The 57,671-nt window shown below is 62.3% G+C and carries 49 protein-coding genes and 1 tRNA gene (1 of these 50 only partly in view); 16 read left to right on the top strand and 34 right to left on the bottom strand.

Features of this window, described 5'->3' with window-relative positions:
* From MU846_RS11095 to ppc, 6 genes are all read right to left on the bottom strand, one after another.
* On the bottom strand, window positions 1–561 hold the 5' portion of the coding sequence (locus tag MU846_RS11095) for an aminopeptidase (RefSeq protein WP_246952706.1). Its footprint begins 480 nt before the window's first position; the window shows 561 of its 1,041 coding nt (coding positions 1–561); its start codon is at window positions 559–561; the stop codon falls past the left edge of the window.
* Window positions 561–1,127, bottom strand: coding sequence for an elongation factor P-like protein EfpL (gene efpL / locus MU846_RS11090; RefSeq protein WP_246952704.1), 567 nt, complete (start codon window positions 1,125–1,127; stop codon window positions 561–563). Before efpL ends, MU846_RS11095 begins: the two co-directional genes overlap by 1 nt.
* Window positions 1,128–1,280: 153 nt before the next feature.
* A complete protein-coding gene (locus MU846_RS11085) occupies window positions 1,281–2,021 on the bottom strand; it encodes a lysophospholipid acyltransferase family protein (RefSeq protein WP_246952702.1) in 741 nt (246 codons plus the stop codon).
* A 56-nt stretch (window positions 2,022–2,077) separates the two neighbouring features.
* The gene (locus MU846_RS11080) at window positions 2,078–2,983 is read right to left on the bottom strand and encodes a GNAT family N-acetyltransferase (protein ID WP_246952700.1); all 906 of its coding nucleotides are present in this window, start codon (window positions 2,981–2,983) and stop codon (window positions 2,078–2,080) included.
* A gap of 361 nt (window positions 2,984–3,344) precedes the next feature.
* Complete coding sequence (locus MU846_RS11075; RefSeq protein WP_246952698.1) at window positions 3,345–4,028, bottom strand: hypothetical protein; 684 nt, start codon at window positions 4,026–4,028, stop codon at window positions 3,345–3,347.
* Window positions 4,029–4,547: 519 nt separating this feature from the next.
* Entirely contained in the window at window positions 4,548–7,220 is a 2,673-nt protein-coding gene (gene ppc, locus MU846_RS11070; RefSeq protein WP_246952696.1) for a phosphoenolpyruvate carboxylase, read from the bottom strand.
* Window positions 7,221–7,425: 205 nt separating this feature from the next.
* Between ppc and MU846_RS11065 the strand changes: the two genes are divergently transcribed.
* Complete coding sequence (locus MU846_RS11065) at window positions 7,426–8,376, top strand: nucleotidyl cyclase domain-containing protein (protein WP_246952694.1); 951 nt, start codon at window positions 7,426–7,428, stop codon at window positions 8,374–8,376.
* A gap of 57 nt (window positions 8,377–8,433) precedes the next feature.
* Window positions 8,434–9,831, top strand: a complete 1,398-nt coding sequence (locus MU846_RS11060) for a serine protease (RefSeq protein ID WP_246952692.1) — start codon at window positions 8,434–8,436, stop codon at window positions 9,829–9,831.
* Here the strand turns inward: MU846_RS11060 and MU846_RS11055 are convergent.
* The gene (locus MU846_RS11055) at window positions 9,756–11,435 is read right to left on the bottom strand and encodes an FAD-dependent monooxygenase (RefSeq protein ID WP_246952689.1); all 1,680 of its coding nucleotides are present in this window, start codon (window positions 11,433–11,435) and stop codon (window positions 9,756–9,758) included. The two genes, MU846_RS11060 and MU846_RS11055, sit on opposite strands and share 76 nt — an antisense overlap.
* 170 nt (window positions 11,436–11,605) lie before the next feature.
* Between MU846_RS11055 and dinB the strand changes: the two genes are divergently transcribed.
* Window positions 11,606–12,736 (top strand): DNA polymerase IV, encoded by a 1,131-nt coding sequence (gene dinB, locus MU846_RS11050; RefSeq protein ID WP_246952688.1) that lies wholly within the window; start codon window positions 11,606–11,608, stop codon window positions 12,734–12,736.
* A 349-nt stretch (window positions 12,737–13,085) separates the two neighbouring features.
* On the opposite strand, the gene MU846_RS11045 is transcribed toward dinB, so the two are convergent.
* Window positions 13,086–13,340, bottom strand: coding sequence for a hypothetical protein (locus MU846_RS11045; RefSeq protein WP_246952686.1), 255 nt, complete (start codon window positions 13,338–13,340; stop codon window positions 13,086–13,088).
* 294 nt (window positions 13,341–13,634) lie between these two features.
* Window positions 13,635–14,405, bottom strand: coding sequence for a 3-hydroxyacyl-CoA dehydrogenase (locus MU846_RS11040; RefSeq protein ID WP_246952684.1), 771 nt, complete (start codon window positions 14,403–14,405; stop codon window positions 13,635–13,637).
* 258 nt (window positions 14,406–14,663) lie between these two features.
* Here MU846_RS11040 and MU846_RS11035 point away from each other — a divergent pair, with 258 nt between their 5' ends.
* Window positions 14,664–15,206: an acyl-CoA thioesterase gene (locus tag MU846_RS11035; RefSeq protein WP_246952682.1), complete on the top strand. Its 543-nt coding sequence runs from the start codon at window positions 14,664–14,666 to the stop codon at window positions 15,204–15,206.
* 76 nt (window positions 15,207–15,282) lie between these two features.
* Here the strand turns inward: MU846_RS11035 and MU846_RS11030 are convergent, their stop codons facing one another.
* Window positions 15,283–15,936 (bottom strand): DUF2846 domain-containing protein, encoded by a 654-nt coding sequence (locus tag MU846_RS11030; RefSeq protein ID WP_246952680.1) that lies wholly within the window; start codon window positions 15,934–15,936, stop codon window positions 15,283–15,285.
* 170 nt (window positions 15,937–16,106) lie between these two features.
* On the opposite strand from MU846_RS11030, the gene MU846_RS11025 reads away from it, so the two are divergent.
* From MU846_RS11025 to MU846_RS11010, 4 genes are all read left to right on the top strand, one after another.
* Entirely contained in the window at window positions 16,107–16,628 is a 522-nt protein-coding gene (locus tag MU846_RS11025; RefSeq protein WP_246952678.1) for a DUF1289 domain-containing protein, read from the top strand.
* A 243-nt stretch (window positions 16,629–16,871) separates the two neighbouring features.
* Complete coding sequence (locus MU846_RS11020; RefSeq protein ID WP_246952676.1) at window positions 16,872–17,714, top strand: metal-dependent hydrolase; 843 nt, start codon at window positions 16,872–16,874, stop codon at window positions 17,712–17,714.
* A 196-nt stretch (window positions 17,715–17,910) separates the two neighbouring features.
* Window positions 17,911–20,130, top strand: a complete 2,220-nt coding sequence (locus MU846_RS11015; protein ID WP_246952674.1) for an acyl-CoA dehydrogenase domain-containing protein — start codon at window positions 17,911–17,913, stop codon at window positions 20,128–20,130.
* Between the two features lie 88 nt (window positions 20,131–20,218).
* Complete coding sequence (locus tag MU846_RS11010; protein ID WP_246952672.1) at window positions 20,219–21,109, top strand: alpha/beta hydrolase fold domain-containing protein; 891 nt, start codon at window positions 20,219–20,221, stop codon at window positions 21,107–21,109.
* A 37-nt stretch (window positions 21,110–21,146) separates the two neighbouring features.
* Here the strand turns inward: MU846_RS11010 and nqrE are convergent, their stop codons facing one another.
* From nqrE to MU846_RS10980, 6 genes are all read right to left on the bottom strand, one after another.
* Window positions 21,147–21,761, bottom strand: a complete 615-nt coding sequence (nqrE, locus tag MU846_RS11005) for an NADH:ubiquinone reductase (Na(+)-transporting) subunit E (protein ID WP_246952670.1) — start codon at window positions 21,759–21,761, stop codon at window positions 21,147–21,149.
* Between the two features lie 527 nt (window positions 21,762–22,288).
* A tRNA-Leu gene (locus tag MU846_RS11000) sits at window positions 22,289–22,373 on the bottom strand.
* 59 nt (window positions 22,374–22,432) lie between these two features.
* Window positions 22,433–23,290: a hypothetical protein gene (locus MU846_RS10995; RefSeq protein WP_246952668.1), complete on the bottom strand. Its 858-nt coding sequence runs from the start codon at window positions 23,288–23,290 to the stop codon at window positions 22,433–22,435.
* A 69-nt stretch (window positions 23,291–23,359) separates the two neighbouring features.
* Window positions 23,360–24,004 carry a hypothetical protein gene (locus tag MU846_RS10990; RefSeq protein ID WP_246952666.1) on the bottom strand — a complete coding sequence of 215 codons (645 nt, stop codon included), beginning with the start codon at window positions 24,002–24,004 and terminating at the stop codon, window positions 23,360–23,362.
* 82 nt (window positions 24,005–24,086) lie between these two features.
* The gene (locus MU846_RS10985; protein WP_246952664.1) at window positions 24,087–24,665 is read right to left on the bottom strand and encodes a superoxide dismutase; all 579 of its coding nucleotides are present in this window, start codon (window positions 24,663–24,665) and stop codon (window positions 24,087–24,089) included.
* Window positions 24,666–24,850: 185 nt separating this feature from the next.
* Window positions 24,851–25,123 (bottom strand): hypothetical protein, encoded by a 273-nt coding sequence (locus tag MU846_RS10980; RefSeq protein WP_246952662.1) that lies wholly within the window; start codon window positions 25,121–25,123, stop codon window positions 24,851–24,853.
* On the opposite strand from MU846_RS10980, the gene MU846_RS10975 reads away from it, so the two are divergent.
* On the top strand, window positions 25,101–26,282 hold the full coding sequence (locus MU846_RS10975) for an acetyl-CoA C-acyltransferase (RefSeq protein WP_246952660.1): 1,182 nt from the start codon (window positions 25,101–25,103) through the stop codon (window positions 26,280–26,282). The two genes, MU846_RS10980 and MU846_RS10975, sit on opposite strands and share 23 nt — an antisense overlap.
* 520 nt (window positions 26,283–26,802) lie before the next feature.
* Complete coding sequence (locus MU846_RS10970; protein WP_246952658.1) at window positions 26,803–28,635, top strand: beta-ketoacyl synthase; 1,833 nt, start codon at window positions 26,803–26,805, stop codon at window positions 28,633–28,635.
* A 177-nt stretch (window positions 28,636–28,812) separates the two neighbouring features.
* Here MU846_RS10970 and MU846_RS10965 read toward each other — a convergent pair whose 3' ends face one another.
* Both MU846_RS10965 and MU846_RS10960 read right to left on the bottom strand, forming a co-directional pair.
* Window positions 28,813–30,900, bottom strand: coding sequence for a CocE/NonD family hydrolase (locus MU846_RS10965; protein WP_246952656.1), 2,088 nt, complete (start codon window positions 30,898–30,900; stop codon window positions 28,813–28,815).
* A 116-nt stretch (window positions 30,901–31,016) separates the two neighbouring features.
* On the bottom strand, window positions 31,017–31,325 hold the full coding sequence (locus MU846_RS10960) for a hypothetical protein (RefSeq protein WP_246952654.1): 309 nt from the start codon (window positions 31,323–31,325) through the stop codon (window positions 31,017–31,019).
* A gap of 118 nt (window positions 31,326–31,443) precedes the next feature.
* Between MU846_RS10960 and MU846_RS10955 the strand changes: the two genes are divergently transcribed.
* Window positions 31,444–32,889, top strand: a complete 1,446-nt coding sequence (locus MU846_RS10955; RefSeq protein WP_246952652.1) for a phospholipase D family protein — start codon at window positions 31,444–31,446, stop codon at window positions 32,887–32,889.
* Window positions 32,890–32,896: 7 nt separating this feature from the next.
* Here the strand turns inward: MU846_RS10955 and MU846_RS10950 are convergent, their stop codons facing one another.
* Window positions 32,897–33,715, bottom strand: coding sequence for a TlpA disulfide reductase family protein (locus MU846_RS10950; protein ID WP_246952650.1), 819 nt, complete (start codon window positions 33,713–33,715; stop codon window positions 32,897–32,899).
* Window positions 33,716–33,832: 117 nt separating this feature from the next.
* The gene (locus tag MU846_RS10945; RefSeq protein WP_246952648.1) at window positions 33,833–34,528 is read right to left on the bottom strand and encodes a DUF3592 domain-containing protein; all 696 of its coding nucleotides are present in this window, start codon (window positions 34,526–34,528) and stop codon (window positions 33,833–33,835) included.
* Window positions 34,529–34,818: 290 nt separating this feature from the next.
* Here MU846_RS10945 and gloA point away from each other — a divergent pair, with 290 nt between their 5' ends.
* Entirely contained in the window at window positions 34,819–35,370 is a 552-nt protein-coding gene (gene gloA / locus MU846_RS10940; RefSeq protein WP_246952647.1) for a lactoylglutathione lyase, read from the top strand.
* Window positions 35,371–35,817: 447 nt separating this feature from the next.
* On the opposite strand, the gene MU846_RS10935 is transcribed toward gloA, so the two are convergent.
* The 3 genes from MU846_RS10935 to MU846_RS10925 form a co-directional block, all read right to left on the bottom strand.
* Window positions 35,818–36,795, bottom strand: a complete 978-nt coding sequence (locus tag MU846_RS10935) for a bile acid:sodium symporter family protein (protein WP_246952645.1) — start codon at window positions 36,793–36,795, stop codon at window positions 35,818–35,820.
* A gap of 170 nt (window positions 36,796–36,965) precedes the next feature.
* Complete coding sequence (locus MU846_RS10930) at window positions 36,966–37,898, bottom strand: patatin-like phospholipase family protein (RefSeq protein ID WP_246952643.1); 933 nt, start codon at window positions 37,896–37,898, stop codon at window positions 36,966–36,968.
* Entirely contained in the window at window positions 37,882–39,378 is a 1,497-nt protein-coding gene (locus MU846_RS10925) for a flavin-containing monooxygenase (protein WP_246952641.1), read from the bottom strand. Before MU846_RS10925 ends, MU846_RS10930 begins: the two co-directional genes overlap by 17 nt.
* A 257-nt stretch (window positions 39,379–39,635) precedes the next feature.
* Between MU846_RS10925 and MU846_RS10920 the strand changes: the two genes are divergently transcribed.
* The gene (locus tag MU846_RS10920) at window positions 39,636–40,964 is read left to right on the top strand and encodes an MATE family efflux transporter (RefSeq protein WP_246952639.1); all 1,329 of its coding nucleotides are present in this window, start codon (window positions 39,636–39,638) and stop codon (window positions 40,962–40,964) included.
* A 362-nt stretch (window positions 40,965–41,326) separates the two neighbouring features.
* Entirely contained in the window at window positions 41,327–41,650 is a 324-nt protein-coding gene (locus MU846_RS10915) for an antibiotic biosynthesis monooxygenase family protein (protein ID WP_246952637.1), read from the top strand.
* On the opposite strand, the gene MU846_RS10910 is transcribed toward MU846_RS10915, so the two are convergent.
* Window positions 41,622–43,259: a C13 family peptidase gene (locus tag MU846_RS10910; protein ID WP_246952635.1), complete on the bottom strand. Its 1,638-nt coding sequence runs from the start codon at window positions 43,257–43,259 to the stop codon at window positions 41,622–41,624. The two genes, MU846_RS10915 and MU846_RS10910, sit on opposite strands and share 29 nt — an antisense overlap.
* Before the next feature lie 224 nt (window positions 43,260–43,483).
* On the opposite strand from MU846_RS10910, the gene MU846_RS10905 reads away from it, so the two are divergent.
* Window positions 43,484–46,453, top strand: a complete 2,970-nt coding sequence (locus tag MU846_RS10905) for a parallel beta-helix domain-containing protein (protein WP_246952633.1) — start codon at window positions 43,484–43,486, stop codon at window positions 46,451–46,453.
* 387 nt (window positions 46,454–46,840) lie between these two features.
* Window positions 46,841–47,821 (top strand): Rpn family recombination-promoting nuclease/putative transposase, encoded by a 981-nt coding sequence (locus MU846_RS10900; protein WP_246952631.1) that lies wholly within the window; start codon window positions 46,841–46,843, stop codon window positions 47,819–47,821.
* A gap of 337 nt (window positions 47,822–48,158) precedes the next feature.
* Here the strand turns inward: MU846_RS10900 and MU846_RS10895 are convergent, their stop codons facing one another.
* The 10 genes from MU846_RS10895 to nadA form a co-directional block, all read right to left on the bottom strand.
* Window positions 48,159–48,701 (bottom strand): porin family protein, encoded by a 543-nt coding sequence (locus MU846_RS10895; protein WP_246952629.1) that lies wholly within the window; start codon window positions 48,699–48,701, stop codon window positions 48,159–48,161.
* 111 nt (window positions 48,702–48,812) lie between these two features.
* Window positions 48,813–49,352: a porin family protein gene (locus MU846_RS10890; RefSeq protein WP_246952627.1), complete on the bottom strand. Its 540-nt coding sequence runs from the start codon at window positions 49,350–49,352 to the stop codon at window positions 48,813–48,815.
* A 178-nt stretch (window positions 49,353–49,530) separates the two neighbouring features.
* Window positions 49,531–49,869 carry a zinc ribbon domain-containing protein YjdM gene (locus MU846_RS10885; RefSeq protein ID WP_246952624.1) on the bottom strand — a complete coding sequence of 113 codons (339 nt, stop codon included), beginning with the start codon at window positions 49,867–49,869 and terminating at the stop codon, window positions 49,531–49,533.
* A 405-nt stretch (window positions 49,870–50,274) separates the two neighbouring features.
* Window positions 50,275–51,852 carry a peptide chain release factor 3 gene (gene prfC / locus MU846_RS10880; RefSeq protein WP_246952622.1) on the bottom strand — a complete coding sequence of 526 codons (1,578 nt, stop codon included), beginning with the start codon at window positions 51,850–51,852 and terminating at the stop codon, window positions 50,275–50,277.
* A gap of 94 nt (window positions 51,853–51,946) precedes the next feature.
* Window positions 51,947–52,885 carry a sensor histidine kinase gene (locus MU846_RS10875; protein WP_246952620.1) on the bottom strand — a complete coding sequence of 313 codons (939 nt, stop codon included), beginning with the start codon at window positions 52,883–52,885 and terminating at the stop codon, window positions 51,947–51,949.
* Between the two features lie 85 nt (window positions 52,886–52,970).
* Entirely contained in the window at window positions 52,971–53,777 is an 807-nt protein-coding gene (locus MU846_RS10870; protein ID WP_246952618.1) for a response regulator transcription factor, read from the bottom strand.
* A 108-nt stretch (window positions 53,778–53,885) separates the two neighbouring features.
* Complete coding sequence (gene rimI, locus MU846_RS10865; protein ID WP_246952616.1) at window positions 53,886–54,350, bottom strand: ribosomal protein S18-alanine N-acetyltransferase; 465 nt, start codon at window positions 54,348–54,350, stop codon at window positions 53,886–53,888.
* 8 nt (window positions 54,351–54,358) lie between these two features.
* Window positions 54,359–55,102, bottom strand: coding sequence for a hypothetical protein (locus MU846_RS10860; RefSeq protein WP_246952614.1), 744 nt, complete (start codon window positions 55,100–55,102; stop codon window positions 54,359–54,361).
* A 31-nt stretch (window positions 55,103–55,133) separates the two neighbouring features.
* A complete protein-coding gene (gene rrtA, locus MU846_RS10855; protein WP_246952612.1) occupies window positions 55,134–55,766 on the bottom strand; it encodes a rhombosortase in 633 nt (210 codons plus the stop codon).
* A 485-nt stretch (window positions 55,767–56,251) separates the two neighbouring features.
* A complete protein-coding gene (gene nadA / locus MU846_RS10850; protein ID WP_246952878.1) occupies window positions 56,252–57,301 on the bottom strand; it encodes a quinolinate synthase NadA in 1,050 nt (349 codons plus the stop codon).
* Window positions 57,302–57,671 lie beyond the last annotated feature (370 nt).

Below are 57,671 nucleotides of genomic sequence, written 5' to 3'. Positions count from 1 at the left end.
CGTATCGCCCTTGAGATAAAAGCGCCGGTGCGCCAGCTCGTGAAATAATAATTCGGCAATTTCTGCCTCGCTGCCTTGCAACATCGGCGTGGTCAGCGGATCGCTGAACCAGCCCAGGGTCGAGTAGGCAATGGCGCCGCCGCCATACACATCCAGCCCTTGTGCGCGCAGCCGCTCGGCATCCCGCTCGGCACGCTGGATATCGAAGTAACCGCGATAACTGGTGCAGCCGGCCACCGGATAACACCAGGTGACGGGTGTGAGGGAAAACTCCGGCGCGGCAAACAGATTCCACACCACAAAACCCCGCTCCAGCGCGACAAAGGTGCGGTAGGCATCGTCTACCGGCAGCGCCAGCGCCTGTTCGGCAAACGCCAGCATCTCGTTCACACGCGCCAGGCGCTGGCGCAATGCCGCCGGGGTTTCGGCGTCGGCCAGAAGCTCCGCCACAGGCGTGCGCTGCCGCATCAACGACAAATGGCCACTGGCCAGGTGCAGATAGTAGCCCGCCTGACAGCCAGCCAGCGTCGCAGCCAGTGCCAGCAGCAGTAACCGTCGCATCAGGCTCGCGACATGAAGCGCCGTTCGGCGGTATTGATACGCACCCGCTCGCCGGGATTGATGTATTCGGGCACCTGCACCACCACGCCTGTGCTCAGGGTGGCAGGCTTGGTGCGTGCGCTGGCGGACGCCGCTTTCATGGCGGGTGCCGTTTCGATGATTTCCAGCGTTACCGTGGTGGGCAGCTCAAGGCCCACCACTTGTTCTTCCACGCGCAGCACCAGCAGGCCCTCGGTAGCCTCGGTGATGAAATCCAGCTCGTCTTCGATGTCCTCCCGGCGAAACGTGTATTGGGAAAAATCTTCATCATCCATGAACACATATTCGTCGCCGTCGATATAGGACAGCCGCGCCGGATGGCGGCTCAGGGCAACGGTGGTGATGTCGTCATCGCCCTTGAAGCGTTCCTCGAATTTCGAGCCGCCACCCACGGCGCTGGCGCGCACACGAAACAGCGTTGCCGCACCACGCGCCGAAGGCGCCTGCACATCGATCTGGCGCACCACGTACAAGGTGCCGTTGGCACTGATCACGTCGGACTTCCTGAGTTCACTGGCCTTGGTCATACCGGGTTCCGATCTGGCTGCGTCTGGGCCGCGTTGCGGCGGCCGGTTCCGGCAGATGCTACCCGAGCTGGTGGGGGCTATGCCATGGGGTGCGCCGTGAGATGCGCTACAAGATGCGCGCCTCCAAGGTCAGGGCAGGCATGGCGAGGCGTCTTACAGTGTCGCGCTGATCTGCGTGTGGCATTGCTGCGCCAAGGTGCCCGGCGTGTGGCCGATGGGCAGCAGCGGCGTGCAGAACGTGACGTCCGCCACGATCTCGTCGCGCAGTAACAGTCGCCAAAGGTGGATGTGAAACGCATCGTCATTGATAAAGGCGATGTCGCGATCTGCCGGGCCCTCGCGCTCAGGTCTGGCGCCTTGGCGCTCTGGATAGCGCAGCGCAACCGGCTGTACCGGTACGTCAGCAAGCACCGGGGCAGCAAACAGTTGTCGAAAAAACCGCCGCACGCCGCTGCCGTCCGTGGTGGTGCCTTCCGGGAATAGCAGAATGTTGCGGCCGTCGCGCAGGTGGCCGGCGATCTCCTCGGCTTTCTGTTTCGACTCACCACCGCCACGGCGTATGAACAAGGTGCCGGCCGCTGCCGCCAGCGCGCCGATCAACGGCCACTGCCGCACTTCCGCCTTGGACAGAAAATAAACATCCGCCTGAGCGGCCAGTACCGGGATATCGAGCCAGGAAATGTGATTGGAAACCAGAAAGTGCCCGGCGGTCGGCGCTTGCCCCTGTACCCTGACGCGCACCGCCAGCACCTTGAGCAGATATTGCAACCACCAGCGCACGATACGCCGCACACGTGGCCGGTACGGCGCTCGAAAAGCGTCACATACCAGCGCCAGCAACAAACCAAGCAGGATATGCAGTATCACTCGCAGCAGGCGCCACAATCGCCGCATCTGAGGCCATAGCCCGACCGAGCCGGTGCGAGCCGCTAGCGTTTGATCAGATGTGATCATACGGCTTGCGACAACGCCGGGGTGGAACGGGGCTGCATGAAGTGCTGCACATAACGTGCCGGCAGGCGATCCACCGCCATCAGCACAAAGAAATCGAGGCAGTTGAACTCCGGGTCCCAGCACGGTTCGCCGCAGATCTCAGCGCCCATGCGCAGGTACGCTTTCAGCAGCGGCGGCATTCGCTTGTTGCGCTCCTCGCTGCCTTCGGCTGCCGCCGGCAATGGCGGCGCCGGGCGTTTCGGTGTCACCCGCTGGTGTGACGCGCTGAAGTGGCTATCGCGAATCTGCGCGGTGATGCCAGCCACATCATAACCTTCGCCAAGCGCCAGGCTGGCGCAGCCGATCAGGTACTGGATATTTTCTTCAAGCATGAACTGCGCCAGCCGCGCCCACAGCACCGTTATCACGGCGCCGCCGCGATAATCGCGGTGGATACAGGTGCGGCCGATCTCGGCGACACGGCCATTGAGCTGCGCCACCATGCCCAGCTCGAATTCCCCGGCGGAATAAAAGCCACCGGTTTTTTCCAGCCGGCATTGCGTCAGGATGCGCGTGTAACCGACCAGCTCGCCAGTGTGGTTGTCGCGCACCATCAGGTGCAGGCAATGTTTGTCGAAACGGTCACGATCAAGGCCGAAAGGTGCCTTGATATTGGCCCCGTATTCTTCGCTGAACACCCGGTAACGCAGCCGTTGGGCGCGCATGATCTCGCGCCGCGAGCGGCTGAACCAGGCGGTAAATCGGGCCGTCTCTTTTTCCCCTGCGGCACGCATCGCTTTCGCGGACGCTGCCTCCTCTCCCTGAGGCCTGAACCGGTCTGCGGTGGCCGTGAACGGCTTGGCCAGCGCTTGTCTGATCTGGGGCGTGAATGCTTTGATTTTCACGGCGGTCTGCGCAAGCATACCTGCACTCCCTTGTTGTATTGGGTGCAGTCTCTGCGGTGGCGATTGCTACAGAATGAAGATTTTATGACAGTTCAAAGACACGATTTATGAGCCGATCCAGCGATCCACGACCGGTAGCCATGGAAAAAGGCGAAACGCGCCTGTGGTGTGCCTGTGGCAAAAGCGATCAGCGCCCTTTTTGTGACCGGTATTCCTGCCAGGGCGCCACACCCGTGCGATTTACTGCGGTGCGGGATCAGATTGTGTTTTTTTGCGGCTGCGGAAGAACTAAAACGACACCCATTTGTGACGGCAAAAGCCATCACCGCTAGCGCGCCCTGGCGCTACCGGCGATGGCTGCATCGGTCGACGTGCCTGATCAGGGCGACATATACGGAAAATGCAGTTTGCCGCTCAGCGTGCCGGTCCGGCCGCTGCCATTGAAACCATAGAGCGGCGTGTTGTTGAAGGTTATCGTGCCGCCTGCCCGGTCTACCGCAATGCCCCAGGTGGTGCAGTACTCGACATCGGGGTGAGAGGGATCGTAATTCTCGATCATGCACGTCTCATACGCATGTTCTTCCGGGAAGGGGTTGGCATTGATATCCAGCTTGCCCGCACCGCCCTGCGCATAGACCTTGAGCACGATCGGGTAGGTCGTGACGGTGTACACCTCGCTGTATTGCACGATTAGTCTGTCTTCACCTGGCCCCGCCACCCATTCACCATGCGCAAGGTAGCTGGCGCCAGGCGAGTGGAGAAACGATGCTTCGGTATCGTAGGCATAGTGATTCGTCAACGAAGAAAAGCCACCGGTGAAGGTGAGCAATGCCCCTGTCCCCCCGCCCGGCTGATCATCGCCAGGTTCTTTATCTTCGTCGTTGTCATCATCGTCTTCACCACCGGTGCCGCCCCCGGGGCCCGGATTGCCGCCACCGCCACCCGTATCGGCCGAGGGCGCCCCGCCACTGGATGAAGAAGAGCTGCCACCGCAGCCTGTCAGGCTGATCAACAGCGCCATGAAAATAATGGCAAACGAGCCCGGCATCTTTACCTTGTTCATGGAATTTTCCTCTCGCAGAAGAGCAACAGCCAGGAAAGACGGTCACGGCGAAGGCGTTTCCACCTTCGCGAGGAAAGGTAATCCCGGTGCGAACCGGCAACCACTGCCAGATAGGGGTGGCAGCGCTCATTGAAAACAGGCACGGGCGCGTTGTGTAGCACGGTGCAGCACCGCTGGAGGGGGTAAAAGATCGGCGTGACTCGCGCCTTCTAAAATCTCCAGAAGCGCTTTCAAAAAAGTTTTTTAACAAAACATTCAAAAACAGTCAGGAAAAGTGCTACCCCGGCCAGAGGATGTCGGGAAAACCAGGCTCGCCTGTTGGAGAGCAAGTCTTTCGATGGAAAACAGCCTGTCGCTGAAAGTTACCTTTTGATGAGAGAAACAGAGCAAGAAATATGCTGAAAGCAGCTCAACTTTCCGCAGGGCAGCAGACCGCGGGCATGCCGAAAAGCCGACCGCAGGCACAGCACCAAAGCCGGCGGAGCTCGCGTGCCCACCCCGCCCACGCCGCGAACGCTGTCAGCCAGTGTTGCGCATCCCGGCAGCAATGCCGGTGATGGTGACCATCAGCGCACTTTCCAGCCGGTCGTCCGCCTGGGGCTGCTCACGCAGCCGGCCCATCAATTCAGCCTGCAACAAGTGCAGCGGATCGGTATAGGGGTTACGCACGGTGATCGACCAGCGCATCACTTCGTTGTTGGAAAGCAGATCGGAGTGGCCGGTGATGCGCCGCAGGGCATCTATGGTGGTGCTCAACCGCTCGCGCAGGCTGGCGCCCAGTGCGTGCAACGCCGGGTCATCGGTGAGGCGCTCTTCGTAATAGCTCGCGACGGCGAGATCAGCTTTCGCCAGCACCATTTCCAGCATATCGAGCACGCCTTGGAAAAAGGGCCATTCGCGCTGCATCGCTTGCAGCGTTGCCGCACGCGCCGGCTCCGCCAGTGCCTCGGCAAGCGCAACATCGGTGCCCAGCCAGGCGGGCAGCATCAGCCGCATTTGTGTCCAGGCGAACACCCAGGGGATGGCACGCAACGATGCCAGCCCGCCGTCATTGCTGCGCCGCGCCGGGCGACTGCCCAACGCCAGCCGGGTCAGCTCCTGCTCCGGCGTCACGGTGCGCAAGTAGCGCACCAGCTCCGGTGTATGTTGCACGACGGTGCGATAGGCCGGCACCGATGCCTGCGTCAACCGCGCCATCTCGGCGCGCCATGCTTCGGTAGCGCCCGTTGGTGGCGCCAGCGTCGCCTCCAGTGTGGCGGCCACATATTGTTCAAGATTATGGATGGCCACTTGCTGCTGGCCGTACTTGAAGCGAATTACCTCGCCCTGCTCGGTCACGCGGATGCGCCCGGCCACGGAGCCAGGTGGCTGCGACAGCAGCGCCATGCGCGTAGGCGAGCCACCCCGGCTGACAGAGCCGCCCCGGCCATGAAACAACGTCAATGGCACATCGTATTCCGCGCACACGGCGGCTAGCTGCTCCTGCGCCCGGTACTGCGCCCAGGCGGCGGCCAGAAAGCCGGCATCCTTGGCAGAATCGGAATAACCGATCATCACTTCCTGCCCGCCCTGCGCCTGCACCTGCTGGCGATACCAGTCCACCGCCAGTAACGCACGCAAGGTGGCGGGGCCGGCGTTCAGGTCTGCCAGCGTTTCAAACAGCGGCACCACGCGCATCAACTGGCTGACGCCGGCTTCGCGTTGCAGCAGCATCACTGCCAGCACATCCGACGGGGCTCGGGCCATGGAAATCACATAGGCACCGAGCGCCTCCGGGGATTCCGTGGCGATTACGCGGCAGGTATCGAGCACTTCGCGTACCTCATCGGTGCACTCGGCACTGGCGAGAAAACGCTCATCCACCAGCGGTCGGCGGCCCTGCAATTCGCGCAACAGGAATGCCTGCCGGGCGGCTTCATCCCACTGCTGATAACTGCCCAGGCCCAGATAACCGGTGATGGCATCCAGTGCCGCGCTGTGGCGTGAGGCTTCCTGACGGATATCCAGTTTCAGCAGGCACACACCGAAGCTGTAAAGGCGCCGCAGGGTATCCCTCAGCGCACCGTCCGCCAGCGCGGCCATATTGCATTCGCGCAGTGACGCATCGATCAGCAACAACGGCTGCAGCAGATCATCGCGGCCGCCTACAATATCGTCCACGGCAGGCTCTTCGCCCGCCAGTTGCGCCTCGATATGGCGCAGGGTGTTACGCAGTTTTTCGCGCAAACCGCGCAGCACCACCCGATACGGTTCCGGCCCGTCACCGGCTACCGCACGCAGTGCCGGGCTGGCGTCGTGCATGGCAAAATCCGCCAGCAGTTCTTCGATATCCCGCAGGTAAAGATCCGCTGCCATCCAGCGCGCCAGCCGCAACACTTCGCGGCTGACCTGCGCGGTGACGTTGGGATTGCCATCACGGTCACCGCCCATCCAGGAGGCGAACCGCACCGGCGCCACCGACAGCGGCAACGGCCCGCCCAGCAGTTCCTCGGCAACGTCATCCAGCTCCGATAAAAACGCCGGCAGCGCGTGCCAGAGGGATTGCTCAAGCGTCACAAAACCCCATTTTGCTTCATCCACCGGGGTCGGCCGTTCGCGGCGAATTTCGTCGGTGCACCAGGCAGAAAGAATGGCGCGCTTGAGTGCAGCACGGCAGCGCTCAAGCTCATCATCGCCCAGATCGGTGCGCGCAAGCCCGGCCAGCAATTCCGCCATCTGATCGTATTTGCGTATCAGGGTGCGGCGCGATACCTCGGTCGGGTGTGCGGTCAGCACCAGCTCGACGGACAGTTCGCCAAGCGTATTACGCACCGCCTCGACACTGTTGCCGGCCGCCAGCAGCCGCTGCACCACATCGCGCAGGCTGTCCGCCTCCGGCGCATCGGCAGCATAACCCTGCCGCTGGCGGCGCAACCGCACCCGGTGCTGCTGTTCGGCCAGATTGGCCAGATTGAGAAACTGACTGAAGGCTCGCGCCACATCCAGCAACTGCTGTTCATCCAAAGGCTCCAGCAGCGCTCGCAAACGCGCCATGTCCACCACGCCGGCGGCGCGTGCCGCTACCGCGACCTGACGAATACGCTCGACAGTATCGAACAGCGCGTCCCCTTGCTGATCGCGCAGTGTGTCACCCAGCATTTCGCCCAACCTGCGCACATCATCGCGTAACGGTGCATGGAGGTCTTGCGCCACGTTTTTTTCTCCTTCCGGCAAAATACTCGCCCCGTTTTTACGGTAAGCAACACGACAGACAGTATCATTGTGCCTGTACCACCGCATCGCTGCCGCCTGGTGCGGTGCGTTTTACAGTTATCCGCCCGGCCTCTGCGGCAGCAGCTTCCTTCTCTCGCTCACTTGTCGCAACATAACAGACATCCTTTCCAAGTATGATAATCCTATGAACCTGCCCAGCTCGCTTGCCACTGATCGCGGCCTTAACACGCTGCAATTTGCCGCCCGCGCCTTGTTCGCCATGCTGGCTACGCTTTATTTCGCCGCGCTGCCGGCGTTGCACCTGCCCGTGCCCAAAGCCGTGCCAGCAACAATGCTGGTGATTTATCTGCTACTGCACACGCTGCTGATGGCGCGCTCGTTTACCGGCGCCATCCATGCCGCCAGCGTGCTTGACCTGCTCGCGCTGGGGGTGCTGCTGTTGCTTGATCCGGCCGAGCCGCCGCCCACGCTTGCGCTGATCATTGTTGCCGTGCTCAGCACCGGCCTGCTCGGCGGGCTGCGCCGTTTTCTGTATATGCTGGCGGGCGCCGTGGTGATTCTGGCGGTGGTGCTGCCGCTGCGGCAGGAGCCCGGTGCGCTGCCGCTTTCACCCAGCACGCTGTTTCTGCTGGCGGTCATGCTCACCTGTGCGCTGTATTTCGGCCTGCTGCTGTATCGCAATATGGTGCTGACACGCCGGGCCGAGGCGGCCACCTGGCAGGACCCTGAAACCGGCTTGCTCAGCCGCACAGCGCTGGCTCATACCGCAGGCTGGTTGCAGCCACTGCACGAGCGGTTGTCGAGCCCGCTGACGGCCATTTTGCTGCGCCCGCATGATCCGGCTCAGTTGCCCGCGCTGGCCAACAGCTTTGCCCAGCGGCTGCGCCGCAGTGATATCGGCGCGCGGGCGGATGAGCATTGCCTGGTGCTGTTGCTGCCGGATACCGATGTTGGCCATGGCGAGCGTGTATTGACGGCGCTACGCGCCATTGCCCCGCCCTTCACGGCGGTGATGGCCCCGGTGCCGCGGGAAACCAGCCTGGATCTGGTGCTGGATCACCTGACGGCAACCTTCCAGCGCGGCGCCCAGGAAGAAGCCCGTGAGCTGATCCATGCACCGCCATTGCGCCTGTAGCTCACTCGTAAAAGACCGCTGGGGTAATTTCTGATCCTGTTGAAAACGGAGCCTGTGATGTACCGTGCCCTGACGGCCGGCCTGCTGTTGTTGTGCAGCCACGCGAATAGCCATGCGAGTGCCTATGCAGGCCTCCATATCAGCAACGATGCCAGCCCCCATATCCCTGCACCCGCCATCACTCCCCGGATTTATCACGGCTCGGATGCCCGCCCCGGCGACTGGCCCTGGATCACCTATGTGGCCGCGGGCTCGCCGGATTTTGTCACGCAGTTCTGCGGTGGTGTGCTGATCGCGCCGGAGCTGCTGCTGTCGGCTGCGCACTGCGTGTTTGTCGGCACCACCAGAATCACCGAGCTGCACGCCAGCCTGGAACCGATGTCACGCCCAATCAGCACGGCCGACTTTGACGCCACAGCGGTGGAACAAAGTGGTGAGGTACGCATTCTGCCGCACCCCGATTACCAGCCGGGCGCCGAGCTCTATGAACACGATATTGTGCTGGTGAAGCTGGATACCGCGCTGCACCCGGCACGCTTTCCAGTGCTCGGCGCGCCTGCCGATATCGCCGCGCTGGAGCGCCTGCCGGCAGCGGCCCGGCGTGGCGCTGTGCAAGTAGCGGGCTGGGGAACAACCGATGCATCAGGCCAGTTGCCGCAACGCTTGCAGCAGGTGGCGCTGGATTATATCCCGCACGCGCAGTGCCGCAGCCAATGGCGGAGCTACACCTCTCGGCTCGCGATCACCGCTACGATGCTCTGCGCAGCCGGTGCCGGGCCGAGCCTTCCGGCGCCGGATACCTGCGCGGGCGACAGCGGCGGCCCGCTTGTTCGCGGCACGCCGGACACTGGCCGGCTGCTCGGCCTGACCAGCTTTGGCAAGGCCTGCGGCGTCATCAACCCGCCGGGCGTTTACACCGATGTCACCGGTTATATCGGCTGGCTGGAACAGGCTGCGACCACGCTGGGCCAACCGCTGGTGGATATCGCTACCTCGCTGCCTGATCGGGTGCGCGCCGGCATCGGTGCCACCACCACGGTGCGCTGGCAAGTGCGCAACGAAAGCCTGCGCACCACTGCCGATGGCATTGCGTTCAGCCTCGCGGTGCCTGCCGGGCTCAATATCGACAATTTTCAGGGTGCCAGTTGCCAGCAGTCGGGCGCGACGATCAACTGCCAATTGAGCCAGCCGCTCGGGCACGGCAGCGCGCACACGATCAGCATGGATATCGCCCATCTTGGTGATACCGAACTGAGCACCCCGCTCACGGTGCGCGTCACCCAGCAGCAGCACGATTATCGCGGTGACAATAATGCGGGCACGATCATGCTCACATTCACCGACCGCCCGGCGCCCAGCCGCAGCAGCGGCGGTGCCGGCTACTGGCTCCCGATGCTGGCAGCGCTGGCGTTGCTACGCCGGCGCAGGGCCGCGTTCAGCCACATCAGCAGGTGATCTGCATCGGCCAGTGGTGCGCGGTAGGCCAGATGGCCATCCGGGCGCACCAGCCATAAATGACCACCTTCACCAAAGCGCGCCTGAAAAGCACCTTGGCTGTCCTGCCACAAGATGAAGGCGCTGCGGGTGAGATCTTGCAACTCTGCCGGCCACTCGCCAGCAGCGATCACCTGCACACCCAGCAGCCCGTCGAAATCCTCCGGCAGCCGTGTGGCCAGCGCATAGAGGGTGAGCACGGTGGCGTGATCGGGGTGTGGTGGCAGCTGAATCAACAGCTGGAAACGCGCTTCGCGCAGGCAGCCATGCAGGCGCACCGGCGGGCCTTCGCCAACCGGCGACAGCAAGGCATCGGGCACCCTCGCCCCCGGCGCCGGGCCGGCCGGACGGCGTTGCGTCACCATACTGGCGCTGGCACCGACCAGCGGCGAACCGCTGTAGTGAATATCCAGCTGACTGGCACGGCGCAGCAGGCGCGAGGAAAAGCCGGGCCGGTTGCCGACCATCCGCAACACGGTATCGCGCACGCCACGCAGCGGCGCTGTGCGAGTGAACGAGCTGCGCGACAAGACATCCACTGCGGTGAGCATCTGCCGCGCCACCGGGCGCCGCTCTTGCTCATAGCTATCCAGCAGCGCGCCGCCGCCGATCCCGCGCAGGTACAGCGCCAGCTTCCAGCCCAGATTGAAGGCATCGCCAATGCCGGTATTCATGCCCTGCGCACCCAGCGGGCTCTGGATATGGCAGGCATCACCGGCCAGTAGCACCCGATTGCTCCGGTAACGGCCGGCCAGCCGGCGGTGGATCGAGAAGCGGCTGAGCCAGCGCGCTTCCCCCAACGGCGGCGCTTCGCCCAGGCATAGCGCCAACCGACGCCGGAAGGGTGTCAGATCGGGCATGGGTTGCAGATCATCATGAGCGCCCTGATTGATCACCAGCCGCCAGCCCTGCGGCATCGGCAGCGCGATCAGTGCGCCCTCGGCAAGCAGGAAACCGTGTGTTGCATCGCGCGCAAGCGGCCAGTCGATATCCACGTCCGCGAGCAGAAAATGATCCGCGTAACGCACGCCATCAAAACTGATGCCCAGAATCTGCCGCACTCGCGAGGAGGCGCCATCACAACCCACCATCAGGGCGGCGCCGAGCTGATGTTCTGCCTCGGCCCAGCGCACCCGTGCCTGCACGCCGGCAGCGCTCTGGCGGAAATCGAGCAGTTCGCAGCCGCGAATCAGCATCCCGCCCAGAGCCGTGAAGCGCGCCGCCAGACACAGTTCGACCTCGGCTTGCGGGCAGCTCAGCACATGGGGGTGTGGCGCATCCAGGCTGGTCAGATCAAGGCTGAACAGCGGGCCGCGTTCGCCGTAAACATGCACGGCTTTCAAGATCAGGCTGCGGGCGGTGACGGCATCAAGCACACCCAGCGCGTCAAAGATTTCCAGGGTGCGGGCGTGCAGGCCCAGCGCGCGTGACCACGGCAGCGGCGCGGGCAGTGTGTCGATGATGATACAATCCACACCCTGTTGCCGCAGGCTGATCCCCAGTGTCAGGCCAGTCGGCCCGGCACCGACGATCAAAACTGTTGTCTGCGCTGGCAAGCCACTCATGGGCACCCTCTTTCAACACATGATTGATATTCAATATCCCTCGCGGCGCCGCCGGCATACGGTGTCGAGACGCACGTTCAGGCCAGCGGCGGGCAGCGGAGCAATCTACCATATCCACGCCCTGCCGCGCGCGCGGCACCCCAACGGGCGGCTGCCGGGCGGGCGCTGCCATGTCTGATTCTGCGGAGCGTGCCCAGCCGGCCGAGCGCGTGCGCAAGATCATTCACATTGATTGCGACTGCTTTTATGCAGCCGTGGAAATCCGTGATGATCCCCGCCTGCGCGGGCGCCCGGTGGCCGTCGGCGGTGATCCGAATCGGCGCGGTGTCATTGCCACCTGCAATTACGAAGCGCGCCACTTTGGCGTGCACTCGGCAATGGCCTCTTCGCAGGCACTGCGGCGCTGCCCCGAGCTGGTGATCCTGCCGCCGCAGTTCGATAAATACCGCAAGGCGTCGGCCGCCATCCAGCAGATTTTTCACCGCTATACACCGCACATCGAGCCGCTGTCGCTGGACGAAGCGTTTCTCGATGTCACCGATTGCACGCAGTTTGACAACAGCGCCACCCGTATCGCGGCAGCGATTCGTGCTGCGGTGCGCAGTGAGATCGGCATCACTGTTTCTGCCGGTGTGGCGCCGAACAAGTTTCTCGCCAAGATTGCCAGCGACTGGCACAAGCCGGATGGCCTGTTCGTGATCCGCCCCGATCAGGTGACAGCGTTTGTGCGCGCCCTGCCGGTCACACGGTTGCACGGTGTCGGGCGAGTCACTGCTGGCCGGCTGGAGGCACTGGGCGTGAAAACGTGCGAAGACTTGCAGCAGCTCAGCCGCCTGGCACTCGGGCAGCATTTCGGCAGTTTCGGCGAGCGGTTGTTTCAGCTGGCGCGGGGAGAGGATGAGCGCCCGGTGCACAGCACACGGCGGCGCAAGTCCGTGAGCGTGGAAGAAACCTTTGCCACGGATCTGCCGACACTGAAGCACTGGCAGGAGCAATTGCCGGAGCTGCTGGAGCGGCTGCGCCAGCGCATGGCGCGCCTGGATCATGGCTATATGGTGCAGGGGCTGACTGCCAAGATTCGCTACACCGACTTCAGCCAGGCCACCTGTGACGGCCCCGGCGACGTGCTGGATGCCGCCTCTTTTGGCGAACTGCTGGCGGCCTTGTGGGCACGGCGCGGCGAACCGGCGAGGCTGGTGGGGATCGGCGTGCGCCTGCGCGATCTGGATGAACCCCGGCAGCCGGATCTGTTCGAGGAAGAACGAAGGCAGGCGCTTGCCCGCCAACGCGAGAGGCTGTGATGCAACGTAGCGGCATCGTTTAAACGTGGTTTGGCATTGTGGCGTAACGGCAGGACATGATGTGACGCAAGAAGCATGAGGTAGCGCAAGAACCCTGGCGCCGCCTGAGACGCATGGCCGAACGCAAGAAGCAAGATGCCGGGTGGCCGCAGGATATGGCGAGAGATGGACTACCAAGAGGTGGCACAGCGAGAGCCGTGACGCAAACTGGCCCGTGCGAGGGCCAGTTTTATTATCAGACGTTTGTTATCAGGTTTTTGGTGCCAGGCCTTTTTCCCAGACTCTTTTCTACCAGACCTTGCGATCCGGCTATTTGCTCTGGCAATGTCTTCAGTCCGAAGCAGGTCGCTCAGGCGATATAGCGCCGCTGCCCTTCATTGGCCGCACGGGCACCGCCGACAATAGCCATCCACTCGTCGAACTGCTCGGGCAACAGCGTCTCCATGATCTCCGTGCCGCGCACCCGCACCGGCTCGATCTGGCCGCGCAGATAGTCTTTCAGCACCTCCGCACACTCGGCACACCGGCTGAACTGCTCCAGCCCGGGATGCAGGCGTGCCGCCTGTACCGCACGATCCAGTTCATTCAGATATTTGAGCAACATGGTTGGTTGGCTCCCGCCTTTGATCACATCTGCTATGACCCTAACAGTGTGAGGCGACAACCATAAGCGTCTGTATCTGAAACTTTGTGACAGGATATTTCCCATGGCACACAGTGCCATCATGACTGACAGGTCACAGGCGCAAGCCGAGGGTTCGACGGCTTTTCTGCGGCATCAAATCCTGCCGGAGAAAGGAGGGCGACAGGTGTTTTCGACGCCGCTTTTTCCGCGCCAGGCAAGCGCCGGCGGCAATACTTGCCGCCGGCCTGCCGGATCAGCGTGGCTGAATATTGCTCAGCGTGGCTGCATGCGAATGCCACCATCCAGACGGATGGTTTCACCGTTCATGAAGTTGTTTTCGATCAGATGTGCCACCAGCGCCGCGTACTCCGGTGGATGCCCGAGACGCTTGGGAAACTGGGTCATTTCGATCAGCGGCTGCTTCACTTTATCCGGCGCTGCATTCATCAGCGGTGTATTGAAAATGCCCGGCGCGATGGTGTTGCAGCGGATGCCCAGCGGCGCCAGATCCCGTGCGATCGGCAGCGTCATGCCAACCACCCCGCCCTTGGTGGCCGCATAAGCCACCTGGCCCACCTGGCCATCAAATGCCGCCACCGACGCCGTGTTGATGATCACGCCGCGCTCGTTGTCTTCCGCCGGCTCATTGTCGGCCATGGCAGCGGCTGCCAGCCGCAGCACATTGAAGGTGCCGATCAGATTGATCTTGACCACCATGTCGAATACGCCCAGATCGTGGGGCTTGTTCTCGCGGCCGACGGTCTTCATCGCTGAGCCAACGCCTGCGCAATTGATGCACACATGGATGGCGCCGAACTTCTGCAAGGTCGCCTCGATGGCCGCCGCCACGGACGCTTCGCTGGTGACATCGCACTCCACTGCCGCCGCCTGCTCGCCCAGCGCTGCCACTACCTCTGCGGCACGGGCAGTGTCGCGATCCAGAATCATGACCTTGCCCCCCCGGGCGACAATCATCTCTGCTGCCGCACGCCCCAGCCCCGAGGCACCACCCGTAATCACTGCGACCTTATTGGCAATTTCCATGCTCGACTCCTTTATCGTTAGTATCGTTTCGCCGCCGGCAGCACGGGCTGCCCGCCGATGACCGGCCGGCAGTATACCGTTGCATGCCGTTGGCGACACAACCCCGCCCGGCCATCGGAGCGGCCCGTCAGCCCTTCGTTGAGCGCATCGTAAAGTGATATAAAGACGCTCTGGCAGCACGCTGACATCGAACAATGAACAAGACTATACTGCGAAGCGTTTCGTACGGGGGCACCCCCGTCCGGGGGAGATTACCGAATGTTTGAACTCATCAGTGCCGCAATGCGACGCAAGCGACCGCCGACACACGGGCTGTTCGATACCGTCTCGATGGATTTTCGCGTCGGCCTGCTGGATCTGGATCTGAATCTGCATCTCAACAATGCAAAATACCTGAAGTTCATGGATCGTTGCCGGCTGGAGCACTCTGTGTGCACCGGCCTGCTCAATGAAATGATTCAGGCGCGCTGCAATGCAGTAGTAGCCAATACCGAGGTCGCCTACGTGCGCGAGCTGCGGCCTTATCAGCAATTCAGTGTGCTTACCCGCGTCCTTGGCTGGGATGAAAAGTACGTTTACTACGAGCAGCGCTTTGAATCCCAGGGCAAGCTGCATACCCATGCGTTGCTACGGCTGGTGAACATGTACGGCGGCAAATCGATCAGCCCGCAGGCTGTTCAGGAAATGACCGGCATCAACCAGACCTCGCCGGCGCTGCCCGAGTTTGTCGAGCAATGGAAAACATTGCTGCAAACCAAGCGCCGGCATACCGAACAGGGTCTGGACATTCCCGCAGAGTGATCAACGATGGCGGCGGGCAAATGCCTGCCGCAATCTCGTGTTTGAACGCCGACTCCCTGCGCTCGTGCAACGCGCACTAGAACCAGCCAGCCACCCAGCGCTGCATCCGCTGCCAACGGCTTTCGGGCGACGGCACCCAGGCTCCACCTGCCACCGGATAGCTCTCGAAGGGCGCCCAACGCGGCTCCTGATACATGCTGCCGCCGTGATAATGCCCGGCTTCATCCAGCCGCAAGTTACGGATTTCAGCCAGCGCCAACCCCTCCGGCACCTGCTGTAGCGGCCCGGCCTGCATGAACTGCGAGGCATCCAGCCCACGCGCTTCGTAATCCAGCGGTTGGTCTTCCGAGTAACGCAGGTAATAGATGCCGCCGCCCTCGACCTGTAGCGGCAGCTCGAAGATGGTCTTGAGAAACAGGATCGCCAGCGGCCGGCGCGCATATAACTCATAATCGCCAGCGTGCAGCTCAAGCCAGGTATAGGCGCCACTTTTGAGGCCCGCCAACTGCTGGCCATCGACAAAGAAGGTGGGCGCCTGGACTTCCTCATACCCCCACTGGTTGCCGGGGCGGTAGAGGTAGACCATGGCGTTACGTGGATCAAGCGTATCCATCGGCTCGAAAGTGGCGCCGCCTGCCGCCTGGATAAAAGCCCCCGGTGTACGTGGAATGGCGAGGTTGCCACAGCCGATCAGGCAGCCCGCCAGCAGCGCTATCAAGGTCGCGCGCATCGTTATTATTCTCCATTATTTCGTGCACCGCGGCAGACGCCCGGCACGGCAAAAACGCGGTTACTATCGCTGATTTGCCGCCCCCTCACAAGCCGCAACCGGCCAGCCGGCAGAGCCTCACGACCAACAGCCGCTGGCCGCATCGCGAGGCATTTGGTAGGCTTGCTGCCATGGCTCCCCACTCCCCCGGCAATACGCTCAAGCGCGTCAGCACTCCCTGTATCGGCGTCTGTTCGACCGTGTTCGGCGACACCGTCTGTCGGGGCTGCAAACGTTTTGTGCACGAAGTGGTGCACTGGAACAGCTATAGCGATGCCGAGAAGGCAATCGTCTGGCAACGCCTGGACAACCTGGTGAAGCTGGTCGTCAGCAATTATTTTGTAGTCACCGATGCCGCCCGCCTGCGTGCAGCGATGGAATACCAGAACCTGCGGTTTCAGTCCGAGCTGTCGCCCGAAGGCTGGGTGCCGGATCTGCTCAAGGCGGCTGGCCGGCAACGGCTGGATTACGCCGCGTTCGGCCTGCGCCCCCTGACCGCCACCGCCGACCGCACCGCCCGAGAGCTTTACGACATCATCAGCGCCGAATTCTATGCCCTGTCACGCGCCCACCACGAACGAGGCTTTCTGCAAGCCAGCCGCGTCCAGACATTAATGGGCGAAGCCCTGGCGCAGAGCAACCCGAACGAATAACTCCGCCGCAGCGCCCACTCCACAAAGATTGCCCGACAATCCTGTCCGCGACTGCCGGATACCCGCCATAGGCGCCAGAAACCCGCATCTGTGCCGGGTTTACGTATGGAATTGGTTTCCCTGCCCCGCCCCAACGTCGGTAAAGCCAACGCAAAACACCTTCAAAATGCCTGCAAAGCTGGCAATTCGGACCGGCCGGACGTTACCATTAGGCAATGTCACAATAACCAGAGGAAAGCCGTCATGAATATGGCCGTGCTCCCGATACGCAGAGATCTGAGTTTCAATCTGCCGGCTGACAAAGCCACTGACTGGCACGAGGCAGGCATGCACGTGGCCCAGTTTTTCAACACCCTGAGCCTTTTTTTCCCGGTGGGCGAGCGCTTCTTCATTGATTCCGTGCGCCATTATCGCGATCGGATCACCGATCCTGAGCTGAAGAAAGCCGTCACTGCCTTCATCGGCCAGGAAGCCATGCATGGCCGCGAGCATGAAGAACTGAATGATCTGCTCGAACAGGCTGGCGTGCCCGTCAAAGGACAAGAGCAGTTTGTCTATAAGCTGCTCAAAGGCGTGCAAAAATATTCACCGAAACATTTCCAGTTGGCGGTTACCGTCGCACTGGAACACTTGACCGCCATTCTCGCCAACTCGGTGCTGAGTAACCCGGAAACCCTGGGCGACTCCGACGAGCGCTTCGTGGCGCTGTGGAACTGGCACGCGCTGGAAGAAACCGAGCACAAGGCTGTTGCCTTTGATGTGTATGACAAGGTGATGGGCAAAACACTGTATTCCTACGCCTTGCGTACCAGCACGCTGGTGCTGGCCACCGGTATTTTCATGTCGCTGCAATATCCTTTCTACATCGAGAACGTGCGCCGCAAGGGTGGCCTGTTCAATGTGCGGGGCTGGGCAAAATCGTTGCAGTACCAGTGGGGCCGCCCCGGTACGCTGCGCAAGTCCGTCGGCGACTGGTTTTCCTGGTTCAAGCCCGGTTTCCACCCCTGGGATCACGACAACAGCCACTTCCTCAAGCAGCTCGACACCATGCTCGAGGTGGTGCTCAAGGAACAAAAGGCCGCCTGAGCGGGCGGCCTGCAAGGCCCGCTGTGCAATACCTGTTGCGCAACAGACCTTGGATCCACTGAATACATTGCAGTAGCGCCTGGCCACCGCGCAAGCGGCTGGCCTTTTTTTTCGGCGCACCACACACCTGAACGTGGCGCAGGAGCACCCGCCGCTCAGGATTCGTGCGCGGCTGGTTCAATGCAGGAGCCATCGCATGCTTTCACGGATACGAAAATCGCAGCCAGGCCCCCCGAGCATTTCCCGTACCGCTGGCCCGGCACTGGTCGGCGTCGCCACATGTTCACCCGTCGAGCTTGAGCTGTTCAGCGGCCGCGCCGATCTGCCTCGCCTGATGACACTCCCATATGGCCAGTTGCCGGCGGATGAACAGGCTTTTCTGGACGGCCCCGTCCAGCAATTGCTGCAATTGGCAGATACCGCCGCGTTCACCCGGCATCAGCGCGTGCCGCAGCCGCTGTTCGATTTCATGGCGGAAAAAGGTTTTTTCGGATTCCAGATCCCCACCGGATTCGGTGGCCGCCCGATGTCCGCGCTTGGTCGTTCCTGCGTCATTGCCCGGCTGACTTCACATTCGACGTTGCTCGGCAGCCTGGTGGCAATGGCCAATTCCGGTATCGCCGAGCTACTGCACATGCACGGCACGGAAGCCCAGAAAGCGCACTATTTGCCACGGCTGGCGCGGGGCGAGCAGCTTCCCTGCCTGGCGCTCACACGTCCCTTCACGCCCGCTGCCACGTCGGCCGCCGCCGCGGCAGGCCAGGCCGAGGGCGAGGTATTTCGTGCCAGCGATGGCAGCGTGAATCTGCGCCTGAATTTCCATCGCCGCTGTGTGCCGTTTGCGCCACTGGCGAACCTGCTGGTGCTGGCCTGTAGGCTGCATGACCCGGCCCGGCTGCTTGGAGCAGCCGGGCCGAGATGCGCGCTGATACTGCTGGATACCACTACGTCGGGGCTGGTGATTGGCAACGCCGGCCCAGCGGATGCCAGCGGCACCGTTATCGGCCACGAGGTGATCGTGCCCGCCACCGCCCTGCTCGGCGAGCGGGCCGGGGGCCTCCGTAGCGACGACACACTGCTGGCGCCATCGCCGGTGATACAGCGAGCGGTTACCAGCGCTGCAGTGGCCGCCGCAACGCTGCAATACACCACCGCTGCCGCCGCTACCTATACTGCTGTGCGTGGCCAGCGTCCATCAGCGCGGCTCGGGCACCTGGCGGCCACCAGCTATCTGTTCGAGGCCGCTCGCGTGTTCAGTTGCACCGCACTGGATCGGGAGCAAAGCTCGCTCGTCACGTCACGCAGCCTCGCGATGTGCATGGCTGAGGCCGCCACCGAGGCGGTCGAACATGCCGGCGAACTGATGGCCGAGGCATCGCCCCGCTCACCCGTGCAGCACAGCACGCCCGGCCGCACTGCGCCGGTAATTGCGGTGCTCGCTGCTGCTCAAAGCAAACAGCGCATGTTGGTGGCACTGGCGGACACCTCCAGCGATGGCGCCACGACACCCGACATCATTACCCGCGCCCGCAGCGCAGGTGCTTCATTCGGCGTGACGCGGCTGCTGATCGCGCTGGTGCTGGCGCTGGGGCGCGGCCTGAGCCGCGGGCACCTATTTGCCCGGCTGCCGGATACGCCCTCCGTGACAGGCCGTTACCATCGCCGGATCAGCCGGGGAGCATCGCGCCTGGCATTGCTGCTGGCGCTGGCCGCACGGTCGCGCGCCTTGACACCCCCGGCTCGCAATGCGTTTGCAGGGGCGCTTGATCGGGCCGCCACCTGGCACTATCTGGCGCTGGCCACACTACGTCGCTTCGATGCCGACGGGCACCCGGCCGACGATCTGCCGCTGGTACATTACAGTTGCCGCTATGCGCTGGCTCAGGCCGAGCACCATCTCGGGCGCAGCACGCAACACTTGCCTGGCCTGGCTGGTACATGGCTACGCGTGGCTGGCCGGCTGGCCCAGGCGCTGAATCCTCTCTCGCGGCAACCAACGCCGCGCTGGTCGCGGGCAGCCGCAGCAACGCTATGGGGTGATCTCGAACAGCAGCAGCGGCTCTGTGACGCCATTCTGCTGCCCACCGATACCCGCACCGGGCTCGGCGCGCTACTGCATGCCAGCCGCTTGCGTGGCGACACACAAGCGATCCGCGACAAGCTACACCAGGCTCAGCGTGCCGGCCGGCTGGCGCCGGGCGAGCCGGAAGCGCAGCTGGCTCAGGCCACAGAACGGATGATACTCACCCGCACCGAAGCCGCGCTGCTGCGCGCCGCGCACCACGCGGGTCGCATGGCTCTTGAGGGTGAGGCGGAGGCAATCGTGAAAAGCATGGCGGCATCGGCAAGCCCACTACCGGCATCAGCGGACGCCGCACCACCACGCGCTTCAGCCTCGGCAACCATGCGGAAATAAAGCACCGGGCGATATTGGCCCGATCAGTGATCGCCGCATCCGCGAGCGGCCATTAAGGTAGGCGTTCTTTCACAAAAGGGAGCATGACGTGCCCAGCTTTACCGCCCGTTTGGTCAAACTGTTCGCTCGCCGCGCCATCAAGCGCCGCGATCTGCCACCGCAGGCATTGGTGGCTCATCTGCGCAAGGCGTTCAATCGGCCGCCCGGCATCACGCTGCTGCCTCGCGGTGTGCGCTGTACGCGCATTGAAACCACGCAATTTACCGGTGACCGTGTGGCCACTGCCGCGCCGGAGCGCGTCATCCTTTACTTCCACGGCGGTGCTTATGTGGCCGGGGTAACCCGCACCTATCACAATCTCGCCGGCCGGCTGGCGCAGCAGCTCAATGCCGCCGTCTATCTGCCGGTGTATCCGTTCGCACCGGAGCATCCGTTTCCGGCGGCCGTCAACCGATGCCTTGATGCCTACGCCTGGCTACTTGAGGAAGGTTATAGCAGTGAGCAGATCACCATCGGCGGTGATTCGGCTGGCGGCGGGCTGACGCTGTCGACCTTGCTGGGCTTGCGAGACAAGGGCTTGCCGTTGCCCGGCCGGGCATTTGTGTTTTCACCGGCCAGCGACGCCCACGGCCGTGGCACCAGCCTCGATGCCAACGACAACGTTGATTGCATGCTCTCCGCCAGCATGATTCGCACTGCGGCTGATGTGTATGTGAGCCCGGAGCAACGCGACAATCCGCTCGCCTCACCTTGCCTGGGCGACTACCACGGCATGCCGCCACTGCTGATTACCGTGGATCAGGATGAGTGCCTCTACAGCGATGCGGAGGCCGTGCGCGACAAAGCACTGGCGGCCGGCGTCAAAGTGGAGTGGATTGCGCGCCAGGGGCTGTTTCACGTCTGGCCGATCATGGTGCCATGGCTACCGGAAGCGCGGCGTGAGCTACGCGAATTAGTGGCCTTCATACGCCAGCATTGAGCTTCGCGGCACCCGGCTTTCCGGGTGCCGCAGGTTTTCAGAGCGTCACACCCGAGAACGACATGAAGGCCAGGGCCATCAGCCCGACGGTGATGAAGGTAATGCCCAGCCCCTTGAGGCCATCCGGCACATCGGAATATTTGAGTTTTTCCCGCACTCCAGCCAGCAGCACCAGTGCCAGACCCCAGCCTATGCCGGTGCTGACACCGTACACAACACTCTCTGTAAAGTTGTACTGCCGCTCGACCATGAAAAGCACGCCCCCCATGATTGCGCAGTTCACAGTAATCAGCGGCAGGAATATGCCCAGTGTGCTGTAGAGGGCCGGCACATAACGATCAAGAAACATTTCCAAGATCTGAACTACCGCAGCAATAATGCCGATGTAGACCATCAGTTGCAGGAAATCGAGATTCAGATCGGCGAAACCAGGGCCAAGCCAGGCTAACGCGCCGGCTGAGAGAAAATGGGTAAAAATCAGATTGTTCAATGGCACAGTGATCGCCAGCACGATGACTACTGCCAGCGCCAGACCAAGGGCCGTGTCGACTTTTTTCGAAATGGCGAGAAAAGTGCACATACCGAGAAAGTAGGCGACGGCCATGTTTTCGATAAAGATCGAACTGATGAAAATACTCAGATAATGTTCCACCAGATATTCCTCCCCACATGACGCTGCCGCGCCGTCGCTACTTCAAAAGGTTGAATAAAGACACCACGCGAGGCAAATACGAGCCTGGGGTGACGCGTTCAGCACCTGAGACACCTACCGGGTAGCTGGGCCAAAGCGCGTGCAGATGCGATCTGGCTGGCGGGGACAAAGCCAAAGCGTGCTCAAACATGGGCAGCAGATCTCCTGCATGCCGGTCCGACCATACCGTAAAATTAACCTGCCTCACTGCCCGTTGCAGCTAGCACCCGTCGCGCATTCTAGGGTAAGGAAAATCGGGTTGCAAACCAGCGCAAAGCATCCTCCGGGCATCAGAAGACACACCCGGGCGACGCCCTGGCGCACGGCCCGCCAACTCACCCGTGGAGAGACAACCCGCGCAAGCGCCTGTCCGACGTGAGAACCTGAGATGCACTCGAGCAAGACTGGCGTTGCGGACCACAAAACACCCTTGCTGCCTCCTGGGTCGGCAAGGGTGGCTAGCGCGGACTGATCTCGTACTAAATATGTGGTGCGCCAGGAGGGACTTGAACCCCCACACCTTGCGGCACTGGAACCTAAATCCAGCGTGTCTACCAATTCCACCACTAGCGCGTGGGGGGCATTGTAGCAGCGCTGTGCGCCACAACCAACGGTGTCATGCTGCCGCTGCCTCAACGGCCCTGGATCGCATCCAGCCGGCCGTTCACTTGCCGGCGATAATCGTCGAACGCGGCGATGGCGGCCTCGATTTCATCCAGCCGGGCAGCCACGCCGCCGCCCTGCCCTTGCGCGCTGGCCAGCGCCTGTATTTGCGGCAGCACGCGCCGTACCTCTTCCAGCGTGCGCTGTTGGGCGGCGGTGCGGCTTTCAAGCTGCTTCAGGCTCTCGTGAGCGAGATCCAGCTGCGTCTGCATCTGATTGCGCGCTACGGTGTGCTGTTGCTGGGAGGCCCGCAGCTCATCCACGGTTTTCTTCGCCGCCTCTGCGTCGCTGCGCACGCTGGCCATCTCGCGCCGCAGTGCCGTGAGGCTGTTGGCGATTTCGGTCTGGCTGGCCTGTAGTGCCTTGACGGCTTTCTGGTTTTCCTCGATCCAGCCACGGTTGCGCCGGTTGGAGACATCCCACAGTTTGCGGATTTCATCCATGTGCAGTTTCAGGGTGTCCTGCACCTGGCCTGTGGATTGGCTGAAGCTCTCATCCGCCGCAGAAAGCTGGGATGCCAGGCTGCCGAGCTGTTCACTGGATTCACTGATGCGCGTATCCAGCTGCGCCCGCACGGCGCTCAACTCCTGATACATGAAGGCGCCCATGCCCAACGTGATCACCAGCAGGATCAGCGTACTGGCGATCCAGAATCCACCTCCCCGCCGGGGCGGCGCGGGCGGCGCAGCACGGGGGCGGCGCGGAGGCTGACCGCCGTCGCCATTGTTGCCGCCGCCGGCTGGCTTACGGGCTGGCGGGGTGCGGCGATCATCATCCAGGCTCAGGCGATCGATATCGCCCATCGGTAAATCACGTTCCTGATTCATAGTGTCCACTGTCGCAATACAATGATTCCCTGCCGGCCTGAGACTGATTGCCGGCAGCCTGGTTCCGCGTCACTCGGCGATCGGGAACGGGAAAATGTGTTGCTCCGAACCGTAATAGAGCAGCTCGCCCATGCGGTGCTGCCCATCTTCGCCCGGCAGGAAAGGCAGGAACAACAACGTCGGCCGCAGCTCACGGTGATCCAGCAGCACCCACAGGCCCTGCACATGGCCATCGCCGCTGCGCGTCGGCACCTGATGCAGCCGCACCAGCGCTACCGTCGTGACGGTTTCATCCGTCTCGGCCAGGTTTCGCAGGCGCTGCAACAATAGCGCGCTCCACTCCTGTTCCGGCGGCCGGGCGTCCGGATCGCCCTGATAGCTCATCAAATGGGCTTGCTCACCACTTACCACCATCGCATAGGGATACAGGCCGCCACTGCGCTCGATCAGTTGCAGGCCGCTGGCCAGCGCCTGCTCGCCCAGGGCGTTCATCTGCTGCTGCGCGGGATCCGGTGCCTCAGCGGCGCTCTCGATAGCGCTCCCGGCATCGGCAGCGCTCTCTACAGCGATCGCGACGGCACTCAGGGCGGCGCTACTCGTCATCGCCAGCCACAGCAGCCCGATACACAGTCGGCGCCAGATGCTCTGACATTGTTGTTTTATCACGATCCTTTTACCTCGCACCGGCAGCTTGTCGCATCTGTCGCGCATCATGCCGCAGCCTTCGGCCACCGGAAAGGCCGAAAATGCAAAAGGCCGCATGAATGCGGCCTTTTGCTGCCCAGCGGGCGGGAAATCAGGCGAAGTTCTTCGCTGCAAATTCCCAGTTCGCCAGCGCCCAGAAACCGTCCAGATACTTCGGGCGTGCGTTGCGATAGTCGATGTAGTAGGCGTGCTCCCATACATCCACGGTCAGCAGCGGGGTCTTGCCTTCGGTGATCGGTGTTTCGGCATTGCTGGTGTTGACGATTTCCAGCTCTTCGCCAGTTTTTACCAGCCAGGTCCAGCCGGAGCCGAAGTTGGCAATGGCGGAGTTGGTGAAGGCTTCCTTGAACTTGTCGAACGAACCCCATTTGGCGTTGATCGCCTCGGCCAGCGCACCGCTCGGCTCGCCGCCACCGTTAGGGCTCAGGCTGTTCCAGAAAAAGGTGTGGTTCCAGACCTGCGCCGCGTTGTTGAACAGCGGGCCCGGGCCGGCGCTCTTGATGATCTCTTCCAGGGACTGACCTTCCTTGTCGGTGCCAGCCACCAGCTCGTTGAGTTTGGTGACGTAAGTCTGGTGGTGTTTGCCGTGGTGGAATTCCAGCGTCTCGGCCGACATGTGCGGCGCAAGCGCGTCTTTTGCATAAGGCAGTGCGGGCAGTTCAAAAGCCATGGTGTGTCCCCTGACGTTATCCAGCGTTGTGAATGGCACCGGCCTGGAAAGCGTTTCGGGATACGGAACCCTCTCCGGGCCAGCGGCTGTACTTCCTGATTCCTGACACGCCGTGCGCAACCGCGCGGGATCGCCACCCGGGCGCGAGCATCACAGCACGGCCAGCGGCGGCTGGCTGCCGGCGATCATAACAACCTGTCTTCACAGGAGCTACTCGCCAGCACCTTTCCGAAGGTGCCGTGTGCAGCGGCGGTATCAGTGAAACCCTTATATGGGGGCGAGGCAACAAACTTCAAGGGCACAAGCAGGGTGTCTCGCCGTGCCAGTGCCAGTACAATGCGGCCTCGAAAACCCGGCCGGCTGCCTCGCCCGTTATCCACCATCACCGGATGCCAGGGCAGCACGGCGCGTAACAGGCCCAACAGGAGAACATACATGAGCTTAGATGGCGTAGTCATCGTCAATGGCGCCCGCACCCCGATGGGGGGCTTTCAGGGCACGCTGGCGCCGGTCACCGCCCCGCAACTGGGGGCGATCTCGATCCGCGAAGCGGTTGCCCGCGCCGGGCTGGCGCCGGAGGACGTGCAGGAAGTGATCATGGGTTGCGTGTTGCCCGCCGGCCTGAAACAAGGCCCGGCCCGGCAGGCCATGCGTGCCGCCGGCATCCCCGATAGCGTCGGCGCGACGACCATCAACAAGCTGTGTGGCTCCGGGATGAAAGCGACCATGTTCGCGTTCGATTCCATCCGCGCAGGCACCAACGATATTGTCGTCGCCGGTGGCATGGAATCCATGAGCAACGCCCCTTATGTGCTGGACAAGGCGCGTGGCGGCATGCGCATGGGCCATGGGTCGGTGTACGACCACATGTTCCTGGATGGCCTGGAAGATGCGGAAACCGGCCGCCTGATGGGTTCGTTTGCGCAGGAAATCGCCGACAAGCGAGGCATCACCCGTGAAGCCATGGATGACTACGCGATCGAATCGCTCAAGCGCGCACAAGCCGCCATTCGCGAAGGCTGGTTCAAGGACGAGATCGTGCCGGTCACGGTGCAAACACGCAAAGGCGAAACGGTGGTCGATACCGACGAGCAGCCGGGCAATGCCAACATCGAAAAAATCCCCACGCTGCGCCCGGCATTTGCCAAAGACGGCACCGTGACGGCTGCCAACGCCAGCTCGATCTCCGATGGCGCCTCGGCGCTGATCCTGGCGCGGGAATCCGTCGCCAGCGAGCGCGGCCTGAAACCGCTGGCGCGCATTCTGGCGCACACCACCAACTCGCAACACCCCGGCGAATTCACTCTGGCGCCGATCGGCGCCACGGAGCGTCTGCTGAAAAAAGTGGGCTGGAGTGTAGACGACGTGGATCTGTTCGAGATCAACGAAGCCTTCGCCATGGTGGCGATGATGCCGATGCTGGATCTCGGCATCCCGCACGAGAAGCTGAATATTCACGGTGGTGCCTGTGCGCTGGGCCACCCGGTCGGCTCCACCGGCTCGCGCATCATCCTGACGCTGATTCACGCGCTCAAGCGCACCGGCGGCAAGCGTGGTGTGGCCAGCCTGTGCATCGGCGGCGGCGAAGCGACCGCCGTGGCGATCGAACTGCTGTGATCCATCGGGGCGACGGGGAGCACTTCCCGTCGCCCTGCTCAGCCTGTCTCGCTCTGCCTGTCGCCTGGCCCCCTGCCTGCCCTGTTTTCCCGCCTCGCTCCCTAACGTAAAGCGGCTCCCTTGCACCGCGACTCCTGCCCCAAGCTGCCCCGCCAAAGCCCCTCCGGCCAAGATATTCCAGCCAGCTTTTCCTGGCTTCACCCGGCCATCTCCGCCCTGACCCCGTCACGCTGAATACGCTTCTGCACCCTGGGCTGATGTGTCATTCACGGACGGCGCTTGACCAGCGGCCACTTCGATACACTGGCGAATGTCGTGCTGCCGTGGCCGGTTCGGTCTCAAGGGCGGCAAGCACAAGCAGGCGCGTACGCGGCGCCGGGGCCGGCCGCAGGGCCGGGCGCCGTTATCGTGCCTGGTTACATATTGATACCAGCGTCGGCTGTGCGGCTTCGGTGATTGGGGTAGAATCCATGACCCATTGGTCTGACCATTCGGTCACGAATCAACCGGAGTCTTTTCCTTGTCTGTACTTCCCGTCATTACCGCCATCGGGGGCGTCAGCCCGGCAGGCCGCACTGCTTGTCATCATGGTTTCAATCGTCTGATCTTCGACGCGCTGGATAGCGCGGCACAGGCGCAGACGCTGCGTGCGCTGCGCAATCTGGATGTGATTGGCCGCTATGCCGATGATGCGGCGCTGCTGGAAGGTTCGCTGGTGCGCCGGTTGGAAGCGCCATTGCTTGATCCCGAGCACATACCGGTGGCGGTCAACAGCAGCAGCGAGAGCAGCCAGCACTTTATGGTGCGCAATATGGATCTGCCGCAGCCGTTGCCCGATACCTGGCGGGTCACCCGGCTGGATAATCGCCGCAGCATGGTCACGGTGCCGGCCGGCGCCACGGTGCTGCTGCCGGCACCGCAGCGCAGCAAGGTGCAGTCGGCGGGCCAGTTGCCCGGCGGCTTTGACCCGGCGCAACTTTACCCCGCACGCAATCATCCTCGGGCCTTGCAGCTGGCGGTCTACAGCGCCTCCGATGCGCTGGGCATGCTGGGGCTGGAGTGGCAACAGCTGTGCCAGCGATTATCGCCGGAGCAGATCGGCGTCTATGCCTCCAATGCCATGTCACAGCTGGATGATTACGGGCTCGGCGGGCTGTTCCGCTACCCGGCCACGGGCCGCCGCATCACCTCCAAGCAGGTGCCGCTGGGCCTGGGCGAGATGACGGCAGATTTCATCAATGCCTATGTGCTTGGCGCGGCCGGCAGCACCGGCGGCATGCTCGGTGCCTGCGCCACCTTTCTCTACAATTTGCAATTGGCGGTGCAGGATATCCGCTCCGGCCGGCGCCGGCTGGTGGTTGTAGGCACCAGTGAAGCACCTCTGGTGCCGGAAGTGATCGAAGGCTATCGCGCCATGGGCGCGCTGGGCGAAGATGAGGCGCTGCGTATGCTCGATGCCGGCCGCGAGACGCCGGATCACCGCCGCGCCTGCCGCCCGTTCGGCTTCAATATCGGCTTTACCATTGCCGAATCGGCGCAGTTCGCGATCCTCATGGACGATGCGCTGGCGCTGGAACTGGGGGCCGATATTCTCGGCGCTGTGCCGGATGTGTTCGTGCACGCTGACGGGCCGAAAAAATCCATCTCGGCACCCGGCATTGGCAACTATCTCACCATGGCGCGTGCCGCCGCGCTCACTCGGCAGCTGGTCGGCGAGCGCGGCCTGCGTGAGCACAGCTTTGTGCATGCGCACGGCACCGGCACACCGCAAAACCGGGTGACAGAATCCGATGTCATCAACCGCATCGCGGCCACCTTCGATATCGACCGCTGGCCCGTGGCAGCGATCAAGTGCTATGTCGGCCATAGCCTGGGCACCGCCGGCGGCGATCAGCTGGCCGCCACCCTGGGCACCTTCGCCAGCGGCATTCTGCCCGGCATTTTCACGCTGGATCAGGTGGCGCCGGACGTGCACGCCGAGCGACTGGGCCTGAGCCAGGCGCACCAGCATCTGGATCAGCCGCTGGCCGCGCTGCTGAACTCGAAGGGTTTTGGTGGTAATAACGCCACCGCCGTGGTGCTCTCGCCCGCCGCCACGCTGCCGCTGCTGCGCCAGCGCCATGGTGAGCGCGCCTTGCAGGGCTGGCAGGCGCAGGTCACGCAGACCCGCGCACAGATCGCCGCCTGGGATGAACAAACCCTGAACGGGGAAACCCGGCCGCGTTACCAGTTTGGTGAAGGGGTGCTGGATGGTGATGACCTGGCCATCTCGGACAAGCACATCAGCGTACCGGGCTGGGCTCATCCGCTAATGCTGAACGACGACCCGGATTTCAACCACTATCTCGACTGATCACGGCTAGCGGCAGGCCGCAATCAGTGGGCGGTGGGCGAAAAAAATCGAGCGAATAATCAAGCAAAAAATTGAGCAAAAAAATCGAGCAAAAAAACAGCGCGATTTCATTTTCTCGCCCGTCTCGACTATTGATCGCCTTGCGGCGTTGCCGCTCGCGCCGCCTCCGGCACCTGCTCACGGCAGCGGTGGCGCCAGGGCATTTTCGGGCAACGCACTGCGGCCATCGGCCGTCAGCAGCGGCAGCTGCACCGTGCCCTCCACCTCTACGATAATGCTCAGCAAATCACGTGAAAAAGTGCCGACATAAGTCGGGTGCACACCATAGAGCATCAGGAACAACTGATCGCCCGGCTGCAACCGTTCGGCGATGCCCTCCAGCATCACCTCATGTTGGCCGATGCCGCGCAATGGATAGACCTGCTCATCAATCAGCTCGGGCACGGGCAGCGGTAAGGGCAGCTCCGGCAGCAGCGCCGCTCGCAACACGCCGATGCCGGCGAACAGGATCACATCCTCGCCCTTGAGCACCAGCAGCGGCGGCGTTTCTTCACCGCAACGAAGCATGTTCACCAATGGCCCGAGCAGGCCGCTGATGATGTCGTTGCACAGCAACGGATCAAGCAACACTTCTTCAAGCGGGTCGAGCACCGCCAGCGGATCAGTGAGTGTGACTGACAGCGTCGGGATGCCGGCCAGCACCGCTTCTTCGGTCACACTGCCCAGGCTGACCAGCGTGGGCAGTGCCCCTGCTGCGCCGGAGCGCGCTGTCACCGGCAGGCCGCCCGGCCCGTCAAGCGCGACGGGCTGGCCACCGACGGTGACGTCCGGCACGGTTACCGCATCGCCGTAGGTCATGGTCAGGCATATATCCTGGCCAGAGGTAATGACGTCATCGGCATTGCCCCGCCCGCGCAGCTTTTCGTCAAACCAGGCGATTGTGGCACTGGCGGCATCCACTTCACCACAACTGGCAAACGCATCCAGGCTCCCTTGTGCAAGATCAGGCAAGGCACCGAGAAAAGTCGGCAGGTTCTGCGCGGTCTCCAGCACGAAGCCCGCATTGGGTGAAAGATAATGATGGCCGAAAGGATACGTCAGCAGGCGCACATCACCGCCCTGCGCCTTCAGGCACTGGTAGTTGGCAAATGCTTCATTGAACGTGAACAGCGAATCGCGAAAACCCTGGAACATCAACACGTCGATCGGGTACAGCTCACCGCGCGGTTGCTGCACCATGTAGCGACTGCCGCCGGTCAGTGGCCCGAGCAGCTGCATCAGCGGATCCAGCACATAATCGCCCGTGCCGGGCGCCGACAGCAGCTGCAAACCTCGCGGGTTGCTGCAACTGTAAGCCAGGCCGCTGTAGCTGAGAAAATCCTGTGCCGAGGCCGGCATCACATTGGCCACGGCAGATTCCACCAGCGTGGCGCGCAGCAGCGGGTCCATCGACAACCCGGTGCGCACATCACCCATCGCCGCCAGCACCAGGCCCCAATAGGATTTCACCGTATTGCCGGGGCTCAGGCTGTAGCTGAGATCGTGCCAGGTGATGTGGGGCACCAGCGCATCCAGCCGCTGATCCGGGTCCATGCTGTAGAGCATATATTGAAAGCCGCCACCGTAGCTGGCGCCCACCGCACCCAGCAGCAGGTTTTGCGCGCCAGTATGGTTGGGCGCATAGGCAAGGTAATCCAGATGCACCTGCGCCCAGTCGACGATCTGGATCAGATCCTGCCCCTCGAAATCGGGCGTCATCACGCGAACCGTGCCGCCACTTTCACCATGGCCGCGCTGATCGATGCTGATCACCGCGTAGCCGGCCTCGGTGAGCTGCGCAATCGGCGCGGAGAAGCTGCTGCCCGCCGCGGTTTGCCGCGAGCCGGCAAAGCCATGCCCTTCGAGAATCAGCGGATGCCGAGCCCGGCAATCGACAGTGCGCGGCTCGAAAACCTGAAACACAATGGCCGCGCCATCAATGCGCGACGGCATTGATACCCGATAACTGCGGCCGCCCTCCAGGTGCTCGCCTTGCTCACAGCTGGCCGCCGGGCCGGCCGCCTGGCTGGTCGGCAGCGGCCGCAACATGCGCGGCGGCTCTGGCGCGCCCGGTTCAGGCTCTTCCGGCTCGGGTGTGCCGGGGCCGGGCTGGCCTGCGGGCGGTGCGGACGAGCTGCTGCCTCCGCACGCAATCAGTGACAAGCTCAGCAGCACTGCACACAGCAGCAGCCAACCTCGGCGGGCAAGGCAAAGCGGGCAGCTCATGACAATCATCCCGGTGAATTGTTGTAATGTGCGATGCCTGTACGCCGCAGGCATCCGATTGCCAACTTAACCACCAATTTGTCGGCACGACTGTGCCAGAACTGTCCGCGAACTGTTTACGAACTGTTGCGCGTGTTAACCGTCTGTTGAGCCCAGCGCTGCCAGGCATGAACCAGAGGCGATACCGCACACACCAGCGCCAGCAGTGCCAGACTGCCGAGCAGCGCTTGCCGGTGGCCTTGCTCAAGCAGCTGCGTGCCCGGCACCCAGGCCAGCAATAGCAAACTCCCCACCAGCCACACCACCGCCGGCACCAGCAGCCGGCGCTGCCATGGCGCGGCCAGGCCAGCCAGGCCCAATAACGCTCGTGCAGCTTCCAGCGCCGCCCACCCCAGCAATATCACGCCCATCAAAATGCCGGCCATCAAAGCACTCCTCCGCTGTGATTGTCAGATTGATGCGCAGCATAACAGCCGCTGTCATTGCGCTGTAGCGCTCAGGCTGGCTACGCTACGCGCAACTGCGCTGCTGCCGAGCCTTGCCATGATGCCTTTCGTGATTCGTTCTCTCGCCGTTTTTGTCGCGTTGCTGCTCGGCCTGAGCACCCTGCATGGCTGCCGCTCGCTACCCGCCGGCATGAGCGTCGCCACCCCGCCTCGTGCGCTGGAAGGCGCCGAACTGCTGATTGACTACACCGGCGTGCGCCGCAGTGACGGTGAACGGCAGATTCAGCAGCACATTTTCGACGAGATTTTCCAGCTGGTCGATCAGGCGCAGCAGCTGATCGTGTTGGACATGTTTCTCTACAACGATTTTCAGGGCGAGCCACCGGAGCTGCACCGCGCCTTGTCTGCGGAGCTGACCCAGCGCTTGCTGGCGCGCAAGGCAGCCGTGCCGGGCTTGCGCATCATCGTCATTACCGATCCTTTCAATATTCTTTACGGCGGCATGGCTGCGCCGCATCTGGATGCATTGCGAGCCGCCGGCGTGGACGTGGTGGTGACGGATCTGACTGCGCTGCCGGATTCCAACCCGAGCTGGTCGGCGCTGTGGCGGCTGTGCTGCCAATGGTTTGGCAACAGTGACAGCGGTGGCTGGCTGCCGAATCCGGTCGGCCCCGGCAAAGTCACGCTGCGCACTTATCTCAGCCTGTTGAACTTCAAGGCCAACCACCGCAAGACGATAGTGGTGGATCATGGCGACAGCTGGGCGGCGGTGGTGGCCTCCGCCAACCCGCATGACGGCAGCAGCGCGCATGGCAACGTGGCACTGCGTTTTACCGGGCCGGCCGCGCTGGATCTGCTGGAGACGGAGCTGGCGGTGGTGCGCTTCTCTGCCCCGGATATTCCCCTGGATGATTTTCCCGCACCGCTGGCCGCCGCCGAGGCCGCGCCACAAGCGGCGGCCAGCCTGCGCATTGTTACCGAGGGCCGTATCGGCGCTGCGCTGCTGACAGCGGTGGAACAAACCCGGGCGGGCGACCGGATTTATATCGACGTGTTTTATTTTTCTCACCGGCCGCTGTTGAAAGCGCTGCTTGATGCAGCGGATCGCGGGGTGGCCCTGCGAGTGCTGCTGGATCCGAACAAGGATGCCTTCGGCCGCCAGAAAAACGGGGTGCCCAACCGCCAGCTGGCCTCCGCCTTGCATCGCGGCGGGGTACCCGTGCGCTGGTGCAACACCAGCGGCGAGCAATGCCACGCCAAGCTGATGCTCGTGTTGCGGCAAAGTGGCGACGCCGAGCTGCTGCTCGGCTCGGCAAATTTCACCCGCCGCAATCTGAATGATCTGAACCTGGAGACCAACGTCCAGCTGCGGGCGCCACTCGCCCATCCACTGATACAGAAAGCCGAAGAGATGTTCCAGCGTCGCTGGCACAACACCGACGAGGTGACCTACAGCCTCGAATATGCCGCCTATGCGGATGAATCGACGCTGCGCTACTGGCTGTATCGCTTCATGGAAGGCACTGGCTGGTCGTCGTTCTGATCGGTTGTCAGGGTTCGCGCTCGGCAAAATAGCGCATTGCATGCTGCAACGTCGCCGCTGACACTTCGCCAAGGTGGCTGTCTACCAGATTGCCGTCTGCATCATAAAACAGCGTCGTGGGCAGCGCCGACGAACCCACATGGGCGCCCAGCGCGCCCTGAGAATCAAGCAGCACATTGCTCAGGCGCAGTTGCTGGCCGGTGAGAAACTGCTGCACTGTCCATACCGGCTCGCGCTGATTGACGAACACGAACTGCACCTGCGGGTGCGCCTGCTGCGCCGCTTCCAGCACCGGCATTTCGCGCCGGCACGGCGGGCACCAGGTCGCCCACAGGTTCACCACCATCGGCCGCCCGTCGTGCCGCGCCGGCAATGATGCAGCGGCGCCGCTCATTGTGGTCAGCGGCGCCGGCGGCATTTCTCTGGCGCTGTTTTCAAGCAGCATGAAGGCCGCACTGGCGGCCAGCCAGCTGCCGGCGCCCGCCGCCAGAGCAAACGATAGCGGCCGCCGCAGTGGCGGCCGCCGTGCCATCAGCCAGCCGGCACACAGCGCTGCGGCCAGCAGGCCACCGATCGGATCAAAGCCGCCATCGCGGATATCCAGCATGGACAACGGCGCAGCCAGATAAAGATCGGCATAGCGCGCCACAAACACCAGCCGCGCTCCGATCACGCCCCAGCCGATTACCGACAACACCGCATCCGCCACCGGCACCCGCCGTTGGCGCGCCAGATAGATCGCCACCGTCAATGCCACCAGCATCGCCACCACGAACAGGCCACGTTGCGCCGACATCACCAGCGGCCCAAAGCTGACAGACAACATGCAAACTCCCCCGCGCTCCGGCTATATGGCGCTACGTAAACCTGCGCCTGTGTGGCGCATCGAAACATGGCGAGGCAGCGAATGCCAGCTGGCCGGCGGTTGCGATGAAGGAAGCGATCAATTCAGGCGCGGCAGGAAGGAAAGATCCATGTAGTAACAGCCCGGATCGGCGGGATCGATAAAGACCGGTACGCTGGCACGATCTATGAAATCGGTGGGGTCGTCGCGGAGATTTTCACTGTGGTAAACGTAAACACGGGCGGTGGCCGGGTCCTGCCACTGGCCAACCACGCGAAACGGATGGCGACCCTTGATCTGTAACGCAAAGTTGCGCTCCACACCGTGAAAAGCGGCGGCAACCCGGCACCCGCGAGCACGCAACCGTGCGACACGCCGTCGTCGCGCCCACAACATGCCCAACGCCCCCAGCGCAACACCGCCCAACACCAGCGCCAGCCCGCCGAGCCTCAGCGCCGGGGCCCACAGCGCCTGCGCCCCCGCCAGATGTGCCTCCAGAGGCCGGTGCGGGTGATACAGCACTGTGGCCGTATCACCTACTTCATAAGCCGGCGTATTGCGCCCCACGGCGTAAATGATCTCGTAGGCCAATCCGGTGGCCGCCACAAAGGCCACCTTGGGCGCGTAGCGCACGCCCTCGCCACCGGGCTGCTGCACAAGCTCGACCACGCGCCCCTGCGCACGCTCTGCGACACTGACGAAACGGTAGGTTTTCAGCCCGGCCACACTCGCCGCCACGAACACACCCGCCCCGACAACGCCGAATATTGTGCCAATGATCCTGATGGCTCGCATGGATAATCCGCCGTAAACCCGATCCTGCCGCGAATTATAGAAGTGTGCGCCACCGGCACAACGCACCCGCCCACACCATCAGGTAAAAAAGTGCATAACCTGTCACAAAGCCGGGGAACTCACGTCCCGAGCTCAGGCCGCCAGGCCCTCGCAACTGCCCGCCCGGCGCGTGCGTGTCTGGCAGCGCCACCTCTGTCACGCTCCCGCGAATCGGGCCTGCGGCCGTGCCGCTGCATATTTGCCGTATAATGGCCGCAAAACAGTGACCCAACATTTCAGGAGCCTTCGTCATGTCACGTCATTTTGAACAGGCCGAGGGGTTGTGCGAGCAGCCGGATGCCATCACCGCCCGCTATCGCTTTACCCAGACCATGCTGCGCATCAAAGACCCCGTCGTCAGCCTGGATTTTTATACCCGTGTGCTCGGCTTGCGCCTGGTACGCAAACTGGATTTCCCGGAAATGAAGTTCAGCCTGTATTTTCTTGGCTGCCTCGATGACGACGTCGCCAAAGATATTCCCACGGACCCACATGCCCGCAGTACCTGGACCTTCGGCCGCGAGGCGCTGCTGGAGCTGACCCACAACTGGGGCACCGAAGACGATGCCGCGTTCAGTTATCACAATGGCAATCAGGAGCCGCGTGGCTTTGGCCACATCGGCTTTACCGTGCCGGACGTGTATGCCGCCAGCGAGCGTTTTCAGCAGCTTGGCGTGCCATTTGTAAAAAAACCGGACGAGGGAAAAATGATGGGCGTCGCTTTTATCACGGACCCGGATGGCTACTGGATCGAAATCGTGCAAGCCGACATGATGGAAAAACAGGCGCGCGCCGCCGGCTGATGACACCACGGAAAACCGGCACGGTATACCTGCCGCCGTGCCGGACGGGCAAGGAAAGCCCGGGACAGCGGGTGCCATGAAGCTGAAAACCGCAGCATTGCTGCGCTAGCCCTGTTTGCGTAGCGGCTGAAAAATCAACTTCACGGCATCCTGTCGCTGCCGACATCCGTTGAACACTACCATTGTCGTGGAATTTTTATAGAGGTTTCCACTGAAGGTAAGTGAAAGTAATGCGACATGTAGCGGGTATTCTGACCGCTGGAAGTTCGTCGCTCGCTCTCCCGCCCCCTTATTCGCTTCGCTCACCCTTCGGGCCAGCTTGCGGCTGTTCTGCGCTTTGCTTGTCTCACAAGGGCGAGGGCAGCAAAAAAAGATCGGCATTCGGGACCACCCATCGAGGCTTTCGCGGACATCGGAAATGGCTCGACGGAAATCGACGATGGACCATTATGTCTTGCCTGTCCGCCTTGCGTAGCGGTTGGCAATGACCACGCAAACCATCAGTTGCAGCTGATGGAAGATCATGATCGGCAGCAATACACTGCCGACCGTGCCCGCCGCGAACAACACATTTGCCATGGGCACGCCGGTGGCCAGGCTTTTTTTCGAGCCGCCGAAAACAATCGTTATCTCGTCCTCCTTGTTGAAGCCCAGCAACCGCGCCAGCCAGACACTGATGCCCAGCACCAGCGCCAGTATCACCACACAGATCACAAACAGCCCCAACAATGCCGACCCCGGCACCGCCTGCCACAAGCCTTCCAGCACCGCCCGCCCGAACGCGGTATAGACCACCAGCAGGATCGACATCTGATCGACATAGCGCAACCAGGCTTTATTGCGATCCACCCATTCCCCGATCCAGCGACGCGCCAGATGGCCCACCACAAAAGGTACCAGCAGTTGCAGCACGATTTTCTGAATCGCATCCAGCGTCGAGCCGGTATCGCCGTGCACTTCCAGCAATAGCTGCACCAGAAAAGGGGTAATGAAAATCCCCAGCAAACTGGATGCCGACGCGCTGCACACCGCCGCAGGAATATTGCCGCGTGCAATCGAGGTGAAGGCAATGGCGGATTGCACCGTGGCCGGCAGCGCGCACATGAACAACACACCCAGATACAGCTCCGGCGTCACCAGCGGCGCGAGCACCGGCTTCAGCGCCAGACCCAGCGCCGGAAACAACAGGAACGTGAGGGAAAAGATCAGCAGATGCAGGCGCCAGTGCAATGCACCGGCGAGAATGGCCTCACGGGACAGTTTTGCACCGTGGAGAAAAAACAGCAGCGCGATGGCGCCGATGGTGAGGCCATCGAACGCCTCGCTCACTTGCCCCTGCGCCGGCAGCAATGTTGCCAGCACCACGGTGCCAACCAGCGCCAGGGTAAATTTGTCAGGCAGCAAACGGGATAACGACAACGACATGAACGACATTCCCACGAATCAGGCCGGAAGGCGAAGACTCTACCGTCGTGGCCACCGGCGCGCTAGCTGCGCCGGGTGCTGCGCCGTTCAGCACTGCTCTTTTTTGCACTGGCCGGTTTCACACTGCCAGGTTCGGCGCTTTAAGGTGAAGGTGTTCAGCACCAGCGTGTTCAGCACTGGCGGGCAAGCTGACGCTGCGTGGTGCGCAGCGCGGTGTGAAATACCTGTCGCCGACGCGCCGGGTCCATCATGTTGAACCCGATGGCGCGTAAATCCTCGGCTTCCGGCTCCAGCCGGATGACGCGAATACCGGCCTGCTCCAGCGCCTTCACTTCACGATCCACGATCGCTGTCATGTAGCGGCGCACGCGGCGCTCGATCCGCGCCCAGGGTGCGCGTGGTGCATCCGGTTGCCGTGACGCCATCGGCGCCAGCACGATCGCTTCATCCACGTCTGCCGCCAGCAGCATATCTGCCGAGGTCGGCGACGCGATGCCGCCATCCAGATAAGTACGCCCCTGCCAGGCCACCGGCGGGCACCAGCCGGGCACGGCGTAGGAGGCGCACACCGCCAGGTTCATCGGCATGGCCGGCGCATCGTGGCGGCCCAGCGCGACGCGCTCGCCGCTATGCTGGTCCACCACCACCATCCAGGCATTGGGGTGCGGTGCCCACTCACCGGGCGGTACGACGCTGTCAATCAAGGCCATGAACGGCGCCATATCGGCACGCCCACGGGGCAGCACACCGGTTAGCGCGGTAAGCGGCGCTATTTCGCCACGCAGGCCACGGCGCAACAACGAAAGCCCGCTGAAGCCCATGCCTGGCAGAGGCGGCAGCGCGCCGCCAGTGGCCGTGTCGTGATCCCAGATGCAATCCGGCAGTTCATCCCGCTGGCTGGCCAGCAATCGCGACACTGGCGTGCCTGCTGCGAGCAACGCAGCCAGCACGGCGCCGGCAGAAGTGCCGATCAGAATATCGGCATCACGTGCGTCCCAGCCCAGTTGCTGTTCCAGATTCGCCAGCGCGGCAATTGACCAGGCCGCGCCGGCGACCCCGCCGCAGCCGAGCACCAGCGCCCGCTTTTCATATCGCTGCTGCATCCTGCACCTCCCCCGCTGCCGCCTGCACCTGATAACTCTCCAGATCAAACTGCGCCAGCAGCCGCCGCATGGTCAGCGTGCTCCAGGGGAAGCCGGTGCTGTTGCGGCCGTTGGCATCAATGTAATAACTGGAGCAGCCGCCGGTGTTCCAGACCGTGCCCACCAGCGCCTGCTGCACCTTCTCGTTGTATTGCTGCTGCACGGCTTCGCGCACCTCCACCCGCGCAAGGCCCTGCTCGCGCATCGCTTGCAGTGCCGCCAGCGCATAACTGATTTGCGCCTCGATAACGATGAACGCGGAATTGTGCCCGATGGCCAGATTCGGCCCCAGCACCAGAAACAGATTGGGGAAACCGTGCATCGTGGTGCCGCGATAGGCTTGCGGGCTGCCGGCCCACAGCTCGGCCAATGTGCTGCCGTTTGTGCCGTGCACGCGCTGGGCAATGGGCTGTTCCGTGACATGAAAGCCGGTGCCGAGAATAATGGTATCCACGGCCCGTTCGCTGCCGTCGTCGGCCACCACGACATTGCCGCGAATTTCACGCACGCCGGTAGCCAGCACTTCCACATTCGGCTGGGCCAGCGCCGGATAATAATCATTGGACAGCAGCACACGCTTGCAGCCGAGGGTGTAATCCGGTGTCAGTTTTTCCCGCAGCGCCGGTGGCTTGATCGCCATGCGCAAATGCGCGCGCGCCAGCCGCTCCACCTGCTTGAGCAGCGCCGGCCTGCGAAAGCCGATACCGAAGGTTTCAAAACCACTGTAAAGCAATCCGCGCAAAAGCTGACGCACCCCCGGCAGCGCCAGCAGGCCGGTTTGCACAGCGTTCAGCGATGCATCCGGTTTCGGCAGAACCCATTGTGGCGTGCGCTGATACACTTTCAGCTCGCTGACCAGCGGCTGTATCTGCGGCACAAACTGGATCGCCGAGGCGCCGGTGCCGATCACCGCCACCCGCTCGCCGCGCAAATCGTGACTGTGATCCCAACGCGAGGAATGAAATACCTTGCCGGGAAACACATCCAGCCCCGGCAGTGCCGGCATGATCGGCTCGTGCAGGTAACCGGTGCAGGAAATCACCACGCTGGCGTGGTATTCACCGCGCGTAGTGCGCACACGCCAGTGGCTGTGCGACTCGATCCATTCGGCTTGCTGCAATTCCTCGCCGTAACGGATATGCGCCTGCACGGCGTGGCGGGCAGCGGTGTCCTTCACATACGCCAGAATCTCCGCCTGCCCGGCAAACAGCCGGCTCCAATCTGCTTTTTGCGCAAAGGAATAGGAATACAGCGCAGAGGGCACATCGCAGGCACAGCCGGGGTAGGTATTGTCACGCCAGGTACCACCGAGCTGATCGGCTTTTTCCAGCACGGCAAAGTTATCGATGCCTTGCTGGCGCAAGCGAATCGCTGCACCGATACCACTGATGCCGGCGCCGATGACCAGCACATCAAACCACTGAGGGCGCGTGTTACTCATGATTGTTGTTATTCCTTTTGACTGTTGGCCGATGATTGTTGCGCGCGTTATCCGGCGTGCAGGCGTCTTTCGATGCACACCTTGCCGCCGCCTTGCCGCGCGTCCCCGCATCGCCGGCACCTGAAAAAACGGAGTATAGCTGTTCGCAGGGCATAGCATGATGCCAGCGCCCGTCAGGTCGCCTATCATCACGGGCCAACCGTCTCTTTTGCCCGCAGGCACTGTGCCTGCCTGGGTAGCAGGAACCCTGTGTTGTCATGAGCTCACCTATTCCCGGCTATCGCACCCTGATTCGCCTAGCCATTCCGGTGATCCTCGCCAATGCCGCCGTGCCGCTGCTGGGCCTGGCCGATACCGCCGTGATCGGACGCACCGGCGATGCGGCCGCGCTGGGTGCCATTGCGCTGGGCTCGCTGGTGTTCAGTTTCCTGTATTGGGGATTCGGCTTTTTGCGCATGGGCACCACCGGCTTCACCGCGCAAGCAGCCGGCGCTGGCGACATGCCCGAGGTGCGCGCAGCGTTTGCCCGCGCCCTGCTGATGGGGCTGGCGATTGGCCTGGGCCTGATCCTGTTGCAGTGGCCCTTGCGGCTGGGGGCATTGTCGCTGCTCAATGGCAGCGATGCAGTGGAGCTGGGCGTGCAACAGTATTTTCAGGTGCGTATCTGGGGCGCACCGGCCACCCTGGGCATGTTCGCCCTGCTCGGCGTTCTGATCGGGCTGGGCCACACCCGCCAGTTATTATGGTTGCAGCTGTTTCTCAATGGCCTGAACCTGTCGCTGGATATCCTGTTCGTGGCGGGCTTTGGCTGGGGCGTGCGCGGCATTGCGCTGGGCACGGTAATCGCCGAATGGACCTCGCTGGCGCTCGGGCTGTGGATGGTGCTGCGCCTGATCCGCCCGGCACCGGGCGATACTGCGCCGCTGTGGCCATGGGCGTTATTGAAAGTACGGGCACTGTGGTGGCGCACCTTGCGCGCCAATGCGGATATCATGTGGCGCACCTTGCTGCTGCTGGCCGGCTTTGCGCTGTTTGCCGATCAGGGTGCCCGCTTCGGTGACGACACTCTCGCGGCAAACCATATCCTGTTGCAGTTCATTTCGTTGTCGGCGTTTTTCCTCGATGGCTACGCCTATGTGGTGGAATCTCAGGTGGGCCGCGCCATGGGCGCGCGGCAACCACTCTGGTTCCGGCTGGTGATTGTTCGCTCCACGATGCTGGCTGCGGCGACCGCGCTGGTGCTGGCGCTGCTGGTATGGCTGCCGGGGCCGTGGTTTATCGACATGCTGACAACCGCCGCAGGGGTACGGGAAACAGCGCGCCTTTATCTGCCGTGGGCTGCCGTTTATGTGCTGTGCTCGTTCGCTGCGTTCCAGCTCGACGGCATTTTTATCGGTACCACCACCAGCCGCCCGATGCGCGACGCCACCGGCGCATCGCTGCTGTTGTTCATGCTCGCCTTATGGCTACTGGTGCCGCTGTACGGCAACCATGGCTTGTGGCTGGCGTTTATCGGGTTTGTGGTCGCGCGTGGGCTGACGCTGGGCGCGTTTCTGCCGCTGCTGTATCGGCGCGTGCAACGCTGACCGCTCGCCGCTGCCGTCTGTACCCGGCCGGCTTGCACCAAAGCGTGGCGGCACCCACAGCGCAGCCGGCGCCTTACGGTATGCTCGCTGCGAAGTCGCTATCGACCAAAAAAGCTACCCGGAAACACTCTTGCGCAAAAGACTATTGACCGAACGCCTGTTGATCGAACGCCTGTTGATCGAGAAACTCATGAGCGAGAGGCTCATGACCGAAAGACTTTTGATCAACAGGCTATAAGCAAGGGGCGATAAGCAAAGGGCTTTGCCCAAAGCGTGCTTCCTGAAGCAAGGCACAGAACGCTTCTCGCCAGCGCCCTTACCAATAGGGAAACACCCCACCACAGCTGCAACACGGAGGCCGCATGAAGTTCATCTTCGAGGTGCATATCAAGGACGGTTATCAGACCGAGGATTACGCGCACGCCTGGGTGCGCGCCAGCGAATTGATCCAGCGTGCGCCGGGCGCCCGTGGCACGACGCTGCATCGCAAGCTGGGCGATCCGCGCACGCTGATTGCCATTGCCTACTGGGACAGCAAAGCCGCACGGGATGCCATGGAAGCGCGCCCTGATCCCGAGGTGGCGGCGATCATTCGCGAGGCGGCGCAGTATTGCGACATCCGCCTGATCGGTGAATTTGATGAACCGGAGTGGTGCGTCACTCCCGCTGCGCCTGCCACGCCCTGAGCTGCGCCAGTACGGCCTCGGGCATATGGATTTGCGGCTCCGACGGCACTTTTATGCCTTCTTGCTCTTCTCGCGCAAGGACGCGCTCGCGAGCGGCATGGAAGGCCGCCACAAAATCACCGTCGGCGGCCAGGGTGTCGCGAAAATAGGCACCCCCGAAATAGGTAAAATCGGCTTCATCGGTGCAGCCGAACGAGGTGCGATCTGCCCGCGCTGCGGTGATCACCAGCGTGTGCTCGTTTTGTAGTGGCTCGATAAAGCCACCCGAGTAGCAGGCAGAAATAAGCACCACCTGCCAGCGGATGCCGCTCTCCGCCAGCAGGCTCGCCAGCGTATCGGCCGACAGCGCTGGCAATGTCAGCCCGTTCTGATGCAGCAGGAAGCGATGATCCTGCGACCCGTGGCTGGTCATGAACACGAACAGAATATCGCGCTCCACGTCCATCTGTTCCGCCAGCCGCGCCAGGCTGCGGCGTACGCTGGTGATCGTGGCCAACGGATAGCTGCCGGTGGTGCTGCGGCTATTGATCAGCGTGATGCTGCGGCTATCGGTATCGAACCAGTGGCGGAACATTTCCTCCACGTATTGCACCTCACGCCGAAACACTTCCTGTGAGCCGTCGCCGGCAATCGACAACAGATAAAGATTGATCCGTTCCGGTAGCGAAGGCTGCACCGCTGCCAGCATGGTATCCAGCAGGTCACTTTGTGAGTACAGCAGTGCCTCCACCTGCTCGCCGAGCCCCTGCTGGTGAGCAAGCACATCCGGCCAGAACTGTCCCGACTGCCATTGGCCTTCGCGCAGCAACTGGCCGCTGGCGTCGAATTCCCGCCCTTCTCCGTGACGCTGGTCGCGTGCAAAGGCGCCTTCGTAATAGCTGCCATCTGCCTGGGTAAGACGCCCCTGACCATGCAACATGCCGCGCCGGAACTCGCCTTCATAGCGGGTGCCATTTTGCCCGATGAAAACACCCTCGCCGCTCAGCAGCCCATCGACGAAATGCCCGCGGAATTCATTGCCCTGCGCATCAATCCGGGCGCCGTCCCCGGACAGCCGCCAGTCGACAAAATCGCCCTGATAAAGCGTGCCCTGGGTATCGCGCAGCTGGCCGCTCTGCAATTCGCCTCGCACAAAGCGGCCATGCATTTCCATGCCATCCGGCCAGAGCTGCCGGCCCCGGCCATGCAGCAGACCATGCTCGAACTCGCCCTCATAGAGCAGGCCGGTATGATCCACCATCGCACCGTGGCGCAACTGGTCGTCGGCAAACTCACCTTGGAGGCTGCCGCCGCTGGCCAGCTCCATCAGCCCGGTGCCGTGCATTTGCCCACGCCGGAAGCCGCCTTGATAAACATCACCGGAGGCCATCACCAGGCGGCCGGTGCCGGCCAGCTCACCGCGCACAAACTGGCCTTCGTAGTAACTGCCGTCCGGCCACTCCAGGCGGCCCGTACCGTGCATCAGCCCGGCCACCAGTGGCCCCTGGTAACGGCTGCCATCCGCCAGCCGCGCCGCTGGCGCATGCAGCCATTGCCATCCCAGCACCAGCAGCGTTACCAGCAGCAACACCGCTGCCGCTGCACGCAATATTCGCAGTAACCCCCGCATCACGCTCTCCCGCTCCGGCTTCGCTGAAGTCTACGCGCATCGCCGGCGATATCGAAACAAGGCACTTTCACGAAGTCCGCACAATAACTACACAGCTTGTCACGCATACAAGTTGTACAAAAGTACCAGATAGCTCGCTGCCGGGCGCGCCCCCTTGCCCGGCATCAGAACAACAATCTGGCCGGCCGTCAGGCACGGATCGGTCAGCAGCGTGGGAGATTTTCATGAATAAGCGCGCAGGGTATCTGATCGCTCTTCTGGCATGCTTTACCTTGGCCTCGTGCGGCGGCAGCAGCAGTGGCAGCCGAAGCAACCCGCCAACACCAGGCGACGGCAACCCACCACCGCCAGCCAGCGAGGGGCGTACTTTCACCATCAGCCCCGGCGCGCAAGCCACCTCGCAGATGGTGGCCGCGATGATCCAGCTGCGGCCCGGTGATACGCTGGCCTTCGAATGCGGCTTTTTCGAGCTGGATCAGGGTCTGCTGGTGCAGGCAACGGAAGATGTGACCATCACCGGCTGCGGCCGTGACGATACCGTGCTGTCATTCCGTGGCTCGGTGAACGCTTCTGGCCTTGAGGCGCTGAACGTGCGCGGCATCACGGTGCGTGATCTGACCATCCTCGATTCGCCGGGAGATGCCTTCAAGCTCAAGGGTGTGAAATGGGGCACGCTGGAAAATATCCGCGCCATCTGGTCTGGCGGTGGCGGCCCGATCACCGCCGCCAATATGGATACCCGGCTGCATGTAGCCTGCACCAGCCCGCCACTGAACGAGGGCGATCCCGCACCGGATTATGTACCCAGCTCCAGTAGCGGCCGCTATGGCGTTTACCCGGTGGAGTCGCAATACATTCTGGTGGACAACGCCGAATCCATCGGCGCCTCCGATGCCGGCATCTATGTAGGCCAGACCAACACCGCCATCATCCGCAACAGCCGCGCCGCCTATAATGTCATGGGCTTCGAAATCGAGAACGTGCGTGGCGGGGAATACGACAGCAATCTGGCCGAGTGCAACACCGGCGGCTTTCTGATTTATGATCTGGAAAACATCACCCAGTACGGTGATACCTCGGTGATGCTCAACAATATTGCCCGCAACAATAACACCTACAACTTTGCCCACAGCGGGTTGGTCTCCATGGTGCCACGCGGCTCCGGCCTGATCACGCTGGGCTACGACAATATCGAGGTGTACGACAACCTGTTCGAAGATCACAGCACTGCCGCCATCCTTTACATCAGTTACGCGCTGATCGATGGCGCCGGCGGCACTGCGGATCGCAAGCTTGACCCCTACACCGAGGGCCTGCACATACACAACAACATCATGCGCCGCTCCGGCTATTCATTACCGCCACCCGATCTGGAAAAAGCCTTGCAGGGTGACATCGAAACATTGTTGCCAACCTTGATCGGCCTGAAAAACCTGCCGACGCTGAACAACCCGCTGGAATTGCTCGACAGCTTGCAGAATCTGGCCAATCTGGGCCGGGGTGCGCACATTATCTGGGATGGCCTGCTGGATGAGCTTGACGCAGACTGCCCCTATCCCGTGGACGCCAACGGCAAGCCGGTGCCCGCCGATAGCCACGGCAAGCCTATCCACACCAATGAACACCCCAACCCTGGCTGCCACTACAACGCCTATAAATTCGACGATCAGGGCCAGCGTAAATTGCCGCAATGGGGCGCTTGTGTTCACAGCAACGAATTCGCCAATGACAGCGCGCCTTATCTGAATTTTCATGGCACCGCCGGCCTGGAACTGTTGATTGCGGTGCTGGAGCAGGATCTGTCGATACTCACGCCGGAAGGGCTATTGGCAATCGTGGGCGGCGTGCTGAATTTCCCGTCCAGCACCAATCTTGGCGAGCTGGATTGCCAGGCGCGCCATGGCCAACTGCTGCCGCCGCTGCCCCGCGTGCAAATTCCGCCGTTCGAGCCTAGCGGTGATTTCGACCCGGCCATCTCCGAAGAAGAAGTGCGCCAGCTATGCGAAGCCGAGCTGGCGCCCGGCGAGATCAACCGTGACGCGCTGGCGGTAAACTGCCCACTGCTGGCGCAATACAATCTGTTTGCAGATCCCCGCGACCCGCGTAGCATGCCGCACGAAGATGGCGTGCCGTTCGTGCTCAACACGCGGCTGTTTTCCGATTACGCCACCAAGTATCGCGTGGCGTTCATCCCACCCGGCACCCAGGTGGTGTATCGCGACGGGCAAGCTGGCCAGAACCCCAATGGCACCCTGCTGTTCCCGGTGGGCACCGTGCTGGCAAAAACCTTCGCCTTTACCCACGAAGCCAACGGCACGGAAACGCCCGTGGAAACACGGCTGCTGATCAAGCGCCTGAGCCAGAGCGGCAAGCCTTTCTGGGAGGGCCTGCCCTACCTCTGGGAAACCGATGACACCGGCGCGCCGGTCGCCCGTCTCGCCATGGGCGGTGCCACTGTGCCGGCGGACTGGCATTTCCGTGACAGCGACAGCGGCATCCTCTCGATCGGCAGCACCAGCGCCTATCAGGTGCCCAACGCGGGCCAGTGCATTACCTGCCACGGCAACGATGACAACGTCGCAGGCTCCGCGCCGATCGGCCCCAAACCGCGTAACCTGAACCGCGCCTACGTGCCGGAAACCGCCTTCATGGGCAACCAGGGGCAGGCCGGTTTTCCACGCGTGAACCAGCTTCAGTATTGGGTGGAGCACGGGCTGTTGGCCGGTGCGCCGGCGCTCACCCTTGATGGCGATGGTGTGGCGATCAACATCGAGCGCTTGCCGCGCTGGAACGTGCCGGGCGATGGCGGCCACAGCGCCCACTCCCCGGCCGATATCGAGCAACGCCTGCGCGCCTACATGGAAGTAAATTGCCAGCATTGCCATAACGACCGGGGCGCCGCCTCCAACACCGGCTATTACCTGGATCATTTTCGCCCGGTAAACGCCAGTTACGGCATTTGCAAACAACCCACCGCCACTGGCGGCGGCTCCTGCGGCCATCAGTTTGTGGTGGTACCCGGCAGCGCTGACAGCTCCATCCTGACCTGCCGCATGGAAGCGGAAAACGACCCGCAGCGGCTGATGCCGCCCATCGCCCGCAGCGTGGCCCATGACGAAGCTGTCGCGCTACTGCGCCAGTGGATTGATAGCGTGGTGGATAGCAATTATGAGAACGGCCGCGCCTGCCCCTGACGTCCTCATACAGAGCACTACCGCCGAGGTATTTCCGCAGTGCCCCGGAGTCATTCCGGGGCACTGCCCCCCGAAGAGATACACCTCTCGATCACGCTGCCTCTGAAGCCGGCGATCAACTCTGCGATAAAGCCTTGGCCAATATACAGACCACAGCCTCGATACATTGAGCGCGACCCCGGCAGAGCCGGGGCCGACGCACCCACCGGCGCCAATGTCTTACATCTTTCGTCGTACAACGCCTACACCTTTTTCCGCCTTCTCAGACAGACAGCCCCTTACCAGGGCCAGTACGCTGCCAGATCACCAGTGCGCAAACACTGGCGCAAGGGAAAGTGCACAGAAGAGTGCACAAAAATACCACACCGGCGCCACAGGGAGGTGCCCATGGACAATCACGACACCAGCTACCGGCTGCTGTTCGCACACGCCGAAATGGTGCGTGAGTTATTGAAGGGTTTCGTGCCCGGCGACTGGGTCAGAGAACTGGATCTGGATTCGCTGGAAAAAATGAACGGCAGCTATGTCAGCGACGATCTGCGCAGCCGCCACAGTGATGCGGTCTGGCGGGTACGCTGGGGGCCGCGCTGGGTGTATGTGTACCTGCTGCTGGAGTTTCAATCCACAGTGGATCGTTTCATGCCGGTGCGCGTGCTCAGTTATATCGGGCTGCTGTATCAGGATCTGATCAAACGGCGTGAGCCCGGCAACAGCCCCCTGCTTCCGCCGGTGCTGCCGATCGTGCTATATAACGGCAAACCCCGCTGGCGCGCCTCGGTGGATCTGGCCGATCTGATCCAGCCCATGCCGCAGGCCCTGCACGAATTCCAGCCCCGGCAACGCTTTCTGCTGCTGGACGAAGGGCGCTATCAGGCCCATGAGCTGCCAGCGGGCCGCAATCTGGTCGCGGCGCTGTTCCGGCTGGAACACAGCGCCACGCCGGAGGCGCTGCGGCAGGTGCTGGCGCTTCTGGTAGACTGGTTGAAGACACCGGAACTGGCAGATTTGAGACGCCATTTCGTGGAATGGCTCCGGCGCCGGGGGCCGAGCCTGGATCCGCAGACATACTGGCGCGAGATCAACGACCTACAGGAGGCCAACACCATGCTGGAAGACCGCATTCGCGAATGGAAGGCGCAATTTCGCCAAGAAGGGCTGCAAGAAGGCCTGGAGCAGGGCCTGGAGCAGGGAGTGGAGCAAGGTGTGGCACAAGGCGTTCGAACCGTGCTGCATCGCCAATTGCTCCGTCGCTTCGGCAGCGTGCCGGAGCCATTGGCGCAGCGGCTGGCCGAGGCCACTCTGCCGCAGCTGGAAGCCTGGGCTGATCTGGTCTACGAGGTCGAGACGATCGACGACATCTTTCACTGAGTGATCGTGAAAACCCGCCGGCCGTAACCTGGTCGCGGCGCTGTTCCGGCTGGAGCACAGCCCCAACGGCGCCACGCCTGACGCACTGCGGCAATTGAAGGCGTCGTTTATTGAAGGTGCCTTTTATTGAAGGCGTCGCCCACCGAGTCGCCACCTCGTCCATGCTTTCACACCGAGCTTGCATCATCGAAGGGCTTTGCCGGCAGCGATAACGCCCATCAGCGCAGGGGGCATGGCAAAATATCCGCCCCGGCTGGCGCGTCTGAGCATCCAGCCCGGCACTAAAAAAACGGCGTAGTGTTTTTTGCCTACGCCGCTTTCCTTCTATCGATCAATCCTAGAAACGGAAACCGAGACCGATCGACAGTGCATCAAGCTCGTAGTCATCGCCATCCAGCAGGCGAGCATATTCCACCGAAACAAAGGTGTTCACGTTAAGCAGCAGCTCACCGCCGACACCGTAGGACAGATCCGTTTCGGAGTCCGACATGCTGAAACTGCCTGTGGCGTCGCGAAACTTCGCGGTGATCTTGCTGCGCGTCAGGCCCACCATGGCGTAGGCTGTAAACCGCTCACCCATGGGTGCCATCACGCGTGCGTAAGCGCTGATAGCGTTATCCAGCTCCAGCGTCAGTTTCTCGGGGCCTACGGTGATAGAATCATCCGACAGCCCTGTTCCCACTCGCAGCTCCAGGCCAAAGTTGGGGCTCAGGTTGGCGCCCAGTCGCGCCGTCAGCGCAGTCGGCTCCAGATCAGGCGCACCGCTTTCGGAATACTCCACCTGCGACAATTGCAGCGCCGCATAGGAATCCGGGTTTGCCATCGCCGCCAGCGGCATTGCCGCCGCCCCTACAGCCATCAGTAATAATCCACGTTTCACGCGCATACACTCCCTTGGTTCACGATTGAATTGTTATCCGGCAAGCTTCGCTGCCTGCCATTCAAACACACCCGGCGCTGCCCGCCCAGACCGGGCAGCGGCCGGCTCACTCTAGAAACGCAGCCCTACCCCGATGGATAACGCATCCAGATCATAAGCATCATCATCACTTTGCAGCAGCGCATACTCCAGGTTGATAAATCCGTTGGTGGTCAACATCAGATCCACGCCCGCACCGATGGAAAGATCCGTCTCGGACTCGGAAACTTTCACTCCGAAGCCGTGCATCCTCGCACTGGCTTCCAGCTTGACGCGCGTGATGCCGGCCAGGCCGTATACCGTGACGCGCTCACCCAACGGCGCTAGCAGGCGTGCATAAACACCAAAGAGCTGCTTGATCTCCAGGCTCGCATGGGTGGTCGGATCAATCTCCAGCCTGTCGGACGATACGCCAGAGCCGAGCCGTGCTTCGATGGCGACATTTTCCGATAGCGCACTGCCGAAACGCAGCGCCCACGCGGTGGGCTTGGAGGTATCAAAGCCGCGCTCATCGTAACGGGTTTCAAGATAGTTGAGGCCGATATAATTATCGGCGTTTGCCGCCGCAGGCAGGCACAGGCTGATCAGCAACCCGAAAAAGATACGCTTCATCAATATCCCCAAATGCTTGTCATTGCTCCATCAGAGCCGCCGCTGCTTATCGTTCGACCGGAGCCCCGTTTGATGGCAAGCAGTGAGTATTACAGCATCAGCCAGAAGACTAAATGGCATCACTGTGACATCAGTGACCAGAGCGGGTGAAGCGTGCCCCCGCCCCGGCACATAGCGATCACACTTTTCGCACGAATTCCGATTTCAGTTTCATCGCGCCGATGCCGTCGATCTTGCAGTCGATATCATGATCACCGCCCACCAGGCGAATATTTTTCACCTTGGTGCCTACCTTTACCACGGTGGAAGAGCCTTTCACTTTCAGATCCTTGATGACCGTAACGGTATCGCCATCCGCCAGCGGATTGCCGTTTGCATCGGTGATAACGTCCTCTGCGGCAGGTGCGCCCGCCGCATCGGCCGCCCACTCTTCACCGCAGGATGGGCACACCAGAAAACCCTGATCCTCATAGGTGTAGCCTTCGCCGCACGTCGGGCAGGGTGGCAATTCACTCACAGCATTCTCCTTCGGGAAATTTTCGGTTATCTGACACTATATCGGACACTCGCCCTAACGCTGACAATCATATTTTCCCAGCCACACATGCTGCCGCCCCGGCCCAGAACGGCATCGGGCCTGAGGCGCCGCACCAGACTGCCACGGCCGCCGCCGAGCAAACGGTAGCAGGCACGCAGGTGCAGCGGGCGGGAAGCCGTCGCGGCGAAAACACCGCTGAGGAAGAGGGCCGCAGCACAATGCCTGCGACCCTCGGCCCACGATCAGCACAACACACCAGAGCGCTCCACCGCCATCGCTTGCCACGGCCTCACATCAGCGCCACGCCATACGAAACGGCTTTCCCACCGTGCCCGCTGTCGGGTTGCGACGCCCGGCGCGATCTTGGCAAGCACCGCGACCGTCTCAGATTTCCCGTGTTTCGTTGAATCGGATTTCCGGGTGCCGCTCTTCTGCCAGCGACAGGTTCACGCGGGTGGGTGCCAGATATGTCAGGTGCCCGGCGCCGTCAATCGACAGGTTGTCGTAGGCTTTGGCGCGGAACGCCTCCAGCTCGCGCTCGTTTGCCGCTTCTACCCAGCGTGCCGTGGCCACGTTCACCACGTCATAGGCGCACTCCACACCATATTCGTGCTTGAGCCGGTGGGCGACCACATCAAATTGCAAGGTGCCCACCGCGCCCAGGATCACATCGTTATTGCGCAGCGGGAAAAATACTTGCGTGGCGCCTTCTTCCGCCAGCTGCGTCAGCCCTTTGTGCAATTGCTTGCTTTTCAGCGGATCACGTAGCACCACACGACGAAACAGTTCCGGGGCAAAGTGGGGAATTCCGGTAAATTGCAGCGCTTCACCTTCGGTGAAGGTGTCACCAATCTGGATAGTGCCGTGGTTATGCAGGCCGATGATATCGCCGGCAAATGCCTCCTCGACATTTTCACGTTCCCCGGCGAGAAATGTCAGCGCATCGGCGATACGCATATCCTTGCCCGTGCGGCACTGCTTGAGTTTGATGCCTTTTTCATAACGGCCCGAGCAAATGCGCATGAATGCAACACGATCGCGGTGCTTCGGATCCATATTGGCCTGAATCTTGAAAACAAAGCCGGTAAATTTCGGCTCAGAGGCATCCACAATGCGCTCGATGGCTGCACGCGGCTGCGGCGGCGGTGCCCACTCCACCAAGCCATCAAGCATATGATCGACACCGAAGTTGCCCAGTGCCGTGCCGAAAAATACCGGTGTCAGCTTGCCGGCGAGAAACCGCTCCAGATCAAACTCGTGGCTGGCACCGCGCACCAGCTCCAGCATTTCCCGCAGCTCGTCGGCGTAGCTGCCCACAGCGGCATCCAGCTCGGGATTATCCAGCCCCTTTATCTCGCGCACCGCTTGAATGGCGTGCCCCTGCCCGCTTTGATACAGCACCGTGGTATCACGCAGCAGGTTGTAGACACCCTTGAAGCTCTTGCCCATGCCGATCGGCCAGGTCACTGGTGCGCATTCGATCTTGAGCACGTCTTCGATCTCGTCGAGCACTTCGATAGGCTCACGCACGTCGCGATCCAGCTTGTTGATAAAGGTAAGAATCGGCGTATCCCGCAGCCGGCACACTTCCATCAGCTTGATGGTGCGCTCCTCCACGCCCTTGGCGGCGTCAATCACCATCAGCGCCGCGTCCACAGCGGTCAGGGTGCGGTAGGTATCTTCCGAGAAATCGGCGTGGCCTGGTGTATCGAGCAGATTCACCATCGCCTCCCGGTAGGGAAACTGCATCACCGAAGTGGTCACCGAGATACCGCGCTCCTTCTCCATCTCCATCCAGTCGGAGGTGGCATGGCGGCCGGATTTCTTACCTTTCACGGTGCCTGCCATCTGAATCTGGTTACCGTACAGCAGCAGCTTTTCGGTAATGGTGGTCTTCCCGGCATCCGGGTGGGAGATGATGGCGAAAGTGCGCCGTTTACGGATTTCGTCGAGCGGATTCATACAGGGCCTCAAGATAGTGCGAGGCGCAGTATAGACCGCCTGCACAAGTGACAACACCGTCACCGCTCTGTTACCAGTAGCGAAACGGCCCGGATCACGAGGCCGAAGGCGGAAGACGCACCACGAAACGGGCGCCTTCACGATAGCGGGCATCCAGCCACACAGTACCATCGTGGAGCGTGACGATGCGCTTGACGATATGCAGCCCGATGCCGATACCGCTATGACTGAGTACGCCGGGCGAGCGGTAGTAACGCTCGAACACCTGCGCCTGCTCGTCCGGCGGCACCCCCGGGCCCTGATCCGCCACGGCGATTTCCACCGCCCCATCAGGCTGGCGCCGCACACTTAGCAATACCGGCGAATCCGGCCGGGCATACTTGAGCGCATTGCCGATCAGGTTGTCGAACACCACCTGTATCAACGCGGCATCCACTTTCGACATGACGGGTTGCACGGGCGCCGTCAGCGTGATTTCCCGGCCGCTGGCATGGCGCCGCTGCTCACAGGACTCACGCAACAGCCGCGAGACATCCTGCCATTGCAGGCGCAAGCGCATCTCGGCGCTATCGAGCCATTCGCTGTTCAGGCACGCATCCACCAGGCCCAGCAAGCGCTGGTTGGCGCGGGTTGCTCGGGCCACATCTGCGCAGGTGGCAGCGTTATCCTCATGCCGGGCACCGATGTTGTGCGCTACCATACCCATCACCGCCAGCGGCGTGCGGAATTCATGGGACACCATGGCGAGAAATGAACGCTGTTCGCTGAGCATGTCATTGAGCTTGCGCTCGGCCTGACGGCGCGCCTGCAACTCAGTGCGCAAGGCGGTGGTGCGCTCGGCCACCTGATGCTCCAGCAACGTGTGCATTTCTGCCGCCACCCGCAATCGCTCACGCTCGGCATTACGCTCCAGGCGGCGCGCCGAGCTGATGCGCACCGCCATCCCGGACAACATCAGCACCACATGGCTGACCACCAACCCCTGCGGCAACAGCGTTGCACGGCTCAGCGGCACCAGCCCCAGGTAAGGCAAACTTTGTGACTCACATCACAGCAATTTACCCGGATTTCAGAAATCAAGAATGGTATTTCCCGGAAACAGTCAGCTGATGGCCGTCTCAATCGGCATCGCCATCATGGTATACCTGACGCGAGCGTCGGTAAGCGCCCGGCGTGACACCGAAGCGCTCCTTGAACATGGTGGTGAAGTTGGCGGCATTGCCGTAACCCACCTGATCGCTGATCTGCTGGATCTCAAGCGCTGTCTCGGCGAGCAGTTCGCAGGCCAGCAGAAAACGTTGCTCGCGCAGCCAGGCAAATACCGTGGCCCCGGTTTCCTTGCGGAACAGCTCATTGAGCCGCCGCTCGTTGGTGCCCACCTGGTGCGCAAGCTCCGTCAGCGACGGTGCCTGGCCAAGATCCTGCCGCAGCACATTCATGGCCGCGCACACGGTGGTGCTGATGCGGCCGGGGGCCAGCGGCTTTTCTGCATCAATGGCGCTGGCGTCGGCGGCACGGCGGCGATGCAGGTCCAGATGAATATTGATGCGCACCAGCACCTCTTCGGGTGAGAACGGCTTGCTGACATAATCCACCGCGCCCAGCCGCAGCCCGGTCAGCCGCTCTTCCACTGCCTGGGCGCCGGATAAAAAAATCACCGGGATATCGCGGGTGCGCGGGTCGGCTTTCAACAGCCGCAACGCCGCAAAGCCGTCGGTGCGAGGCATCCATACATCTAGAAGAATCAGATCGGGCTGTAGCACGGTGGCTTTCTGGTAGCCCTCCTGGCCGTCGCTTGCCAGCACCAGCCGCCAGCCGACAGGCCGCAGAAAATCCACCAGCACCGCCAATAGATCGGGCGAGTCGTCTACCAGAAGCAGCGTCACCTGACGGGTTTTATCACTGGCAAGGATTTGTTTTTTCATTGCTGCCGATCCCCAGCGATGCCTTCCTTTCCATACACATTGCCGACAGACTTCTGCCTTGCCCAACGTAGCAGAACGAACTTGCGCTGACGAATCACCACGCCCCCTTCAGGCCGGCAACTCGCAGCGCATCAACACGGCATCTTCATGGCCGTCGGCGGTGCGGTAATAATTGCGCCGCATACCGGTACCGACAAACCCCAGCCGCTGATAAAGCGCACGCGCCGCTTGATTGCTCTCGCGCACCTCCAGAAACAGGCAGCGCGTATCCGGCCGCAGCACATCCATCATCTCGCGCAGCAACGCGGCAGCAATGCCTCGCCGCTGATAGCCAGGCGCCACGGCAATATTCAGCACGTGAGCTTCATCCAGCACGCAATAGATGATGACAAACGCCACCACTGCTCCGGCCACGTCCGTGACCACCCGGCACAGATAGCCCTCGCTCAGACAGTCGCGAAACACCTGCTCGCTCCAGGGGGTGAACTGGCTTTGCGCCTCCAGCGTGGCCACCGCAGCAAGATCCGCCTCCTGCATCGGCCGCAACTGCCAAGGGGCCGGCATCTCAGGCATGGCACGTCTCAAGCATGAAAACCGGCCTCTACCATCGCGCGCCAGGTACGGCGCTTGTGCTCGACTGGCTCGGCCAGCATTTCCGCCAATGAGCTGACCGCCAGCCACAGGCTGTGGCCCTGCGGCACGGCACGAAAGCGCGCCGGCAAGATCAGCGCCGCTGTGGCCTCACTGGCGCACAATAAAATGCGCGGCGTGCCGCTGCGGCCCAGCCCGCCGAGAAACGCGCCGAGCGCCAATGCAGCCTGATCTGCCGCCATCGGCCGGCCATCCGGCGGGCACAGAAAACGGCGCGGCTGGCCCGGTTCCACACGCCAGACACGCAGCAGGTTGGCGGCCAGTTGCTGCGCCTCCCGCCCGAAACCTGGCGCATCGGCCTGCTCCTGTTCCAGCACCACCCATACATTCGGCGTTGCAAACGCCTGCAAGGTGAAGCGCGGGCCCTGGGCCACCGCGGCTGTGGGCGGGCGCGGAGCCGGGGGCGCAGGTGCCTGCCCGCCCTCAAGTGCCTTCTCAAGCGACGGCAAGGGCGGCCGCCCGGCATCGGCTGCGGCCCGAGCCGCAACCGGCGCATTTTCGGGCGACGCTGCTGCGCTCATGGCCCTCATGGCGCTTGCAGCCATCTCGGCGGGCTCCGGCGGCGCCGGGGCGGCCAGCCTGGGCGACGGCGCAGCGCCCGGCAACGCAGCACCGGCCACCCACGGGGTAAAGCCCATGGCACGCAGATAAGCCTGTCGGTGCAATTCGTCCATTACATTCTTCAGAGCAGATGGGACAGGCAGTCTAGAGCCTGGCCGCGCTATTTTCCATGAATGACCGGCGCCGCCGGTGCACCAGCGCTACCCCTGCGGCCAGCAATACCCCTGTGAGCGCGCCATACAAGTGGGCATTGACGTAAACCCGGCCATCAATCCAGTAACGCAGGTATTCCGCATCGTAACCCGGCAATTGCTCCCCGATCAGCCGGCCCGCTACCAGCGCCAGCACCAGCCCATGCAGCCAGGGATGGGTGCGAAAACCCAGCAGCAACGCCAGCACCAGCCAGCCGTGCAAAATCCCGGATAGCCCGACATAAGGCCCGTTGGCCTGATCCACGTACAGCATCAGCAGGCTCACCACCAACGGCGATACCAGCAGCCACAGCCACAGCAGGCGGCGGCTGTAAATATCGGGAAAGAACCAGGCACACAGCAGAAAACCGCCAAGATTCATCAGCAAATGCCAGTGGTTCAGATGCACAAAGTGGGCGCTATACAGCCGCCACAGCTGACCATCGACAATGGCGATGCGCTGATATTCGAGCAGCGGATTCACCCAGCCATGCGCCAGCCCCAGCACCACCAGCAGCAGTGAGAACACCAGCAGATGACGCCGCAGCAACGGATCGCGCAGCGTGCTGACAGAAGCCGAAGACATGGGGCAGATTTCCGCGTATCACAAACCGCAAAGTATAGGGGAAAAACGACAGCAAGGTGCCAACGCCGGCCGCGGCACCGGACACAATGAAAATGCCGTGCCAGGCGAAGGTGCCAGCCAAACAATTGTGCCGCCCGGCGAAAGCGCCGCGCCCGAGGCAGGTGCCACAGAAAGGTGGCAGAGAGAGGTGTCCGAGTTATGTGCCTGAGAGAGGTGCCTGAGAGAGGCGCCAGGCTTCCCCATGGATCAGGAAAAGCGCCCGAAAACGTCCGGTCTTCAACACTGGGGAGCCTGGTCAAAGGCCATGAAAACACTTGCGCAAGGGAGTGCTTTTGCCTTCACATCAGCCAGCGAAAACCGCCGAACACGGTTTGGCATCGACATGGACCATAGCAAGGATGATAACCGAGGCGGGTCTGCAAACAGCTACCCGAGAGAGCACGAAACGGGGTGCAGATGTGTGAGCACACCGCACCCCGCCACGTTCAACGCTTGAGGGATTTACCGAATTCCAGCATCCGGTTCAGTGGCACCAGCGCCTGCTCTGCCATCGCCGGATCAACAAACACTTCCTGGCCTGCGCCGTCGTCGCTCTCCAGCACGGTGCACATGTTCTCCAGCCCGTTCATCGCCATCCACGGGCAGTGTGCGCAGCTGCGGCACTCCGCACCGCTACCGGCGGTGGGGGCTTCCAGAAACCGTTTGCCCGGCGCCAGTTGCTGCATCTTGTAGAAAATGCCGCGGTCGGTGGCAACGATGAAGGTCTGGTTCGGCAGTTCAACCGCAGCCTTGATCAGCTGCGATGTGGAGCCCACCACATCAGCGATATCCACCATCGCTGCTGGCGATTCCGGATGCACCAGCACGGCGGCGTCCGGCCAGGCTTCTTTCAGCTCCAGCACGCCACGGGCCTTGAATTCCTCGTGCACGATGCAGGCGCTGTCCCAGCACAACACATCAGCACCCGTTTGCCGCGCCACGTAATCGCCCAGGTGGCGATCCGGCGCCCACAGGATTTTTTCGCCCTGGCGATCCAGATGCTCGATCAGCTCTACAGCAATACTGGAGGTGACCACCCAATCAGCACGCGCTTTCACCGCCGCCGAGGTGTTGGCATACACCACTACGGTACGATCCGGGTGCTGATCGCAGAAGGCAGAAAATTCATCGGCGGGGCACCCCAGATCCAGCGAGCAAGTCGCTTCCAGCGTGGGCATCAGAATGCGTTTTTCCGGGCTCAGGATTTTGGCTGTCTCGCCCATGAAGCGAACACCCGCTACTACCAATGTGGAAGCCGGATGTTCCTTGCCAAAGCGCGCCATTTCCAGCGAATCCGCTACACAGCCGCCGGTTTCTTCCGCCAGCGACTGGATCTCCGGGTCGGTGTAGTAATGAGCCACCAATACGGCGTTGCGTGCTTTTAATAATTGCTTGATCCGCGTGCGGTATTTTTCACGCTGGGCGGAATCTAGCTCGTCGACGGCCTGGATACCGTCGAGGTGCTGGCGAACCAGCTCGATAGCCTGTGCAGTCATCGGCATACAAGGAAAGTTTTGCTTCCCTTTCAACAAGTTGGTGAGTGCCTGATAGGCAGTTTCAGCGCGTATGATACCACAGATAAATGATCTGGCAGGTAGCCTGCCGTCCTCTCCGCAGTACGCCTGTCCCGTTTCCCGGCGAGCACTATCGCGTGCCTTGCCCCAAGTGCCGCCGGCACACCTCCAGAGCGCCTCCACGCCCCGCTACTGGTCCGCTGCCCCGTCGTCGCCTGGCTCCCCGGCAGCTTCGCTCGGCTCGCCTGCTGTCGCACTCCGTATCCTGGCGGGCGCTGAACCGGACAATGCAGTGAGGGAAACATATATAAGCTGGGCAACGTCGAGTGCTGTCTGGCACCGGCTCTCAGCG

The organism is Alcanivorax quisquiliarum (genome assembly GCF_023051175.1).
Taxonomy (GTDB): domain Bacteria; phylum Pseudomonadota; class Gammaproteobacteria; order Pseudomonadales; family Alcanivoracaceae; genus Isoalcanivorax; species Isoalcanivorax quisquiliarum.
Note: the sequence above shows the minus strand (reverse complement) of the source record. Positions and strands in the feature narration are given on the sequence as shown.

What these genes read in the sequence shown, in the direction of transcription:
- nadA (WP_246952878.1), bottom strand. Translation starts at nt 57,301, where the DNA reads ATGACTGCACAGGCTATCGAGCTGGTTCGCCAGCACCTCGACGGTATC.
- MU846_RS10920 (WP_246952639.1), top strand. Translation starts at nt 39,636, where the DNA reads ATGAGCTCACCTATTCCCGGCTATCGCACCCTGATTCGCCTAGCCATT.
- MU846_RS11080 (WP_246952700.1), bottom strand. Translation starts at nt 2,983, where the DNA reads ATGCTTGCGCAGACCGCCGTGAAAATCAAAGCATTCACGCCCCAGATC.
- MU846_RS11065 (WP_246952694.1), top strand. Translation starts at nt 7,426, where the DNA reads ATGAACCTGCCCAGCTCGCTTGCCACTGATCGCGGCCTTAACACGCTG.
- rimI (WP_246952616.1), bottom strand. Translation starts at nt 54,350, where the DNA reads ATGCCTGAGATGCCGGCCCCTTGGCAGTTGCGGCCGATGCAGGAGGCG.
- MU846_RS10985 (WP_246952664.1), bottom strand. Translation starts at nt 24,665, where the DNA reads ATGGCTTTTGAACTGCCCGCACTGCCTTATGCAAAAGACGCGCTTGCG.
- MU846_RS10900 (WP_246952631.1), top strand. Translation starts at nt 46,841, where the DNA reads ATGGACAATCACGACACCAGCTACCGGCTGCTGTTCGCACACGCCGAA.
- dinB (WP_246952688.1), top strand. Translation starts at nt 11,606, where the DNA reads ATGTCTGATTCTGCGGAGCGTGCCCAGCCGGCCGAGCGCGTGCGCAAG.
- MU846_RS10980 (WP_246952662.1), bottom strand. Translation starts at nt 25,123, where the DNA reads ATGACTACGCCATCTAAGCTCATGTATGTTCTCCTGTTGGGCCTGTTA.
- MU846_RS10950 (WP_246952650.1), bottom strand. Translation starts at nt 33,715, where the DNA reads ATGTTGTCTGTCAGCTTTGGGCCGCTGGTGATGTCGGCGCAACGTGGC.
- MU846_RS11075 (WP_246952698.1), bottom strand. Translation starts at nt 4,028, where the DNA reads ATGAACAAGGTAAAGATGCCGGGCTCGTTTGCCATTATTTTCATGGCG.
- MU846_RS10930 (WP_246952643.1), bottom strand. Translation starts at nt 37,898, where the DNA reads ATGCAGCAGCGATATGAAAAGCGGGCGCTGGTGCTCGGCTGCGGCGGG.
- MU846_RS10960 (WP_246952654.1), bottom strand. Translation starts at nt 31,325, where the DNA reads ATGGCCGGCATTTTGATGGGCGTGATATTGCTGGGGTGGGCGGCGCTG.
- MU846_RS11055 (WP_246952689.1), bottom strand. Translation starts at nt 11,435, where the DNA reads ATGAGTGGCTTGCCAGCGCAGACAACAGTTTTGATCGTCGGTGCCGGG.
- MU846_RS10945 (WP_246952648.1), bottom strand. Translation starts at nt 34,528, where the DNA reads ATGCGAGCCATCAGGATCATTGGCACAATATTCGGCGTTGTCGGGGCG.
- efpL (WP_246952704.1), bottom strand. Translation starts at nt 1,127, where the DNA reads ATGACCAAGGCCAGTGAACTCAGGAAGTCCGACGTGATCAGTGCCAAC.
- MU846_RS11045 (WP_246952686.1), bottom strand. Translation starts at nt 13,340, where the DNA reads ATGTTGCTCAAATATCTGAATGAACTGGATCGTGCGGTACAGGCGGCA.
- prfC (WP_246952622.1), bottom strand. Translation starts at nt 51,852, where the DNA reads ATGAATCCGCTCGACGAAATCCGTAAACGGCGCACTTTCGCCATCATC.
- MU846_RS10955 (WP_246952652.1), top strand. Translation starts at nt 31,444, where the DNA reads ATGATGCCTTTCGTGATTCGTTCTCTCGCCGTTTTTGTCGCGTTGCTG.
- MU846_RS10870 (WP_246952618.1), bottom strand. Translation starts at nt 53,777, where the DNA reads ATGAAAAAACAAATCCTTGCCAGTGATAAAACCCGTCAGGTGACGCTG.
- rrtA (WP_246952612.1), bottom strand. Translation starts at nt 55,766, where the DNA reads ATGTCTTCGGCTTCTGTCAGCACGCTGCGCGATCCGTTGCTGCGGCGT.
- MU846_RS10995 (WP_246952668.1), bottom strand. Translation starts at nt 23,290, where the DNA reads ATGAATCAGGAACGTGATTTACCGATGGGCGATATCGATCGCCTGAGC.
- MU846_RS11035 (WP_246952682.1), top strand. Translation starts at nt 14,664, where the DNA reads ATGTTTGAACTCATCAGTGCCGCAATGCGACGCAAGCGACCGCCGACA.
- MU846_RS11040 (WP_246952684.1), bottom strand. Translation starts at nt 14,405, where the DNA reads ATGGAAATTGCCAATAAGGTCGCAGTGATTACGGGTGGTGCCTCGGGG.
- MU846_RS11030 (WP_246952680.1), bottom strand. Translation starts at nt 15,936, where the DNA reads ATGCGCGCGACCTTGATAGCGCTGCTGGCGGGCTGCCTGATCGGCTGT.
- MU846_RS10905 (WP_246952633.1), top strand. Translation starts at nt 43,484, where the DNA reads ATGAATAAGCGCGCAGGGTATCTGATCGCTCTTCTGGCATGCTTTACC.
- MU846_RS10925 (WP_246952641.1), bottom strand. Translation starts at nt 39,378, where the DNA reads ATGAGTAACACGCGCCCTCAGTGGTTTGATGTGCTGGTCATCGGCGCC.
- MU846_RS10890 (WP_246952627.1), bottom strand. Translation starts at nt 49,352, where the DNA reads ATGAAGCGTATCTTTTTCGGGTTGCTGATCAGCCTGTGCCTGCCTGCG.
- MU846_RS11060 (WP_246952692.1), top strand. Translation starts at nt 8,434, where the DNA reads ATGTACCGTGCCCTGACGGCCGGCCTGCTGTTGTTGTGCAGCCACGCG.
- MU846_RS11015 (WP_246952674.1), top strand. Translation starts at nt 17,911, where the DNA reads ATGCTTTCACGGATACGAAAATCGCAGCCAGGCCCCCCGAGCATTTCC.
- gloA (WP_246952647.1), top strand. Translation starts at nt 34,819, where the DNA reads ATGTCACGTCATTTTGAACAGGCCGAGGGGTTGTGCGAGCAGCCGGAT.
- MU846_RS10910 (WP_246952635.1), bottom strand. Translation starts at nt 43,259, where the DNA reads ATGCGGGGGTTACTGCGAATATTGCGTGCAGCGGCAGCGGTGTTGCTG.
- MU846_RS10935 (WP_246952645.1), bottom strand. Translation starts at nt 36,795, where the DNA reads ATGTCGTTGTCGTTATCCCGTTTGCTGCCTGACAAATTTACCCTGGCG.
- MU846_RS11085 (WP_246952702.1), bottom strand. Translation starts at nt 2,021, where the DNA reads ATGCGGCGATTGTGGCGCCTGCTGCGAGTGATACTGCATATCCTGCTT.
- MU846_RS11025 (WP_246952678.1), top strand. Translation starts at nt 16,107, where the DNA reads ATGGCTCCCCACTCCCCCGGCAATACGCTCAAGCGCGTCAGCACTCCC.
- MU846_RS10990 (WP_246952666.1), bottom strand. Translation starts at nt 24,004, where the DNA reads ATGATGCGCGACAGATGCGACAAGCTGCCGGTGCGAGGTAAAAGGATC.
- MU846_RS10915 (WP_246952637.1), top strand. Translation starts at nt 41,327, where the DNA reads ATGAAGTTCATCTTCGAGGTGCATATCAAGGACGGTTATCAGACCGAG.
- MU846_RS10965 (WP_246952656.1), bottom strand. Translation starts at nt 30,900, where the DNA reads ATGAGCTGCCCGCTTTGCCTTGCCCGCCGAGGTTGGCTGCTGCTGTGT.
- MU846_RS11020 (WP_246952676.1), top strand. Translation starts at nt 16,872, where the DNA reads ATGAATATGGCCGTGCTCCCGATACGCAGAGATCTGAGTTTCAATCTG.
- MU846_RS10860 (WP_246952614.1), bottom strand. Translation starts at nt 55,102, where the DNA reads ATGGACGAATTGCACCGACAGGCTTATCTGCGTGCCATGGGCTTTACC.
- MU846_RS10975 (WP_246952660.1), top strand. Translation starts at nt 25,101, where the DNA reads ATGAGCTTAGATGGCGTAGTCATCGTCAATGGCGCCCGCACCCCGATG.